This window comes from Hephaestia sp. MAHUQ-44, assembly GCF_023806085.1.
Lineage (GTDB): Bacteria > Pseudomonadota > Alphaproteobacteria > Sphingomonadales > Sphingomonadaceae > Sphingomonas.
Genome location: NZ_JAMSLX010000018.1, coordinates 1 through 56,135 on the forward strand (window position 1 = coordinate 1; position 56,135 = coordinate 56,135).

At 66.0% G+C, this 56,135-nt stretch carries 54 protein-coding genes (1 of these 54 running past the window's edge); 32 read left to right on the top strand and 22 right to left on the bottom strand.

Annotation, left to right across the window (positions count from 1 at the left end; all coding sequences use genetic code 11):
* The 3 genes from NFE57_RS14890 to NFE57_RS14900 form a co-directional block, all read left to right on the top strand.
* The coding region (locus NFE57_RS14890; protein WP_417439083.1) for an AMP-binding enzyme at positions 1-209 on the top strand (209 nt) is incomplete at its 5' end.
* A gap of 271 nt (positions 210-480) precedes the next feature.
* Positions 481-1,494, top strand: a complete 1,014-nt coding sequence (locus NFE57_RS14895; protein WP_252136383.1) for an ABC transporter substrate-binding protein — start codon at positions 481-483, stop codon at positions 1,492-1,494.
* Between the two features lie 296 nt (positions 1,495-1,790).
* The gene (locus tag NFE57_RS14900) at positions 1,791-4,676 is read left to right on the top strand and encodes a TonB-dependent receptor plug domain-containing protein (RefSeq protein WP_252136384.1); all 2,886 of its coding nucleotides are present in this window, start codon (positions 1,791-1,793) and stop codon (positions 4,674-4,676) included.
* 202 nt (positions 4,677-4,878) lie between these two features.
* On the opposite strand, the gene NFE57_RS14905 is transcribed toward NFE57_RS14900, so the two are convergent.
* From NFE57_RS14905 to NFE57_RS14915, 3 genes are read right to left on the bottom strand one after another with little or no spacing between them, the layout of a single operon-like run.
* Complete coding sequence (locus tag NFE57_RS14905) at positions 4,879-5,325, bottom strand: nuclear transport factor 2 family protein (RefSeq protein WP_252136385.1); 447 nt, start codon at positions 5,323-5,325, stop codon at positions 4,879-4,881.
* Positions 5,326-5,339: 14 nt separating this feature from the next.
* On the bottom strand, positions 5,340-6,149 hold the full coding sequence (locus tag NFE57_RS14910) for an amidohydrolase family protein (protein WP_252136386.1): 810 nt from the start codon (positions 6,147-6,149) through the stop codon (positions 5,340-5,342).
* Complete coding sequence (locus NFE57_RS14915) at positions 6,142-7,494, bottom strand: MFS transporter (RefSeq protein ID WP_252136387.1); 1,353 nt, start codon at positions 7,492-7,494, stop codon at positions 6,142-6,144. Before NFE57_RS14915 ends, NFE57_RS14910 begins: the two co-directional genes overlap by 8 nt.
* A 153-nt stretch (positions 7,495-7,647) precedes the next feature.
* On the opposite strand from NFE57_RS14915, the gene NFE57_RS14920 reads away from it, so the two are divergent.
* From NFE57_RS14920 to NFE57_RS14930, 3 genes are read left to right on the top strand one after another with little or no spacing between them, the layout of a single operon-like run.
* A complete protein-coding gene (locus NFE57_RS14920; protein WP_252136388.1) occupies positions 7,648-8,676 on the top strand; it encodes a peptidyl-alpha-hydroxyglycine alpha-amidating lyase family protein in 1,029 nt (342 codons plus the stop codon).
* Between the two features lie 31 nt (positions 8,677-8,707).
* Entirely contained in the window at positions 8,708-9,913 is a 1,206-nt protein-coding gene (locus NFE57_RS14925; protein WP_252136389.1) for a hypothetical protein, read from the top strand.
* Positions 9,914-9,956: 43 nt separating this feature from the next.
* Positions 9,957-10,481, top strand: coding sequence for a MarR family winged helix-turn-helix transcriptional regulator (locus NFE57_RS14930; RefSeq protein ID WP_252136390.1), 525 nt, complete (start codon positions 9,957-9,959; stop codon positions 10,479-10,481).
* Here the strand turns inward: NFE57_RS14930 and NFE57_RS14935 are convergent.
* Positions 10,478-10,909 (bottom strand): carboxymuconolactone decarboxylase family protein, encoded by a 432-nt coding sequence (locus NFE57_RS14935; protein ID WP_252136391.1) that lies wholly within the window; start codon positions 10,907-10,909, stop codon positions 10,478-10,480. The two genes, NFE57_RS14930 and NFE57_RS14935, sit on opposite strands and share 4 nt — an antisense overlap.
* A 247-nt stretch (positions 10,910-11,156) precedes the next feature.
* Between NFE57_RS14935 and NFE57_RS14940 the strand changes: the two genes are divergently transcribed.
* Positions 11,157-12,101 (top strand): VOC family protein, encoded by a 945-nt coding sequence (locus NFE57_RS14940; RefSeq protein WP_252136392.1) that lies wholly within the window; start codon positions 11,157-11,159, stop codon positions 12,099-12,101.
* A 23-nt stretch (positions 12,102-12,124) separates the two neighbouring features.
* The gene (locus NFE57_RS14945; protein ID WP_252136393.1) at positions 12,125-12,961 is read left to right on the top strand and encodes a fumarylacetoacetate hydrolase family protein; all 837 of its coding nucleotides are present in this window, start codon (positions 12,125-12,127) and stop codon (positions 12,959-12,961) included.
* Positions 12,962-12,994: 33 nt separating this feature from the next.
* On the opposite strand, the gene NFE57_RS14950 is transcribed toward NFE57_RS14945, so the two are convergent.
* The 3 genes from NFE57_RS14950 to NFE57_RS14960 form a co-directional block, all read right to left on the bottom strand.
* The gene (locus NFE57_RS14950) at positions 12,995-13,807 is read right to left on the bottom strand and encodes an IclR family transcriptional regulator (protein WP_252136394.1); all 813 of its coding nucleotides are present in this window, start codon (positions 13,805-13,807) and stop codon (positions 12,995-12,997) included.
* Between the two features lie 88 nt (positions 13,808-13,895).
* The gene (locus NFE57_RS14955; protein ID WP_252136395.1) at positions 13,896-14,414 is read right to left on the bottom strand and encodes a VOC family protein; all 519 of its coding nucleotides are present in this window, start codon (positions 14,412-14,414) and stop codon (positions 13,896-13,898) included.
* A 47-nt stretch (positions 14,415-14,461) separates the two neighbouring features.
* The gene (locus tag NFE57_RS14960; protein ID WP_252136396.1) at positions 14,462-15,394 is read right to left on the bottom strand and encodes a LysR family transcriptional regulator; all 933 of its coding nucleotides are present in this window, start codon (positions 15,392-15,394) and stop codon (positions 14,462-14,464) included.
* Between the two features lie 107 nt (positions 15,395-15,501).
* Here NFE57_RS14960 and NFE57_RS14965 point away from each other — a divergent pair, with 107 nt between their 5' ends.
* The 7 genes from NFE57_RS14965 to NFE57_RS14995 all read left to right on the top strand — a co-directional run bounded on the left by NFE57_RS14965 (position 15,502) and on the right by NFE57_RS14995 (position 21,941).
* On the top strand, positions 15,502-16,314 hold the full coding sequence (locus NFE57_RS14965) for an alpha/beta fold hydrolase (protein WP_252136397.1): 813 nt from the start codon (positions 15,502-15,504) through the stop codon (positions 16,312-16,314).
* A gap of 22 nt (positions 16,315-16,336) precedes the next feature.
* Positions 16,337-17,527, top strand: a complete 1,191-nt coding sequence (locus tag NFE57_RS14970; protein ID WP_252136398.1) for an LLM class flavin-dependent oxidoreductase — start codon at positions 16,337-16,339, stop codon at positions 17,525-17,527.
* Positions 17,528-17,591: 64 nt separating this feature from the next.
* On the top strand, positions 17,592-18,527 hold the full coding sequence (locus NFE57_RS14975; protein WP_252136399.1) for an alpha/beta hydrolase: 936 nt from the start codon (positions 17,592-17,594) through the stop codon (positions 18,525-18,527).
* 22 nt (positions 18,528-18,549) lie between these two features.
* Positions 18,550-18,930: a carboxymuconolactone decarboxylase family protein gene (locus NFE57_RS14980; RefSeq protein WP_252136400.1), complete on the top strand. Its 381-nt coding sequence runs from the start codon at positions 18,550-18,552 to the stop codon at positions 18,928-18,930.
* Positions 18,920-20,062 carry a 3,4-dihydroxy-2-butanone-4-phosphate synthase gene (ribB, locus tag NFE57_RS14985; RefSeq protein ID WP_252136401.1) on the top strand — a complete coding sequence of 381 codons (1,143 nt, stop codon included), beginning with the start codon at positions 18,920-18,922 and terminating at the stop codon, positions 20,060-20,062. Before NFE57_RS14980 ends, ribB begins: the two co-directional genes overlap by 11 nt.
* A complete protein-coding gene (locus NFE57_RS14990) occupies positions 20,055-20,567 on the top strand; it encodes a flavin reductase family protein (RefSeq protein WP_252136439.1) in 513 nt (170 codons plus the stop codon). Before ribB ends, NFE57_RS14990 begins: the two co-directional genes overlap by 8 nt.
* Complete coding sequence (locus NFE57_RS14995) at positions 20,568-21,941, top strand: hypothetical protein (RefSeq protein WP_252136402.1); 1,374 nt, start codon at positions 20,568-20,570, stop codon at positions 21,939-21,941.
* Positions 21,942-21,992: 51 nt separating this feature from the next.
* On the opposite strand, the gene NFE57_RS15000 is transcribed toward NFE57_RS14995, so the two are convergent.
* Positions 21,993-22,988 (bottom strand): adenosine kinase, encoded by a 996-nt coding sequence (locus NFE57_RS15000; protein ID WP_252136403.1) that lies wholly within the window; start codon positions 22,986-22,988, stop codon positions 21,993-21,995.
* Positions 22,989-23,113: 125 nt separating this feature from the next.
* On the opposite strand from NFE57_RS15000, the gene NFE57_RS15005 reads away from it, so the two are divergent.
* Together NFE57_RS15005 and NFE57_RS15010 are read left to right on the top strand one after the other, a co-directional pair.
* A complete protein-coding gene (locus NFE57_RS15005) occupies positions 23,114-23,353 on the top strand; it encodes a hypothetical protein (RefSeq protein ID WP_252136404.1) in 240 nt (79 codons plus the stop codon).
* Positions 23,350-24,228, top strand: coding sequence for an amidohydrolase family protein (locus NFE57_RS15010; protein WP_252136405.1), 879 nt, complete (start codon positions 23,350-23,352; stop codon positions 24,226-24,228). Before NFE57_RS15005 ends, NFE57_RS15010 begins: the two co-directional genes overlap by 4 nt.
* A gap of 3 nt (positions 24,229-24,231) precedes the next feature.
* Here the strand turns inward: NFE57_RS15010 and NFE57_RS15015 are convergent, their stop codons facing one another.
* Positions 24,232-25,572, bottom strand: a complete 1,341-nt coding sequence (locus NFE57_RS15015) for an MFS transporter (RefSeq protein ID WP_252136406.1) — start codon at positions 25,570-25,572, stop codon at positions 24,232-24,234.
* A gap of 237 nt (positions 25,573-25,809) precedes the next feature.
* Between NFE57_RS15015 and NFE57_RS15020 the strand changes: the two genes are divergently transcribed.
* Genes NFE57_RS15020 through NFE57_RS15030 form a run of 3 tightly spaced genes read left to right on the top strand, consistent with a single transcriptional unit; the run spans position 25,810 to position 28,807 of the window.
* A complete protein-coding gene (locus NFE57_RS15020) occupies positions 25,810-26,751 on the top strand; it encodes an SMP-30/gluconolactonase/LRE family protein (protein WP_252136407.1) in 942 nt (313 codons plus the stop codon).
* Positions 26,752-26,768: 17 nt separating this feature from the next.
* Positions 26,769-28,082, top strand: a complete 1,314-nt coding sequence (locus NFE57_RS15025; protein ID WP_252136408.1) for an LLM class flavin-dependent oxidoreductase — start codon at positions 26,769-26,771, stop codon at positions 28,080-28,082.
* Complete coding sequence (locus NFE57_RS15030) at positions 28,079-28,807, top strand: SDR family oxidoreductase (RefSeq protein ID WP_252136409.1); 729 nt, start codon at positions 28,079-28,081, stop codon at positions 28,805-28,807. Before NFE57_RS15025 ends, NFE57_RS15030 begins: the two co-directional genes overlap by 4 nt.
* A 7-nt stretch (positions 28,808-28,814) precedes the next feature.
* On the opposite strand, the gene NFE57_RS15035 is transcribed toward NFE57_RS15030, so the two are convergent.
* The 3 genes from NFE57_RS15035 to NFE57_RS15045 all read right to left on the bottom strand — a co-directional run bounded on the left by NFE57_RS15035 (position 28,815) and on the right by NFE57_RS15045 (position 30,479).
* Positions 28,815-29,237: a hypothetical protein gene (locus NFE57_RS15035; RefSeq protein ID WP_252136410.1), complete on the bottom strand. Its 423-nt coding sequence runs from the start codon at positions 29,235-29,237 to the stop codon at positions 28,815-28,817.
* Between the two features lie 127 nt (positions 29,238-29,364).
* Positions 29,365-29,697, bottom strand: coding sequence for a carboxymuconolactone decarboxylase family protein (locus NFE57_RS15040; RefSeq protein ID WP_252136411.1), 333 nt, complete (start codon positions 29,695-29,697; stop codon positions 29,365-29,367).
* Positions 29,694-30,479 (bottom strand): HpcH/HpaI aldolase family protein, encoded by a 786-nt coding sequence (locus tag NFE57_RS15045; RefSeq protein WP_252136412.1) that lies wholly within the window; start codon positions 30,477-30,479, stop codon positions 29,694-29,696. Before NFE57_RS15045 ends, NFE57_RS15040 begins: the two co-directional genes overlap by 4 nt.
* Before the next feature lie 167 nt (positions 30,480-30,646).
* Here NFE57_RS15045 and NFE57_RS15050 point away from each other — a divergent pair, with 167 nt between their 5' ends.
* From NFE57_RS15050 to NFE57_RS15060, 3 genes are read left to right on the top strand one after another with little or no spacing between them, the layout of a single operon-like run.
* Positions 30,647-31,855, top strand: coding sequence for a cobalamin-independent methionine synthase II family protein (locus NFE57_RS15050; RefSeq protein WP_252136413.1), 1,209 nt, complete (start codon positions 30,647-30,649; stop codon positions 31,853-31,855).
* Position 31,856: 1 nt separating this feature from the next.
* Positions 31,857-32,798, top strand: a complete 942-nt coding sequence (locus tag NFE57_RS15055) for an alpha/beta hydrolase (protein WP_252136414.1) — start codon at positions 31,857-31,859, stop codon at positions 32,796-32,798.
* Positions 32,798-33,187 carry a carboxymuconolactone decarboxylase family protein gene (locus NFE57_RS15060; protein ID WP_252136415.1) on the top strand — a complete coding sequence of 130 codons (390 nt, stop codon included), beginning with the start codon at positions 32,798-32,800 and terminating at the stop codon, positions 33,185-33,187. The genes NFE57_RS15055 and NFE57_RS15060 overlap by 1 nt, the downstream gene beginning before the upstream one ends.
* Here NFE57_RS15060 and NFE57_RS15065 read toward each other — a convergent pair.
* The 3 genes from NFE57_RS15065 to NFE57_RS15075 all read right to left on the bottom strand — a co-directional run bounded on the left by NFE57_RS15065 (position 33,181) and on the right by NFE57_RS15075 (position 37,970).
* The gene (locus NFE57_RS15065; protein WP_252136416.1) at positions 33,181-33,681 is read right to left on the bottom strand and encodes a heme-binding protein; all 501 of its coding nucleotides are present in this window, start codon (positions 33,679-33,681) and stop codon (positions 33,181-33,183) included. The two genes, NFE57_RS15060 and NFE57_RS15065, sit on opposite strands and share 7 nt — an antisense overlap.
* Before the next feature lie 27 nt (positions 33,682-33,708).
* Complete coding sequence (locus NFE57_RS15070; RefSeq protein WP_252136417.1) at positions 33,709-35,046, bottom strand: MFS transporter; 1,338 nt, start codon at positions 35,044-35,046, stop codon at positions 33,709-33,711.
* Between the two features lie 107 nt (positions 35,047-35,153).
* The gene (locus tag NFE57_RS15075; RefSeq protein ID WP_252136418.1) at positions 35,154-37,970 is read right to left on the bottom strand and encodes a TonB-dependent receptor domain-containing protein; all 2,817 of its coding nucleotides are present in this window, start codon (positions 37,968-37,970) and stop codon (positions 35,154-35,156) included.
* 264 nt (positions 37,971-38,234) lie between these two features.
* Between NFE57_RS15075 and NFE57_RS15080 the strand changes: the two genes are divergently transcribed.
* From NFE57_RS15080 to NFE57_RS15090, 3 genes are read left to right on the top strand one after another with little or no spacing between them, the layout of a single operon-like run.
* Positions 38,235-39,599 carry an MFS transporter gene (locus NFE57_RS15080; RefSeq protein ID WP_252136419.1) on the top strand — a complete coding sequence of 455 codons (1,365 nt, stop codon included), beginning with the start codon at positions 38,235-38,237 and terminating at the stop codon, positions 39,597-39,599.
* Positions 39,571-40,455, top strand: coding sequence for an amidohydrolase family protein (locus tag NFE57_RS15085; RefSeq protein ID WP_252136420.1), 885 nt, complete (start codon positions 39,571-39,573; stop codon positions 40,453-40,455). The genes NFE57_RS15080 and NFE57_RS15085 overlap by 29 nt, the downstream gene beginning before the upstream one ends.
* Positions 40,452-41,261, top strand: coding sequence for an amidohydrolase family protein (locus NFE57_RS15090; RefSeq protein WP_252136421.1), 810 nt, complete (start codon positions 40,452-40,454; stop codon positions 41,259-41,261). Before NFE57_RS15085 ends, NFE57_RS15090 begins: the two co-directional genes overlap by 4 nt.
* Before the next feature lie 3 nt (positions 41,262-41,264).
* Here NFE57_RS15090 and folD read toward each other — a convergent pair whose 3' ends face one another.
* From folD to NFE57_RS15110, 4 genes are read right to left on the bottom strand one after another with little or no spacing between them, the layout of a single operon-like run.
* Complete coding sequence (gene folD, locus NFE57_RS15095) at positions 41,265-42,131, bottom strand: bifunctional methylenetetrahydrofolate dehydrogenase/methenyltetrahydrofolate cyclohydrolase FolD (protein ID WP_252136440.1); 867 nt, start codon at positions 42,129-42,131, stop codon at positions 41,265-41,267.
* Between the two features lie 8 nt (positions 42,132-42,139).
* A complete protein-coding gene (locus tag NFE57_RS15100; protein WP_252136422.1) occupies positions 42,140-43,558 on the bottom strand; it encodes an aldehyde dehydrogenase family protein in 1,419 nt (472 codons plus the stop codon).
* A 9-nt stretch (positions 43,559-43,567) separates the two neighbouring features.
* Positions 43,568-44,494 (bottom strand): DUF6282 family protein, encoded by a 927-nt coding sequence (locus tag NFE57_RS15105; protein WP_252136423.1) that lies wholly within the window; start codon positions 44,492-44,494, stop codon positions 43,568-43,570.
* A complete protein-coding gene (locus NFE57_RS15110) occupies positions 44,491-45,396 on the bottom strand; it encodes a cupin domain-containing protein (RefSeq protein WP_252136424.1) in 906 nt (301 codons plus the stop codon). Before NFE57_RS15110 ends, NFE57_RS15105 begins: the two co-directional genes overlap by 4 nt.
* A gap of 254 nt (positions 45,397-45,650) precedes the next feature.
* On the opposite strand from NFE57_RS15110, the gene NFE57_RS15115 reads away from it, so the two are divergent.
* From NFE57_RS15115 to NFE57_RS15125, 3 genes are read left to right on the top strand one after another with little or no spacing between them, the layout of a single operon-like run.
* Positions 45,651-47,783, top strand: coding sequence for an acetate--CoA ligase family protein (locus tag NFE57_RS15115; RefSeq protein WP_252136425.1), 2,133 nt, complete (start codon positions 45,651-45,653; stop codon positions 47,781-47,783).
* Between the two features lie 17 nt (positions 47,784-47,800).
* Positions 47,801-48,658 (top strand): p-hydroxycinnamoyl CoA hydratase/lyase, encoded by an 858-nt coding sequence (locus NFE57_RS15120; protein ID WP_252136426.1) that lies wholly within the window; start codon positions 47,801-47,803, stop codon positions 48,656-48,658.
* An 11-nt stretch (positions 48,659-48,669) separates the two neighbouring features.
* Positions 48,670-48,996, top strand: coding sequence for a carboxymuconolactone decarboxylase family protein (locus tag NFE57_RS15125; protein WP_252136427.1), 327 nt, complete (start codon positions 48,670-48,672; stop codon positions 48,994-48,996).
* A gap of 18 nt (positions 48,997-49,014) precedes the next feature.
* Here NFE57_RS15125 and NFE57_RS15130 read toward each other — a convergent pair whose 3' ends face one another.
* From NFE57_RS15130 to NFE57_RS15140, 3 genes are read right to left on the bottom strand one after another with little or no spacing between them, the layout of a single operon-like run.
* The gene (locus NFE57_RS15130; protein WP_252136428.1) at positions 49,015-50,097 is read right to left on the bottom strand and encodes an acyl-CoA dehydrogenase family protein; all 1,083 of its coding nucleotides are present in this window, start codon (positions 50,095-50,097) and stop codon (positions 49,015-49,017) included.
* Position 50,098: 1 nt separating this feature from the next.
* A complete protein-coding gene (locus NFE57_RS15135) occupies positions 50,099-51,271 on the bottom strand; it encodes an acyl-CoA dehydrogenase family protein (RefSeq protein ID WP_252136429.1) in 1,173 nt (390 codons plus the stop codon).
* Between the two features lie 2 nt (positions 51,272-51,273).
* Entirely contained in the window at positions 51,274-52,899 is a 1,626-nt protein-coding gene (locus tag NFE57_RS15140) for a GMC family oxidoreductase (RefSeq protein WP_252136430.1), read from the bottom strand.
* Positions 52,900-53,099: 200 nt separating this feature from the next.
* Between NFE57_RS15140 and NFE57_RS15145 the strand changes: the two genes are divergently transcribed.
* The 3 genes from NFE57_RS15145 to NFE57_RS15155 form a co-directional block, all read left to right on the top strand.
* Positions 53,100-54,608 (top strand): aldehyde dehydrogenase family protein, encoded by a 1,509-nt coding sequence (locus tag NFE57_RS15145; RefSeq protein ID WP_252136431.1) that lies wholly within the window; start codon positions 53,100-53,102, stop codon positions 54,606-54,608.
* Positions 54,609-54,739: 131 nt separating this feature from the next.
* On the top strand, positions 54,740-55,966 hold the full coding sequence (locus tag NFE57_RS15150) for an FAD-dependent monooxygenase (RefSeq protein WP_252136432.1): 1,227 nt from the start codon (positions 54,740-54,742) through the stop codon (positions 55,964-55,966).
* On the top strand, positions 55,966-56,135 hold the 5' portion of the coding sequence (locus tag NFE57_RS15155; protein WP_252136433.1) for an alpha/beta hydrolase family protein. 1,024 nt of this gene lie beyond the right edge of the window; only the first 170 of its 1,194 coding nucleotides appear in the window; the start codon lies at positions 55,966-55,968; its stop codon lies beyond the right edge, outside the window. Before NFE57_RS15150 ends, NFE57_RS15155 begins: the two co-directional genes overlap by 1 nt.

The window sequence follows — 56,135 nt, forward strand, 5'->3', positions numbered from 1 at the left end:
CGCAATGGGTGCGCAAGGAGATCGGCCCGATCGCCACCCCCGATGCGATCCAGTTCGCGCCCGGCCTGCCCAAGACCCGCTCGGGCAAGATCATGCGCCGCATCCTGCGCAAGATCGCCGAGGGCGACACCACCAACCTCGGCGACACCTCAACCCTCGCCGACCCCAGCGTCGTCGACGATCTCGTCGCAAACCGCGTGGGATCGTGAGCGAGGCCTCAGCGACGGCTAGCTGATATGTGCTGGCGGCGATTCAAGCTGCGTCGCATCCGGCGCCCCCTCTTTTCGCTGGGGTGATTTCGCGCCAGATGGGAGCATCTGGCGATTCGGAAGTCGCGGCAAACAAAAGATAATCCGGAGTCGGTCCGGTTCAATGAGAACCGGATCGACTCTAAATATCACCCTAACTTATAAATTACGGTTGCGTCGGCGTCGGGAGGCGGCATGATGTCACCCTGGCTGTTAATAGGGTGATGTGTCCATGTCGGGCCGGTTGCGCCGCATCGCTGTCGTGTCGATCGTGCTGGCGCTCGTGGCGGGGTGTGCCGCCCCCGGCGCGCACCGCGCTGCGGACGGCGTGGCGCCGCTGGCGGTCTATGGCAGCACCGCCACGGTGGAGATCGCGCCCGTGCTGCTTGCCGCGCGCGATTACTATCCGGCCGGGGCGATCGTGGCCAACGGCGGGATCGCCAATCTGGTGGGCGCTGCGCCGGTTCCGGGGCTGGGCGATGGCGGCGTGGCCGATATCGCGACGCATGCCGAAACCCAGGCGCTGCGCTATTCGGTCGCGCATCCCGATCTCCGTATCATCCTGACCGTCGCCGAAGGTCATTATCGCATCGTGGCGCGCCGCTCGGCGGGGATCGCGCGGCTTGCCGATCTCAAGGGCAAGCAGATCGCGGCGCTGGCGACCACGTCGTCGGGCTATTTTGTCGCGCGGATGCTCGCCGGGGCCGGGCTGAGCGTGGAGGATGTCGATCTGGTGCGCATCACGCCGATCGCGGCCATGCCCGGCGCGCTTGCGCGGGGCGAGGTCGATGCCGTCGCGATCTGGGAGCCGCACGGCGTCAATGCCGAGCGTGCGCTGGGCGATGACGTTGCGATCTTCGAGGGCAGGGGTGTCTATCGCGAATTGTTCAACCTCAACACCACCGCCGCGCACCTCGCCGACCCGGCGATGCGGCGGCGGATCGTCGCTTATGTGCGGGCGGTGCTGGAGGCGAGCGACGCGCTGCGCCGCGATCCGGCCGTGGCGCAGGCACTGGTCGGCGATCGGGGGGGCTTCACCCCGGACGAACTCGCCCGTTCGTGGCCCTATCTCTCCTTTCCCGCAGCGCTGCCCGACGATCTGCTCGACGTGCTGGTGGCCGAGGAGCAATGGCTGGCGGCGCAGGATGGGCGCTCGCCACGCCCGCGCGCCGCGCTTGCGACGCTGATCGACACCAGTGTGTACGCGGAAGCGCGGCACGGGCGTGCGACCGGTGGTGCACGGTGACGAGGCAGCGCTGGCCGGCCGGTGCGAAGCGGGTTGCGTGCCCTGCGCGATCCATCTTCGGGCCACGGATATTTTCAACAATAGCTAACGCTATTCATCATAGGACAATTTTAGGCTTGTACATATGCCCTTATGTGTCATAAACAAGCGACGTTCGTTAGTTTAGAGTGAGCAAGCCGCCTGCCCGGGTTCGGAAGGCCCGATGCGCTGGCGGTCCAACAACGAGAACAGGCACATTCGCCGGGGCGTAACGGTAATCAGCCGGAGCCCGGGTTCGCCGATCAGGGGAGGTCTAGATGGCACGTTTGAGCAACCGCCGTTCCGCGTCGTGGCTGCATCGTCTGATGGTTACGTCGGCGCTAACCGCCGCGGCCGTCGTCGGCGGTCCGGCGCTGGCGCAGGATGCTGCGCCGGCGCCCGATGCGCCGCAGGGCGGCGAGATTGTCATCACCGCATCGCGCACCGCGCAGAACGGTCTGCAGGCGCCGACGCCGACCCAGGTGATTGGCGCCGATATCATCGAAACCCAGGCGGTGACCACCGTCATGGAAGTGCTCAACCAGAATCCGGCGTTCAAGGCGACGCGCTCGCCCGGCGCCAACGCCACCAACACCGCGAGCCCCGGCCAGGCGACCGCCGATCTGCGTGGGCTGGGCGGTCAGCGCACGCTGGTGCTGGTCAACGGATCGCGCGTGGTGCCGTTCGCGCCCGCCAGCAATCTCGGCACGCCGACGACCACCGATCTCAATCTGTTTCCCACGATCATGATCGATCGCGTCGATGTCGTGACCGGCGGCGCCTCGGCGCTCTACGGTTCCGACGCGGTGTCGGGTGTCGTCAACATCATCATGAAGAAGCGGTTCGAAGGGCTCGAGATGGTCGGCCAGTCGGGCATTTCGGAGGAGGGCGACTATCGCACGATCCGCGGCGGCTTCCTCGGCGGGGTCGGCTTCAACGAGGGGCGCGGCAATTTCGTGGTCAGCGCCGACTATTCCGACAATACGGGCGTGCCCGACATCTATTCGCGCGATTGGGGCCGCGAGGAGTGGTTGATCGTGAGCAACGGCCAGCGCGCCGTCAACGGTCAGCCCGCGCTGATTTTGGCGCCGCATGTCCACAACAATCTGGGTCAGGCCGGGGTGATCCTGGGTGGCCGGACCACGAGTGGCGCTACGGTCAACAACCTGCCCGGCCTGACCGGAATGACTTTCAACCCGGACGGATCGCTGCGTCCCTTCGAGCGCGGGTCGATCTCGGGCGGTTCGACGATGGTCGGCGGCGAAGGCGCGTCGATCGTCAAGAACACGGATCTTATCCCCGCGGTCGAGCGGTTCACCGGTTATGCCAGCCTCTATTATGACTTCTCCGATCGTCTGACGGGCTATATCGAGGGCGGCTGGTCGAAATCGGTCGGGACGCTGGATGGTGTTCCCTTGCGGTTGGCGAGCCAGACCTTCCGGCGCGATAATGCCTTCATCCCGACGTCGGTTCTCGATCTGCTGCCGGCCGATATCGCCAGCTTCAACATCAGCCGGATCGCGTACGACATCCCCAACAACGTCTACGAGATCACCAACGAGACGCCGCATGTCGTGGTCGGCCTCGAAGGCAAGATGGGCGGCTCGTGGAAATGGGATACGCACGCGTCCTACGGCGCCAATTACTACCGGTCGCGTCCTTACAAGAACCCGATTACCGCGAACCTCAACTTTGCGCTCGATGCGGTGCGTGATCCGGCAACCGGCGATATCGTGTGTCGCGGCGTGCTCCTGAACAACCCGGCGGCAGCGGGCTGTCAGCCGCTCAATCTGTTCGGCGAGGGCAGCCCGTCGCGCGAAGCGTATGAATATGTCTGGGGCGATGGCCTCAACAAGGTGAAATACGATCAGGTCACCGTGGCGGCGAACATGGTCGGCAACCTGTTCGATACCTGGGCCGGCCCGGTCGCGGTCGCGTTCGGCGGGGAGTATCGCCGCGAGACGCAGAAGCTCACGACCGATCCGATCGCCGCTGCCAACGGGTATCTCACCGCCGGCAATGCGGCGCCCTATTCGGGCGCTTTCGACGTCAAGGAAGGCTATGTCGAACTGTCGGTGCCATTGGCGCGAGACATGCCGCTGCTGTACAATCTCGATCTGAACGGCGCGGTGCGTTACGCCGATTACAGCACCGTCGGCGGGCAGACCGCGTGGAAGATCGGTGCGGTGTGGGAACCGGTCGACGGGCTCAATTTCCGCATCGGGCGATCGCGCGATATCCGCGCGCCGGCCATCAACGAACTGGCGAGCCCGGGGGGCAACGTCACCAACAACGTGACGCTGCTGGTCGACGGCACGGTCAAGAATGCCGCGATCCCGCAAAACACCAGCGCGGGCAATCCCAATGTCGGGCCGGAATTTGCAGACACGCTAACCGCCGGCGTCGCCTATCGCGGGCGCGGCGCATTGCGTGGCCTGGGCCTGTCGATCGATTATTATCATATCGACATCCGGGACGCGATCACCAACCTGTCGACGGTGAACATCGCCACCTTGTGCGGGCAGGGCGAGCAATATTTCTGCAATCTGTTCAGCTACGGCCCCGATACCAGCACGCCCGATCCGAACGATCGTATCCATACCGGCCTGTTCACGGGGTCGCTCAACGTCGGCGCCTTCAAGCAGGAAGGCATCGACATGACCGCCAGCTACAACACGCGCGTCGGTTTTCTGGGCGGTGGCGGAAACTACAATATTGCGGCGAGCGGCACCTATATTTTCCATGCCTATGTCGATTCGGGCACCGGTGCGGCGCCGGTCGATCGGGCGGGCGAGAATGGCTGGGCCAATCTGGGCGCGATCCCCACCTTCCGCGGCAATCTCTCGCAGACGCTGGGCAATGACGGCTGGCAACTGACGCTGCAGACGATCTACGTCAGCAAGGGCGTGCAGGACGTGACCTACAACACGCTGCCGACCAACACGATCAACGACAATCGCGTGCCGGCGGTGACCTATTTCAACCTGTTCGGGAAAATCTTCGCCGGCGAAGGCAAGAAGTACGAATTCTTCTGGGCGATCAACAATCTGCTCGACAAGGATCCGCCCCCGACGCCGTACATCATTCTCAACGGCCCGGTGAACGGCCAATATTATGACAAGGTCGGGCGCAATTTCATGGCGGGCGTTCGCGTCCGGCTCTGAAGGCCCTTTGTCAGACGGTTTGGGGGGCGTCTCCTGCGGGGCGCCCCCTTTTTGTGGCCGAGGCGCGCGGTTGGGCGAGCCCACCCGGCGCCACAACGCGCTAGCGTGATTTCGAGCCAGAGGGAATCATCTGGCGACGCGGCAATCACGGCCAACAAAAGATCATCCAGAGTCGATCCGGTTTATTGGAACCGGACCGACTCTAGCTGAAGTTCAACTGCGCGCCGCCGCGGAACAGATTGGTCAATTCGCGCAGCGTGCACAGCCAGCGCTGCGCGTCGTCGTCCCAGCGGAAGGTTTCGGTCGCGCGGCTGATCCGCGTCGGCGCCGTACTTTCCAGCGGCGCTTCGCCGTCGGCCGCCCACAGCAGCATGTACCAGGTGGCGGTGGCGCCGCCGGCGCCGTCGAATTCGGCGCGAAAGTTGCTGAAGCCGTGCATTGCAACGCGCGCGCCGCGCGCCTCGCGCCAGCCGTAGAATTCCTGAATCCTGTCGCGTCCGACCAGGTTGAGCTTGCCCGAGCGATAGACCCCGTTTTCGGCATAATAATCGCCGGCGCGGCGCCCCCAGTTGGTGTCGACATCGTGCCAGAAATCAGCCAGCCCCATCTCGAGTTCGGCGGTGGCGATGGCGCGTTCGCGTCGGTTCATGTCGTTCGGCTCCGTCAGGTGAAATATAGCTTCAGCGCCGCGGCATCGATCGCGCCGCGCGCCGCGGCATCGGGCACGAGGCGGCGATAGAGCGCCAGCGCGTCGGCATAATCGGTGGTCCGCTCATGGTTCACGAACGGCGCGTCGCTACCCCATAGCAATCGCTCGGGCCCGGCCTCGGCGAGCAGCCGCGCGGCGCATTCTGCCGCCACGTCCCACGGCAGGCGGAAGCCGGCCGAGATCTTGACCCATGCGTTGCCGCGTTCGACCGCGCGCAGCAAGGCGTCCATGCCGGTCCGCCGCTCGGCCGCGTCGCGGGAGGGCGCGCCGAAATGATCGACGACCAGCCGGACGCCGCTTGCCGCGAAGCGCGGCAGCAGCAGCGGCAGGCGCGCGCTGTCGGCGAGTAACTGAACATGCAGCCCGCACTCCGCGAGGCGGTGCAGGAAACCGCGCCAGGGCGTCGCCGTCAGGTCGGGGAAGTCGGACTGGCGCCGCCAGATCAGCCGCACGCCGACGACCCCGCGATCGGCCATGGCGCGCAGCGTCGCCGCGTCGGTCTCTGGCCTCGCGAGCACCGTGGCGCGCAACCGGGGATGGGCGTCCAGCGTGGCGAGCGTATAGGCATTGTCGTCGTCGAACAGGCTCGCGGCCGCGATCACGCCGTAGCGGATATTGTGCCGGTCGAGCTCGGCGAGCCAGGCTTCGGCGGGATAGGCGTAATCGGGCCGGCTGTGGGCGGTCGCCGCGAACGGCATCGCGCGGGTGAACACATGGGCATGGGCATCGACGACGGGGGGCGACGTCGCCGGTGCGTCATCCATGGCCATGCGCCGGGCGCGTGATCCGGGGCGCGCCTTTGAGGCTCATCAGCCACAGCGTGAAAAGACCCGCCGAGGCCAAAGGCACCGCCAGCAGCGCGAAAATGCCCACCGGCCCCATCCCCTCGCTCAACACGAAAGTGCCGAACAGCGGGGCGAAGATCGAGGCGACACGCCCGGCGCCATAGGTCCAGCCCACCCCCGTGGCGCGGCTGCGCGGTGAATAGAGCGACGCGGCGAGCGCGGCGATGCCCGCCTGGCCGCCGTGCTGGAAGAGCGCCATCATCACCACGGCGAGGAACATGCCCGGTCCCGGCGCGAGCAGGCCGATCAGCACGCAGCCGAGCGCGGCGAGCAGGAAGGATGAAACCATCACCCGCTTGAAGCCCAGCTTGTCGATGAAAAAGCCGATGCAGAGCATGCCGACGAAGCCCGCGGCGGTGTTCGTGCCGTTGATCAGCGCCACTTCGGACCAGGGCAGGCCGATCACATCCTTGAAGATCGTCGTCTTCCATACTCCCGCGGTGATGAACACGAAGCTCGAGATGGAAATCGCCCACATGAGGAAGGTCTTCATGCGCTGGCCACGGCCGAACACGTCCGACAGCAGCGCCTGCGTGGCGGTTTCCGTCCGGGGGGCGGCGATGATCGTCACCGGATCGGCGCCGCGCGGCTGCATCCGCCGCGCGAGGATCTGGATCGCGGGATCGTCGGGCTTGCGGGCGGCCATCGCGCGCAGCGATTCGGGCATGAACCAGATGAAGGGCAGCATCATCGCGGGCAAGACGACGGCAATCCAGAACGCCCCGTGCCAGCCGAACGGTTCGAGAATAAAGCCCTGCATCAGCGCGCCGATCATCGCGCCGATCATCGTCCCGCTCACCGTGATCGTCGCCATCGTCGAGCGCAGCCGTCGGGGAGCGGTCTCAGACGCCAGCGTGACCAGGATCGGCACCATCGCCGTGCCGCACAGCCCCGCGACGAAGCGGCAGATCGTGAAGGGCAGGAGCGACTGGGTGGTGAGGATGGCGAGCGCGCTCAGCATCATCCCCGCGAAGCAGATCAGCAGCAGGCGCGGCCGGCCGATCCGGTCGGCGAGCGGCGGGACGATGAAGGCGCCGACCAGCATCCCCATCTGCTGCGCGACCATCGCCGAGGTGATGGCGGTGCGCGGCACCCCGAAATCCTCGGCCAGATCGGGCAGCACCCAGCCGACGACATAGAGTTCGTAGCCGTCGATCGCGGTCAGGATCGTGCACAGGATCAGGATGACGAGGTGGAAGCGGTTGAACTTCAGGCCGTCAAGGAAGCTATCGACATCAGTGGGCCGAGGCGACGTTTCCGTCATGCGCATCCTCTCATGCTGGACAGGGGCGGACCGGTTTCGTGCCGATCCGTTCAGTTGCCTTTATCATATGCCATTTGCTATATACAAACGCTATCTATTATGTCAGCTTGGCTGAGAAAGGCGGAGTCGTACAGCGTGATTGTCGAAGCGACGATGGAAAGCAACGCGCCGCGGCCGGGGGGGATGGCGCCGCGGTTCGACGTCGCGGCCGATTGGGAGCGGTTGCCGCCGGGCGTGTCGCACCGCGACGTCGCCGGCGTGGCGGTCGATTCGCGGGATCGCGTCTATCTGTTCACCCGCCATCCGCATCGCGTGCTGGTCTATGAACGCGACGGCACCTTCTGCCACGCCTGGGGCGACGACATCTTCACGATGGCGCACGGGCTGACGATCGGCCCCGACGACCGCGTCTATTGCGTCGACAATGGCGACCATTCGATCCGCGTCTTCACGCTCGACGGCACGCCGATCATGACCTTGGGCGTGCCCGGCCAGGCATCGGATACGGGCTATGCCCCCACGCCGACCTATGAGGTGCACGCCTGCGAGTGCATCCGCTATCCCGGCGGGCCGTTCAACCGGTGCTGCAATCTCGCGGTGGCGCCGAGCGGCGATCTTTACGTCGCCGACGGCTACGGCAATTGCCGAGTGCATCGCTTCACCGCGGACGGCGCGCTGATCCAGTCGTGGGGCGAGATCGGTACCGGGCCGGGCGAATTCCATCTGCCGCACGGCATCGGCTGCGACGCTGCGGGCCGGGTGCTGGTGTGCGACCGCGAGAACGATCGCATCCAGCTCTTTTCGCCCGACGGCGTCTATCTCGACCAATGGACCGATATCCAGCGGCCGTGCGATCTGGCGATCGATGCCGACGGGCTGGTCTATGTCGCCGAGCTTTGGCGGCCCAGGGGCAAGAAGAGTTTCGTTCATGGCGAGATGCTGGTCGATCATCCGGGCCGCGTGAGCGTGCTCGCGCCCGACGGCCGGGTGCTCGATCGCTGGGGCGCTACATCCGGCGCGCGGCATCTGCCCGGCAATTTCATTGCGCCCCACGGCATTGCCGTCGACAGCCACGGCGACGTCTATGTCGCCGAAGTGACGTACAGTTTCGCGATCCGCCCCGGCTGGGTCGACGAAGCCCATGGCGACCATCAGATTCAGAAATTCGTCCGCCGGCGTTGATCCGGCCATCTATGCATTTGGAGAGAAAGCGATGCGGCGTTCCACGGATCATATTCTGACGACCCATGGCGGCAATCTGCCCCGGCCGGCCGATCTCGACGCGCTGCTGGTCGATGCCGACGCCAATCAGGCGGCGATCGCGACGCGGCTTCCGCTTGCGGTTCAGGAGGTGGTCGAAAAGCAGATCGCGTGCGGCGTCGACGTCATCAACGACGGCGAATATGTGAAGGCTGCCAATATGGGCAGCTACACCAGCTACATCGCCGCCCGCGTGACCGGCTGGGAAACGCTGCCGCGCGATCCCGATGCGGCGCCCAAGCGCGCAGGCCCCGGCGAGCGCGACCGCCGCGACTTCCCCGGTTTCTACGAATCGGGGCTGTGGTTCGCCGGCGCCGGCGGGCCGGTGCGGCCGGGCTTCATGACTCCGGGCAAGGCGCCGCAGCGGCCCGCCACCGAGAAGGTGTGCACCGGCCCGCTCGCTTATGTCGGCCACGCCGCGATCGCGAAGGATATCGCCGCGCTCCAGCAGGGGCTCGCGGGCAAGCGCGATGTCGATGGCTTCATCGCCGCGCTCGGGCCGCTCAGCGCGGGCGCGGGCGCGCGCAATGCGCATTATCGGGACGAGCGCGATTACATGATGGCGGTCGCCGCGGCGATGCGCGAGGAATATAAGGTGATCACCGATGCCGGGCTGATCGTCCAGATCGACGAGCCCGAATTCGCCACGAGCTGGATGTTCTACCCCGATTGGTCGATCGACCAATATCGCGACTATCTCGAATTCGCGGTCGAGGTGATCAACCATGCGCTCGAGGGGCTGCCCGAGGAGCAGGTGCGCTTCCACATGTGCTGGGGCAGCGGGCATCGCCCGCACGTCCACGATATCGACTTCAGGCACATCGTCGATCTGATGCTCAAGGTGAACGCGCAATGCTACACGTTCGAGGCGAGCAATGTTCGCCACGCGCATGAGTGGCGCATCTGGGAAGACGTCAAGCTGCCCGACGGCAAGATCATCTGTCCGGGGGTGATCGGCCATATGACCGATCTGGTCGAGCATCCCGAACTGGTCGCCGAGCGGCTGGTCAATTTCGGCAAGCTGGTGGGGATGGAGAATCTCCAGGGCGGCACCGATTGCGGCATCGGCTCGCGCGTCGGCCATCCCGAAGTGGTGTGGGCGAAGCTCGCGGCGATGGCCGAAGGCGCCGCGATCGCGTCTAGGCGGCTCAAGGGCTAACGCGCGGCTAGACAGTCTGGCTGCGATCGGACACTAAGGGCGGATGGGGAAAACCGTCCGTCCCAAGTCCGGCGCGAGCGCGCTGTCGATTTTGCATCTGATCAAGCAGGTTCAGTACAAGGCCTATGTCCGGCTGGAATCGGTGCTCAACCCGCTGGATGTGACGGCGGTGCAGTTCCGCATCCTGACGACCTTGTCGACGCGCCCCAATCTGTCGTCGGCGGAACTGGCGCGGCTCTACGACGTCAAGCCGCAGACCATGATCAAGCAGATCGCGCTGCTCGAAGCCAAAAAACTGATCGGCCGGCGTGTCAGCGACGCCAACAAGCGCCTGCTCGAACTCACCCTGACCGAGGTGGGCAAGGACACGCTCAAGAAGCTGCAAAAGGACACACGCGCGCTCGAGGACGAGTTGTTGCAGGTGCTCGATGCGGACGCGCAGGCCGACCTGCGCGAGCATCTGACGCGGCTGCTCGTCTCGATGGAGGGCGCCGCGGCCGGAGACGGCGACCGCAATGCCGAGGAATTCGCGCGGGAATACAGCCGCGCCGGGGTGCAGCGGCTTTAGCAACCCCGGTCGGCGACGGCCTCGTCGGCACCGGCGGCTTTGATGAAATTTGCCAGCAGCGCATAATAACCGGCGATGGCGATCAGCTCGGTGGTGGCGGTGCGGCCGACCTGCGCGATCATGGCAGCGAACAGCGCGGGCGGCGCTTGCCCGTGCGTGGCGATCGCGCGGCAGAATGCGATGACCGTCGTCGTGGGTTTCTCAAGTTCCGTGGCCCGTGCGCCTGTGCGCGTCGCGGCGATCGCCGCAGCAGGGACACCCGCCCGCCTTGCCAGCGGAACATGGTAATTCCATTCATAGCCACAGTTCACTGCGCCCGCCGTTGCGAGGATCGCAACCTCGCGCAGCGTATCTGGCAGCGACGAATGAAAGCGCAGCACCACCCCGACTTCCTGGATCGCGTCGGCCAGCCGCGGCGCATCGAGCATCGCGAGGAACGGGCTTGGCACCGAGCCGCGTGGGCCCGCGGTGATACGATCGACGACGCGTCGCTGGGCCGCGTCGGCGCCGTCGAGGCCGGGCCCGAGGCCGATCGGTGGGGATTTTGAAGCTGCGGACACGGTCATCGATCTCCCCGTCATAAGAACGAACACGATTCGACATAGACGAATGTCAGCTAGGCTGCTATTGTTCTTGTGATGCGCTGGTCCGGCGTTCGCGAAGGAGGGGCCCGTCTTGCTGCAGTCGCTGGGCTATATCGTCGTCACCACCGCGCAGGCCGATACCTGGGGCAGCTTCGCGACGGGGCTGCTCGGCATGCAGATCGCCGATCGGGGGGCGACGGGTTTTGCGTTGCGCACCGACGAACGCGCCGGGCGGCTGTTCGTCGAGGCGGGGCAGGGCGAGCAGGTGGGCGCGATGGGCTGGGAAGTCGCCGATGCCGAGGCGCTGGCGCGGCTGGCGGCGCGGCTTGCCGATCGCGGCCATCGGGTCACGCCGGGCACCGCGCTCGAGGCCGAACGGCGACGCGTGACCGATCTCGTCATCGCGCACGATCCCGTCGGCAACCGGCTCGAATTTTTCCACGGCGCTGCCGCCGCGCCCGATCGCTTCGTGCCCGCGCGCGCGATCAGCGGGTTCCGCACTGGTGCGCTGGGGCTGGGGCATGTCGTGCTCACGGCGCGGTCGCTCGATACGATTCTGCCGTTCTACACCGATCTGCTCGGCTTCCGGTTGAGCGATTATTCGCTGCGCCCCTTCAAGGCCTTCTTCTTCCATCTCAACGATCGGCACCACAGCTTCGCCGCGATCGAGACCGGCGTGGATGGTTTCCATCATTTGATGGTTGAACTCGAGTCGCTCGACGACGTCGGCCAGGCCTATGATCTCGCGCAACTCGACGAGGGTCGGGTGGGTGTGACGCTGGGGCGGCACACCAACGATTTCATGACCTCGTTCTACGCGCGCACGCCCTCGGGCTTCATGGTCGAATATGGCTGGGGCGGGCGCTCGATCGATCCGGCGAACTGGACGCCCTTCGAATGCGATTACGGGCCCAGCTTCTGGGGGCATGAGCGCGCGTGGCTCGACGACGCGAAACGCGCCGAGGCGCGCGCGCTGCGGCTCGATGCCGCCGCCGCCGGGCGCCGCGCGCCCGATTTCGTTCGCGGCAACGACTGATCACGAGAGGGAGGGGAGGGCCGATGAAGCTGGCAAGCTTCGCGCATCATGGCCGCGCACGCTGGGGCATCGTCGAGGGTGCGGCGATCCGCGACATGAGCGACGCGTTACCCGGAGTGGCGTCGCTGCGGGAGCTGCTGGCGCAGGAGGCGGTCGAGACCGCGCGTGCCGCGGCGCCCGCCGCGCCGTTGCTGGCGCTCGATGCGGTGCGGCTGCTGCCGCCGATCGCCGATCCCGCCAAGATCATCTGCTGCGGGCTCAACTATCACGAGCACCGCCTCGAATCGCACAACCCGGAGATGGGTCATCCGACGCTGTTCGTGCGCTTCGCCGACACGCTGATCGGGCATGGCGCCGCGATCGAGCATCCGCCCGAGGCGGCGATGCTCGATTTCGAGGCCGAACTGGCGGTGGTGATCGGCCGTGCCGGGCGCCGCATCGCGCGTGCGGCGGCATGGGCGCATGTCGCCGGCTTCTCGTGCTTCAACGACGTCAGCGTCCGCGATTGGCAGAAGCACACGACGCAGATGACGCCGGGCAAGAATTTCCCCGCCACCGGCCCGTTCGGTCCCTGGCTCGTGACGCGCGACGAGGTTGGCGACCTCGCGTCGCTCGCCATCCGCTGCCGGCTCAACGGTGCGGTGATGCAGGACGCGCATCTCGGCGACATGATTTTCGATGTGCCCGCGCTGATCGCCTATATCTCGACCTTCACCCCGCTCGCGCCCGGCGACGTGATCCTGACCGGAACCCCCGGCGGCGTCGGCTTTCGCCGCGATCCGCAGCTGTTCATGAAGCCGGGGGATCGCGTCGACGTCGAGATCGAAAGGGTCGGCGTGCTCACCAATCGCGTGGTCTAGCGGCGGCTCCCTTGGTCATCCCGTGGCGCGGGCTCAGCGCTCCTGAGCTTCGTCCTTGCCCGCGCCCGCGGCGCCCATGCGCTGCGACACGCTCTGTGTGGCGTTGAGTAGTAGCTTGCGCAGCTCCTTCTGCCGGGTGCGGCCGAGATAGTCGGAGGGGCCGAGCAGCGTCATCGTCGCGGCGATGCGGTTGCTGTAATCGAACACCGGCGCGGCGATCGCGGCGAAGTTGCGGTTGAGCATGCCGACCGTCGAGGCGTAGCCGTCCTGACGGATTTTCTCGAGATTCTCGGCGAAGTCCTCCGCGATCGGCGCGGGGGCATCCTTGCGGGTGGCGTCATAGGCCCGCTGGGCTTCGAGCGCGCGTTCGGTCTCATATTGCGGCAGATGCGCGAGGAAGACGAAGCCGGTCGCCGAGGTGGTGAGCGGCAGGATATAGCCGAGCCGGACCGAGAAGGCGCCCTGCAGCGTGCCGTCGGCCTTGGCGACGATGCACGGGCCGCGATCGCCCCAGAGCGTGAGATAGATCGCGCAATCGGTCTGATCGCGCAGCTCGGTCATCGCGGTCGAGGCGAGCGTGACAACGTCGAGCTGGCGGATCGCGGCCAGCCCAAGCTGGATGGCGAAGGAGCCGAGGCCGTAATAGCCGGTCTGCAGATCCTGATACGCCATATTCTCATAGACGAAGCTGACCAGATAGAGATGGGCCTTGCTCGTCGGCATCCCGGCGCGCGCCGCGATTTCACGTAGGGGCAGCGGTCCATCGGCCATGCGCAGGACGCGCAACACGCGAAAGCCGACCTCGATCGACTGGACGCGCCGCCGGGATCGTTCCGTGGCTTCCATGGTGGTCTTCGGTCCTTTTCGTCAGCGTATTACAAGATATTCCTGACGTTCGCGCCACGGTTTGTCCATCCATAGCGAGAAGGATGGTCTATCCAGCGGGCTTGCCGTGCTTGCGCTTGTTCCACGCGGTGAGCGTGTCGTGCGCATCCGCGGCCGCCTGGGCAAGGAAGCCGGGCTCTTCGGTGCGCGCCGCGATCTCGAGGCGCAGGCCGTTGGGGTCGAAGAAATAGATCGAGCGCACGAAGCCGTGATCGACCAGCGGCGTGGTCTTCACGCCATGGCTGGCCAGACGGACGCGCATTGCCTCGACGTCGTCGACCGAGTTGGTCTCGATCGCGAAATGCTGCACCCAATCGGGCGTGTTGGGCGAGGGCGCGGGCTTCTCGTTGCCACCCAGATCGAAGAAGGCGATGTACGAGCCATCGCCCAGCGCGAAGAAGAAATGGACATAGGGCTGTTCCTCGCCGGTGCTGGGCACGTGCTCGGACATCATGCAATTGACCAGCGGCAGGCCGAGGATGTCCTCGTAGAAATGGCGGGTTTCCTCCGCATCCCGGCAGGGATAGGCGAAGTGATACAGCCCATTCAGTGGTCGTGCCTCGGTCATCATAGCCTCCATTCCTGCCTGTGTAGCAGGATCGCCGCACCGCGCCGTCACCCCTGCGGGGGGACGGACGGCGCCGTGCCCGGCGTCCGCGCGAGCGCGACCATCATGTCGATGAACCGCCGCAACGCTGCCGATCGGTCGCGGTTGCGCCAGACCAGCAGGACCTCGAAGCGGAGGCCAAGATCGGTGATCGGGACCAGCCGGATATTGTTGGCGGGCGACAGCGGATGCGAGGCGGTGACGAAGCCCACGCCCATGCCGACCGCGACCAGGCTCAGCAGGATCGAGTTGGTCGTGCATTCCTGGACGATGCGCGGTGCGCTGCCGCTGGCGATGCAGGCGGCCATGAGCCGGTTGTAATATTCCGGGGCGGTCTGGCGTGTCGGCGCGAGCACCGGCTCATCGGCAAGTTCCGCCATCGATACCGATTGCCGCCCGGCGAGGCGGTGGTGTTCGTGGACCGCGAGCATCGTCTCGCCGATGCCGAGGCAGGTACGATCGAGCATATCGTCGTCGCGCGCGGCGATATGCGCATCATAGACGATGCCCGCGTCGAGCGTGCCTTCCTTGAGCGCGTTGATCTGGTTGAGCGAGCCCATCGAGCGCAGATCGAGCGCGACCGTCGGCTCGCGCTCGCGGAAATGCAGCAGCCCGTGCGAGATGAAGCCGTGCGCGGTGATGATCTCGCTCAGCCCGACGCGGATCGTGCCGAGATGGCCACTGCCCAGCCGCCGGGCGCGTTCGGCCGCACGATCGACATGCGAGAGAATCTCCTCGACCTCCTCGAGGAATACGCGGCCCGCGCTGGAGAGGCGTACGCCGCGCGGCAATCGCTCGAACAGCTCGACGCCGAGTTCGGCCTCGAGGTCGCGGATCTGCCGGGTGAGGGCGGGCTGCGCCACGCGCAGCGTGACCGCCGCGCGACCGAAATGTTGCTCGCGGCCGATGGCGCGAAAATAGCGAAGATGGCGCAGTTCCATTCGCTACTCATAGTTTTCAGGTATCAAACTCTCAAGAACAAAGAATTGGACCTATCAGTCCCCCCACAACATCCTTGCTCACAGTGTTTGAGTGCGGGTGGAGAGCGATGAAAACGGACTGTCTCGACGAGTTGAGCTTCGGCACGCTCTCCACGCTCGACGTGCTGGGGACCGAGGTCGAACTGTTCACCGCGGGGCAGGGCGCGCCGCTTCTGTTCCTGCATGGGATCGATGGGCTCGAGGGCGCCGCGCCGGTGCTGCGCGAGCTGGCGAAGGGTTTCACCGTCTACGCGCCGTCGCATCCCGGCTTCGGTGGGTCCGCCCGGCCGGATGACCTCGATCGGGTCGACGACCTCGGCTATTTCTATCTCGATCTGATGGACGTGCTCGGGCTCGATCGGCCGGCGGTCGTGGGTATTTCGTTCGGTGGCTGGGTCGCGGCCGAGACGCTGACCAAGGAACCCGGCCGTGCCGCGCAGCTCGTGCTGGTCTCGCCGCTCGGGCTGCCGACCGCCGACCGGCGCGAACAGCATGTTGCTGACATTTTCATGCTCTCGCGCCAACAATTGGGCGCGCGGATGCAGGTCGGCGAACCTGGCCCCGGCAGCGATATGGTAGCGTTGGCGGCGATGCCCGAGGCGCGGCTGCGCCGGGTGTTGCGCAACGACGAAGCGGCGAGTCTCTATGGCTGGACGCCCTATATGAACAATCCCAAGCTGGGTGCCCGTCTGCACCGGATCGGCTGCCCGACTCTGGTGCTGTGGGGTGCCGGGGATGCGATCGTCACGCCTGTCTATCGCGACCGTTATCGGGCGGCGCTGCCGCAGGCCGAGGTCGAGATCGTCGAGGCCGCAGGCCACCGCATCCACGCCGACCAGCCCGCCCGCCTCGCCACTCGCATCGCAGCCTTCGCCGCCTGAGCGATCGTCCGGAGACTAATTCATGATCATCTGGCAATTCAGCGAGCAGGCCTATCATCCCGCCTTCAAGGTGCCGGGGCCGATGCGCGTCACGCTGGCGCAGCGACATTGCGATCCGGTCGAGGCCGGGCATTTGCTCAACCGCTATCTCGACGAATATCTGCTCGCCGACGAGCTCGGCCTGAATATCATGATCAACGAGCATCATGCCGCCGCGACCTGCATGTCGACTTCGTGCATGACCACGCTCGCGATCCTTGCGCGCCAGACCAGAAAGGCGCGGTTGCTCGCGCTCGGCATTCCGCTCGCCAACCGCTCCAACCCGCTGCGCGTGGCGGAGGAGATCGCGATGGTCGATTGCCTCTCGGGCGGGCGGCTCGAGGTCGGGCTGGTCAAGGGCGCACCTTATGAACTGTTCATGTCGAATCGCCAGCCGACCGGTTTCATGGAGCGTTTCTGGGAGGCGCATGATCTGATCCTTGCGGCGCTGACCAATCAGGGGGACAATTTCTCCTGGGAAGGCAAGCATTTCCACTATCGCACCGCGAGCATGTGGCCGCGCCCGATCCAGCAGCCGCATCCGCCGTTGTGGATGACCGCATCGAGCGCGACCAGTGCGCGCGATTATGGTCGGCTCGGCTACAATTGCGCGACCTTCCTGTCGGGCGCGGTCGCGCGCTCGGTCTTCGCCGGCTATCGCGAGGCCTATCTGGCGGCGCACGGCGTCGAGCCGGGGCAGGACAAGCTCGCCTATCTCGCGCTGGTGGCGTGCGCCGACGACCGCGCGACCGCATTCCGCCGTGCCGAGGCGATGAAGAGCTATTTCACCACCGCCGCGCGGCTCGACCCCCAGTTCCGCAATCCGTGGGGCTTCAATCCGGTCGACGCCAATATCCGCGCGCTTCAGGCCGGCCCGATGGCGATGCGCCCACGCATGCGCAACGGCAAGCCGGTACCGGTCGACGGATCGATCGAGGAATATATGGATGCCGGGCTGATGTTCGTCGGCACCCCCGACGAGGTGCACGACCAGCTCGTCCGCTTCCATGGCGAGACCGGCGGCTTCGGCAATTTGCTGATGATGGGGCAGGCTGGTGAGCTTGGTCATGAAGATACGGTCGACAATCTTACGCTGGTAGGGCGCGAGGTGGCGCCACGATTGGCGGAGTTGGCGACCGCGCCGCTTGAGGTGCGCTATGAGGCCGTGGGCTGATCCGGCCGTGACGGGGCGTGGGCAACCCGCTGCCAACCGAGCGGCTTCGGCCGATGGCGGCCCGATGCCGCTCGCCGAAGGGATCGACCGTTATGTCGCGCTGATGCGCGAGCAGCGTCCAGTGCCCGGGCAAGCACCTGGCATCGAGACGATCAGGCTGCTCGGCGATCTCTTCGCGCCACGCTTTGCTCAAGATTATGCGCCCAATGTTCAGCGGCACGACAGCTATATCGCGGCGCCCGGGCGCGAGATCGCGGTGCGCATCTTCGACCCGGGCGGCGAAGGGCTGCGCCCGGCGCTGTGCTATTTTCATGGCGGCGGCTTCGCGTTCGGCAGCGTCGAGAGTTTCGACATCGTCGGCGCGGGACTGGCCGAGGCGACCGGCGCGCTGGTGATCAGCGTCCAGTATCGGCGGCTGCCCGAAACCGATTATGCGGGGGCGCAGGCCGATTGCGACGCGGCTTTCGACTGGCTGGTCCGCAACGCGGCGGTGCTGAACGCCGATCCCGCGCGGCTCGGCGTTGCGGGCGACAGCGCGGGCGCGTTGCTGGCGCTGGCCTGTGCCGCCAATGCGCGCGATGCGGGTGGGGTGGCGCCGGTCTGCCAGCTCCTGTTCTACGGCACCTTCGCCATGGACCCGCGCCCGGCGCACCACGCGTCGCGCGATCCGCTGCTGACGCCCGAACGCATCCAGCAATATATCGCGCTGTTCCGTGGGAACGGTGGGCTCGCCCGCGCCCCGGCGCCGATCGATCGGGCGGATCTGTCGGGGTTGCCGCCGACGCACGTCGTGGCGGCCGAGCACGATCCGCTTTGCGAAGAAGCGACCGCGTTCGTGGCGCGGCTCGACCAGGCGGGAGTCGCGGTGTCGCTCCAGTCGGCGCGCGGCATGATCCATGGCTTTTTGCGCGCCATCGGTGTGTCCGGCGCGGCGCGCGAGGAACTGCACCGCGCCGCCGCCGCGGTTCGGCCATGGCTGTGGCCGGGGGCGAACGCATGACGACATCCAAAAAGGACATGATGTGAAAAAAGACGATTCGTTCGACCGTGGCCGCGCGATGCGGTTCGACATGTTCGGTGAGCCCGGCGTGCGCAGCCTCGACGATGCCGACGATTTCCAGGATCCGCTCCAGGATCTCGTTACCCGGCTGTGCTTCGGCGATGTGTGGAGCCGGCCGGGGCTCGACCGGCGCACGCGTAGCATGCTGACGATCGCGATCCTGGTCGGCCAGGCGCGACCCGATCAACTGCGCAACCACATCAAGGGCGCCATCGCCAACGGTGTGACCAAGGACGAGATTCGCGAAATCCTGATGCACGCCACGATTTATGTCGGGCTGCCGGCGGGGTCGGACAGCTGGCGCCACGCGCGCGAAGCGCTGAAAGAAGCCGATGCTTATTGATCGGGCTCCCGCGGTCGACGCGCCGCTCGACGGGGCGATCTCGCCGATCGAGGATATCATCGAGGCGGCACGCAACGGCCAGCCCTATATTCTGGTCGACGCCGAGGATCGCGAGAACGAAGGCGACATCATCATCCCGGCGCAATTCGCGACGCCGGCGCAGATCAACTTCATGGCGCGCCACGCTCGCGGGCTGATCTGCCTCGCAATGGCCGAGGAGCGCGCGCGCGAACTGCGCCTGCCGCCGATGGTGGCGGAGAACAATTCGGGGCACCGCACGGCCTTCACCGTCTCGATCGAAGCGCGCGAGGGTGTCACCACCGGTATCTCGGCGTACGATCGGTCGCACACGATTGCGGTCGCGATCGATCCGTCGAAGGGGTGCGACGAGATCGTCTCGCCGGGCCATGTCTTTCCGCTCGTTGCGCGTCCCGGTGGCGTGCTGGTACGCGCCGGGCATACCGAAGCCGCGGTCGATGTGTCGCGGCTCGCCGGGCTGATTCCGGCGGGGGTGATCTGCGAGATCCTCAACGACGACGGGACGATGGCGCGCCTGCCGCAACTCGTGCAGTTCGCGCGCACGCACAATATGCCGATCGGCACGATCGCCGACCTGATCAGCTATCGCCGGCGCACCGAACATTGCGTCGAACGCGTTCACGAGGAAGCCTTCGAGACCGTTTACGGCGAGGACTTCCGGCTCTCGGTGTTCCGCAACCTGATCGACAATGTCGAGCATGTCGCACTGTCACGCGGTCAGGTGGCGCCCGATCGCCCGACGTTGGTGCGCATGCACCGACTGGATTTCGTTTCGGATATGCTGAGGCCGCCGACGGCACGGCGCGATTATGTGGCACGCGCGCTCACCCGGATCGCCGCGAACGACGGGCCCGGCGTGATCGTCTTTATCCGCGACCCGTCGACCAGCGCCATTTCCGAGCGGCGCAGCAACGGCCTGACGCCGACGCGCGATCAGCGCATCCGCGATTACGGCGTGGGCGCGCAGATCCTGCTCGATCTGGGCGTCAGGGATCTGGTGCTGCTCACCGACAGCGAGGCAAGGCTTTCGGGGATCGAGGGGTACGGGTTGCGGATCATTGGCAGGGAGGGGCTGGGCGGTGGAGATGATTGAGGCCAAGGCGACGGCGCCGTTCACCGTCGCCGAGCAACTGCGCAACGGTCTGCGCCGGCTGGGCAAGGCGGTGGTGGTGATCACCGCCTGGGACGGCGAGCGGCGTTGGGCGATGACCGCCACCGCGGTGAGCGAGCTGAGCATGGACCCGCCCTCGCTGCTGGTTTGTGTCAACAAGGGGGCGAGCCTCTATGCTCCCCTGATTGCGCGCGCCAATTTCTGCGTGAATATCCTGCGTGCCGACCAACTCGCCGTATCGCAGGCGTGTAGCGGCGCGGTGAAGGGTGAGGCGCGCTTCGCCAACGGGCGCTGGGGGTCGGGAGCGTGCGGGACACCACATCTGCGCGATGCCCAGGCCAGCTTTTTCTGCGAGCACGAGACCTATATCGAATATGGTACCCACGCGGTGGTGATCGGCGCGGTCAAGGAAGTCGAGTGCAGCGGCGAGGTCGATCCGCTGATCTATCTTGACGGCGGTTACGCCCGCGCGATGCGGCTGTCGTAGATGAGCGAAACCCAGGCCCTTCTCGCACAGATCGATCATGCCTGCCGACGCCTCAAGATGGCGCAATCGACGTTCGGCCGACTGGCGGTGAACGATGGGAAACTGGTGCAGCGGTTGCAGCAGGGCGGGCGCGTGACGATGCAGACGATGGAGCGCGTGCATCGCTTTATCGAGGCGCAGGACGGCGCGTCGGCGAACGCGTTGCGATCGGGCATTCTGGGGCTGCGCGCCGCGCCGTCGCCGGCGCACAATTTCCGTTTTTACGACAACCGCCAGAAATATCTGATGTTCGTCAACACGACGAACGAGAAGCAGATCATCGCCGATCGCGCGCTACAGGAGATGGCGGGGACGCAGCCGGTGCCGCCGGCGATCCGGCTGTTCGATGGCGGGGCCGGCGACGGCACCGCGCTCGCGCGGATCATGCGTGGCCTGCACCGGCGGCATCCCTGGGTGCCGTTCTACGTCGTCGCCAAGGAAATCAGCGCGGAGAATATCCGCATGACTCTCGAGAAAATGCCCGATCGCCTGCGCGAGCACGCCGGCACGGTGCTGGTTCTCACCAACCTCAAATATTGCGAGGCGCCCACCTTGCAGCCCGAGACGCCGAGCGGGGCGAGTGCGATGGTGTGGCACGAGGTCGCGCTCGACGGCAACAGCGCGGGCGAGTTCGAGGAGCAGATCACCGCGCTCGAACCCTTTATCGCGCGCCACTGGCAGGCGAGCATCGCCAGTTCGAGCGGCAACCCCGTCTACAAGACGCCGGTGGTGCTGGTGATCTATCGCCGCGACCATGGCTTCATGCTCGATCCGATCGTTCCGCGTCGCGGCTATGCCAAAGCGGATTTCGATTTCGCCTTGCTGTCACAGCCCTATCGTGCGCACGCGCCGATCGAGTTCAAGGCGTCGCGCGTCGTCGCGCCGCTGGTCCGGGCATTGCGCGCGAACGGCAAGATGATGGGCGTCCACAGCCACGGGAACGATCCGGGGATGGAGATCATCCGCTCGATCTGGCCCGAGGAAGACCCATTCCAGACCGACCGCGGCACCATCATGGAGGCCGTGAAGCAGGATCTGGGCCTGGCCGCGCGCGATTATCACTTTCACGACCTGCCCGATTCCGAAGCGCTGTTCCGCTACGACGTCCGGACGTTGCCGACCGAGGTCGACGCGAGCACGCCGATCGGGAGCTCGACGCTGTTCGCGGCGTGGAACGCGGCGAGCTATGTCGCCCAGATCGAGGATGGCCGCTTCGCCCGGGCGCTGTCCAACGACCATTATCTCGAAGCGACGCGCGCGGTGCTGCAACGCCATCGCGGCCTGTGGTTCAACGACGAACTCTATCTGATCTCGCGGCGCGCGCGGCTCGCTTGAGCTTCCCGGTTGCGTAGCCCCGATATACGTTCCGGGGGTACGGCGGCTGGATCAGGCCGGGGTCAGCGCGGGCAGGAACGCCTTCAGATCCGATTGCGGCCGCGCACCGAAATGGCTGATCACCTCGCCCGCGGCCGCGCAGCCGAGCCGACCGCATTCCGCCAGCGTATAGCCGCGGCTGAGGCCGTAGAGCACGCCCGCGGCGTAGAGATCGCCCGCGCCGGTGGTGTCGACCACGGTCGCCACCGCCGATGAGGGCACCTCGACCGTGCCCTCGGGGCCGATCAGCAGCGCGCCCGCGGCGCCGCGCGTCACCGTGACGATCTCGACGTGGTCGGCGGCGCGCCGTGCGGCCTCGATCACGTCGTCGACGCCGTAGAGCGCGCGGATTTCGTCCTCGTTGGCGAACAGGATATCGATATGGCCGTCGATCAACTCAAGAAATTCGCCATGGTGCCGGTCGACGCAGAAGCTGTCGGACAGCGTGAGCGCGACCTTGCGGCCGGCCGCGCGCGCCGCGGCAGCCGCCTTGCGGAATGCCGCTTTGGCGGGCGGCTGATCGAACAGATAGCCTTCGAGATAGAGGATCGCCGCGGAGGCGATGAGCGCTTCGTCGATATCGTCCTCGTCGAGGCCCGTGCACGCGCCGAGATAGGTGCTCATCGTGCGTTCGGCATCGGGCGTGACCGCGATCAGGCAGCGCGCGGTGGCGGCACCGCTCCGGGTCGAAGGCGTGTCGAAGGCGACGCCAAGCGAGCGCAGGTCGTGGCGGTAGATATCACCCAGCGTGTCGTCGCGGACCTTGCCGATGAACGCGCCACGTCCGCCGAACGCAGCGACACCGGCGATGGTGTTGCCGGCCGAGCCGCCCGACACCTCGACGCCTGCGCCCATCGCTTCGTACAGTTGCTGCGCGCTGGCCTCGTCGATCAGCGCCATGCCGCCTTTGACCATGCCGTGCGCGGCGAGGAAGCCATCGGTGGTGTTGGCGAGAACGTCCACGATGGCGTTGCCGATGGCGAGCACGTCGAACTCAGCGGGCTGCATGAAACTTCCTCTCGGGGGATGGGCCGCGCGATAGCAGGAAAGGCAAAGGCGGCTTGTGTCTGGCTGTGCGTTATATAAAGACGAATGACATTCGGCAAGATGCATGTGTGACAGGGAGGTGGACGGTGGGAACGATCGCGGCACGGCCGATCGAAACGGCGCGGGAAGACGTGGTGTGCCCCTTCTGCGCGGCGCCCTGGACCGAGGCGATGTTCGCGATGCTCGACCGCGCTACGCTGGCATCGGGCTGTGCCTGTTGCGGCGGAACAGTGGCGGCCCATCCGGCGCCGACCCCCGTGCCGACCGAGGGCATCAATTGCGCGGCCTGTGGCCGTGAAATCTATCGCGCGGTGGGGCAGGCATGATGAAGGGCACCGCTTTCGACATCATCGATGCGCAGATCCACCAGCCCGCGCCGCCGTTGCCGCTCGACGATGCGGTCGATGATGCGACCAAGCTGCTGCTCAACGTCGAGATCGCCCGCGAGGCGATGGACAGCGTCGGCGTCGACGCGGCGCTGGTCGTGGCGGCGTTACCGTATATCGATGCGTGCGTGTCGCGCTATCCGGGGCGGTTCATTGGGGTCGAGACGTTTGCCGCGACCGGTGATGATCTGGCGCGGGCGGTCGAACGCGCGCGCGGCGATGCGCGGCTGGTCGCGGGACGGCTGCTCGTCACCGATTTTCGCACCACCGAATTGTCGCCGGCCTTCACGCAGGGCGGGATGGATGCCGGGTTCGCCGCGGCGGCGGCGGTGGGGTTGCCGCTGTTCCTCTCGACACACGGCCAGGCTGCGGCGATGCGGCCGGTGATCGAGCGGCATCCCGCGTTGACGGTCATCATCGACCATCTCGGCGTGAGCCAGCATCCGGTGTCGCCGGCGCGCGCTGATGTGTGGGATCGGCTCGATGGGCTGCTGGGGCTGGCCGAATACGGTCATGTCCATGTCAAGCTGTGCGGTGCGCCGCTGCTGTCGGCCGAGGCCTATCCCTTCGCGGATACATGGCCCCAACTCCAGCGCGTGATCGCGGCTTTCGGGCCCGAGCGGCTGATGTGGGCGAGCGACTATACGCGGCTGCGCATGGCGCAGGCAGGCGGCCCCACGCGCAACCGCGGCTGCCTCTATGCCGAGACGCTGTTCATGTTGCTCCACGATAGCGCGCTCGATCGCGCCGCGAAGGAGGCCATTCTTGGTGGTACGCTCAAGCGTGTGCTCAACTGGTCTCCGCCGCGCCGTTGAGGCTCAGTGCCCCGCCGTGCGACTGGCGGGGTCGATCCGGACGCGCGTCAGCAGGATCCAGATGATGATGCCGGCGCACGCCAGCGGCGCTGCGAGCAGGAAGAAATAGCCGATCGCGCCGAGTTGATAGGTGAGCGCCAGCGCGCCGTACATCGGCCCGACGATCGACGCGCTGCGCCCGGCGCCATAGGCCCAGCCGACGCCGGTGGCGCGCATCCGCGTGGGGTAGAGTACCGAGGCGATCGAGGCGAGGCCGGCGTGCGCGGCATGTTGCGCGGCGGCGTTGATCGCCAGCGCGACGAACATCGCCAGGGTCGGCGCGAAGATTCCCATCCCCAGGGCGGCAAATGCCGCGATGATGAAATAGGTCGGCACGATCGCCTTGAAGCCGAACCGGTCGATCATCATCCCGATCGTCACCATTCCGAGCGCGCCGAAGATGGTGCCGAGCGCGGTGGTGATCGCGATCTCGCTCCAGTCGAGTCCGATCACGTCGTGGAAAACGGTGGTCTTCCACATCGCGGCGCTGATGAAGCCGAAGCTGCTGATGAAGGCGAGCCATAGCAATATTGTCGGTAGCGCGAGGCCTGGCGCGAACAATTCCTTCACCAGCGCGACGCTGCTGCGCCGCCGCTCGACCACGGCGGGGGGCACGACCGTGACGGGTTCGTCCTCGGGCATCAGCGCGGCGATCATCGCCTGCAGCCGGGGATCGCCGGGGTTGCGCGCGGCCATGAACTTGGGTGATTCGGGCAGGAAGCGATAGATGAAGGGCAGCAGCAGCAACGGCATGCCGGTGCCGAGCCAGAAGGCGACGTGCCAGCCGAATGGTTCGAGCAGGAAAGCCTGCATCGCCGAGCCGAGCAGCGCGCCGGGCATCGAGCCCGCGAGCACGATCGTCACCATCGTCGCGCGCTGGCGGGCCGGTGCGAGCTCGGAGGCAAGCGCGACCATGTTGGCGATCACCGCGCTGGCGAACATACCGGTGAGCAACCGGCATATCGCGAGCGCAGGCAGGTTGGTGGTGAAGATCGTGACGAAGCAACTCGCCGAGACCGCGAGCAGGCACATCATCAGCAGCTTGCGTCGCCCGATCTGGTCGGCGATCGGCGCGATGAAATAGGCGCCGAGCACCATGCCCACCTGCTGCATCGACAGCACCCAGGTGAGCGAGGTGCGCGGCACGCCGAAATCGTCGGACAATTTGGGGAGCACCCAGCTCAGCACACCGAGATCGAAGCCGTCGACCAGCATGGTCAGCGCGCCGATCAGCATGACCCGGATGTGGAAGGGGCGGAATTTTACGCTGTCGAGAAAGCTGTCCAGCTCAACCGTTCGGGCCACAGCGCCATCCTCCCGTCATTTTTGGACGGTGCCCGGACCGAACAAGCCGCCGCGTGTATAAAATATAAGCCTGGCTGTCTGTCAACGGCGCCGAACCCTCGTTCGGAGCAGCTCGCAGCCATGGTGTGGCGCTTCATATCCTGTCTTCACAGTATCAGCAATGCTGTTATAAGGCTGGCTGACACTAAGGTGCGGTCGATGGTCGAAAACCGCGCGAGAGAGAGGAAGTCAGGGACGATGCAGATCGAACGACTCGATCCGGGGCTGGACGCGATCGTGGCGCCCGATGCGGTTTGGGAAGAACTCGGTCGCGGGTTCGGCGGCCCGACCGGCCCGGCCGAGGGGCCGGTGTGGATCGCGGAAGACGGCGTGTTGTTGTTCAGCGACATTCACAACAGCCGCCGCATGCGCTGGCATCCCGTGGACGGGATAACGGTCGACAAGGAAGATACCGCCAACGGCAACGGCCAGACGCGCGATCGCGAAGGCCGGCTGGTCGTCTGCCATCATTTCAGCCGTCGCGTCGATCGCGAGGAAGCCGACGGCAGCGTGACGGTGATCGCCGACACGTATCGCGGGATGAAGCTCAACCGGCCCAACGACGTGGTCGTGAAGTCGGATGGCGCGATCTATTTCACCGATCCGCCCCCCAAGGTGCCGTTCACCCCGGTCGATCATCCGCCGGAAATCGATTGCGCCGGTGTCTATCGCGTGTCGGCCGATCTCAAGCGCATCAACATGGTGGTGCGCGATCTGGTCAACCCCAACGGGCTGTGCTTCTCGCCCGACGAGACGATCCTGTATGTCAACGACAGCAATCGGCACCGCAAGCTGATCATGGCCTATGACGTCGAGGCCGACGGGATGCTCGACCTCGGCAGCGCGCGGCTGTTTTGCGACATGCGCCCCGACGAGCGCATCGGCGGCCCCGACGGCATGAAGGTCGATGTGGCGGGCAACGTCTATTGCACCGGCCCCGGCGGCATCTGGATCCTGAGCCCCGCGGGGGTGCATTTGGGCACGATCCTGATCGAGGGGCGCGCATCCAACATGAACTGGGGCGATGCCGATTGGCGCACGCTCTATTTCACGGGCGCGCGCTCGCTCAACCGCATCCGCCTCGAAATTCCCGGCGTGCCCGTTTCGGGCGGGCCGATCCAATCCTCCACGCACGCTTGAATCGGAGAGACTAAGCCATGCAGTTCGGACTCTTCTATGAGCACCAGTCGCCGGCGCCCTTCACCGCCGAGAAGGACCGGCAAATCTATCACAACGCGCTCGACGAACTCGAACTCGCGGACAAGCTCGGCTACGATTACGCCTGGCTGGTCGAGCATCATTTCCTTGAGGAATATTCGCACAGTTCGGCGCCCGAGGTATTTCTGGGCGCGCTCAGCCAGCGCACCAAGCGGATGCGGCTTGGCCACGGGATTTGCGTGATGCCGCCGCGGATCAACCATCCCGCGCGCGTCGCCGAGCGGATCGCGACGCTCGACCTGCTGTCGAACGGCCGTATCGACTGGGGTACCGGCGAAAGCGGCACTGCGATGGAACTCGAAGGTTTCGGCGTCGATCCCGAGCTGAAGAAAGACATGTGGCGCGAAGCGACCGAGCAATGCGCCAACATGATGACGATGACGCCCTATCCCGGTTACGAGGGCGAGCATTTCTCGATGCCCACGCGCAATGTGGTGCCAAAGCCGATCCAGACGCCGCATCCGCCGCTCTGGGTTGCCTGTTCGCGTCGCGACACGATCCTCCACGCTGCGCGCAACGGCATGGGGGCGCTGGTGTTCGGCTTCGCCGCGCCCGAGCAGGCCGGCAAATGGGTCCAGGAATATTACGACATCATCCGGTCCGAGGAATGCGTCCCGATCGGCCATGCGGTGAATGCCAATTTCACGATCGTGACCGCGCTTTCGGTCCACGAGGACGAACAGATCGCGATCAGCCGCGGCACCGAAGGTTTCAAATATTTCGGTTATTCGCTCGGCTTCTACGCCGCGTTCGGTCGGCATGTGCCCGGCCATTCGACCGTGTGGGAGGATTTCAAGAAGGCTGAGGCTTCGATCGAGGACAATCACGGCAACGGCGGCATCGGCACGCCCGAACAGGTCTATCAGCACTGCAAGGCCTATGCGGACGTCGGTGTCGACCAGATCATTTTCGTCCAGCAGACCGGCCCGGCCAACCACCAGCATATCTGCGAATCACTCGAGCTGTTCGCGACCACCGCGATGCCCCGGCTGAAGGAAGGCGAGGCCGAGCGTCTTGCCAAGAAACAGGCCGAGCTGGCGCCCTATATCGCGGCGGCGCTGGCGCGGAAGCCGCGCATGGCGCCGATCGCCAAGGAGGATATCGAGCCGGTACGCTCCTATGGCCTGCGCAAGAAGGAAGCCGGCACGTTCCAGAACACGCGTTCCGATCGCGGCGGCGGACTGGCGGTGGTGGCGGACGATCCGCTGGCCCTGGTGTCGAACCAGGCCGAGAAGGCGGCAAACCGGTCATGAGCGTCCTGCACGGCCGCGTCGTGGTGATCACCGGGGCGAGTTCCGGGATCGGCGAGGCCTGTGCCGTCGCCTTCGCGGCGAAGGGCGCCAAGGTCGTGCTCGCGGCGCGGCGGGTCGATCGGCTCGCCACGCTGGTCGCGCGGCTCGAGGAGCGGGGCGGCGAGGCATTGGCGGTCGCGACCGACGTGACCGACGAAGAGGCCGTGACCAATCTGTTCGTGCAGGCGATGGCACGCTTCGGTCAGGTCGATGTGCTCGTCAACAACGCCGGCGTGGCGGACAGCACCGCGGCCGACGTGCTCGAGCTTGCGCTCTGGCGCAAGGTGATCGACACCAACCTGACCTCGGCGTTTCTGTGCGCGCGTGCGGCGATCCGCGTCATGAAGCCGCAGGGGCGGGGGCGGATCATCAATGTCGGGTCGATCTCGGCGCGGGTGCCGCGCAAGGAAAGCCCCGCCTATACCGCGAGCAAATGGGGGCTCGACGGGCTCACCCGCGCGCTGGCGATCGATTGCCGCGCGCATAATATCGCGGTGTCGATTTTCCATCCGGGGATTGTTGCGACCGAACTCGGCAGCGGGTTGAGCAGCCTGTCCGACGATCTCGTCGCCGCGCCCAGGGACGCAGCCGACATCATCGTCCACATGGCCGATATGCCCGACCATCTGAATTTTTACGAAGCGCTGATGGTGCAGAACAAGATCCCGTTCCTCGGCCGGGGTTAGGTTCCGGCTAAGCCGCCGCAACCGGCACGCGATCCGCTTTGGCCGACAGCCCGAAACACGCCGCCGATATCAGCCACAGCACGGCGAAGACGCCGCTGAATAGCAATGCTCGCGATGGGCCGTCCGCCACGAGCGCGGTCGATGGGGCGGTGGCGATGGCGACACCGAGCAGAACCTGCATGATCGCGACGCCAACCATGGTCCGCGCCATGCCTGCGGGCTGGAACCAGGCCGAAAATGCGCCCACCATTGCTGCCATGATGAGCAGGAAGAAGCCGATGCCAGCGCCGTCGTCGCGGATGATTGTCGTCCGCACCGTCAGGAACGACGTCACGACTGCGACGGCCACGCCGACACGATAGACGCGGTTTCCGCTGGTCGGTGCCACCCGTTCGTTTGATCCAGTCATCGGCGTGCCTTCCGTGGCCATCGAAGGCTTATACTAGCACGCGTTCGGATGAGGGGCATGAGCGCGCCATGAGAAAGCAATGCAGAACCGAGGGAAACGACGCGGGTCGCACGATCGAATGTCTGCAAGCGGAGCGCAAACCGCCGCGCTATTCCTTGGCCTGTTTCTGCGTCTCGACCAGCGTCTTGAGCTTGCGCGCGGCGCTGACCGCCACCGGCCAGCCGGCATAGAAAGCGATGTGCGCGATCGCCTCGCCCAGTTCCTCGACGGTGAGGCCGTTTTCGAGTCCCAGTTCCATATGGCCCTGGGTCTGGTCGCGGTTGAGCGCGATCAGGCAGGTGATGGTGATCAGGCTGCGATCGCGCGGGCTCAGCTGGGCGCGGTCCCAGACCTTGTCGTAAAGGATCGTTTCGGTGAGTTCGTCGAGCAATGGCGCCACGCTTGCCAACTCGCGGCCGCGGCCGCCGGCGGGTCTCTTCATCGTGTTTCTCCCGTCGTTGCCCGGTAGGGCGCGAAATTCTTGGCTGCGGCGCCCAGCGCGCCGCGCAGCATGCCCAGATCGGACAGCCAGGCGATATATTTCACGCCGCGCGCCACATAGGCGTCGAGCTGCTGCGCATTGGCCACCACGGTGCCGATGTGCTTGCGGCCGGCGGCGACCTCGATCACGCGGTCGATCGCCGCTACCACGTCGGGGTGGGCCGCATTGCCGGGATGCCCGAGCGACTGGCTGAGGTCGCCCGGACCGATGAACAGCACGTCTAGTTCATCGATCGCGCACAGTTCGTCGATCTGCTCGACCATTTCCTTATTCTCGACATGGACGCTGACCAGCGTGTCGCGATTGGCGCGCGCCTCATAGTCGGCGCCCGACTGGCCATAAGCGGCGGCACGACAGGCGCGGGCCGAGCCGCGCTCGCCCAGCGGCCAGTATTTGGCCTTGCGGATCGCGTCGCGGACCTCGTCGGCGGTTTTGAGCGAGGGCACCTGAATGCCGCTCGCGCCGCTGTCGAGCACGTGCAGGATATGCGCTTCGGAGGCGTCGGGCGTGCGCACGACGCTGCTCATGCCCATCAACTCGCAGGTACGGATGATGTTCTCGATTCCGGCATGGGTGTAGGTGCCGTGTTCGGCATCGATGATCAGGAAATCGAACCCCGCCAGCCCGAACAGCTCGGCAACCGGCGGCGAGTCGAGTTTGAAGAAGCTCCCGAATACCACCTCGCCGGCTTCGAGCTTGTGCTTCACCGATGCGTTGAACATGCCGGTTTTCCTCTCCTGATCGTCATCGCATCGCTCCGGGAGGAGGTGCGCAGTTGCTATTTACAAACGTCATTCAACATGGCACCAGCGCTTATATAAGCCAAGCTTTCATTGTAGGGCCTGGTACCAACAGACCGCCCCCGGGCGGCGATCACGGGAGACGATGGGTGAAGCGCAGCACGGACCGCATCCTGACGACTCATGTAGGCAGCTTGATCCGGCCGCTCAACGTGCTTGAAGGCATGATGAACAAGGTGCTCGGCGAGCCCGTCGATGAAGCGCAGTTCCAGCGCGACGTGGCACAGGGCGTCGCCGACGTCGTCGCGAAACAGGCCGAGATCGGGATCGATATTCCCAGCGACGGCGAGATCTCCAAGCCGAGCTTCCACAATTACGTCGTCGAGCGGCTGGGCGGGCTCGAGCGTTTGCCGGCCAGAAACGGTGGTGCCTATTACGGCCTGCTGACCGAGGAATTCCCCGGTTTCATGAAGCAGTACAACGCCATGTACAAATCGATGTGGATGGCACCCGAACTGCCCGCGGAAAAGGTGCAGAAGGCGCTGGCGGCGCCGTTGCCGCGTTGTCGGGTGGCGGCACCGCTGACCTATGTCGGGCAGGACGCGCTCCAGACCGATATCGACAATTACAAGGCTGCGCTGGCGGGGAAGGATTTCGTCGAGACCTTCATGCCCTCGGCCACGCCGGCACGCGACGATGCCGATTCGGGCGATGTCTATCCGAACGAATCGGCCTATCTCTACGCGCTCGCCGATGCGATGCACGTCGAGTATAAGGCGATCGTCGATGCGGGCTTCATCGTTCAGCTCGATCTGGGTCTGCCCGCGCGCAATCAGGTGTTGCCGGGCAATCCCAACCCTACGCCCGAGGATCTGCGCCGCGCCTCCGAGCGGCAGGTGGAGGCCTATAACCACGCGCTCCGCGGTATCCCCGAGGACCGGGTACGTTATCATATGTGCTGGGGCAGCATGAACACGCCGCACACCACCGACGTGCCGCTGCGCGAGGTGATCGACATCATCCTCAAGATCAAGGCGCAGGCCTATGTGATCGAGGGCGCCAACCCGCGCCACGAGCATGAATGGACGGTCTGGAAGGACGTCAAACTGCCCGACGGCAAGATCCTGGTGCCCGGCGTGATCAGCCACCAGACCAATGTCGTCGAGCATCCCGAACTCGTCGCGATGCGCATCGAGAATTACGCGAGCGTAGTCGGGCGCGAGAATGTCATTGCCGGCACCGATTGCGGCTTCTCGCAAGGCTGGAACATGGCGCGCGTGCATCCCGAGGTGCAATGGGCCAAGCTGAGCGCGCTGGTGGAAGGCGCAGCGCTCGCGTCGACGCGCCTCTGGCGTTGATATGACCGACGCGCCGCTGCTCGCCGAGGGGATCGCCGAGTATCTGGCGGCGGTACGGGGGCCGCGCCCCGCCTCGCTGGAGGAGGGGCGCCTTGCCGCCGATCTCGGCGCGCCACGGATCGCCTGTCCATGCCCCGAGGGGATGACGGTGACCTCGACTTTCGTCGCGTGTGAAGGCCGCGAGACGGCGCTGCGCCTCTATCGCCCGGCGGGAGAAGGGCCGCAGCCGGCGATCGTCTATTGTCACGGCGGCGGCTTCACCACCGGCAGCATCGCGAGCTACGAACCCGTGGCGATGGCGTTGGCCGATGCCGCGCAGGCGACCGTGGTCAGCGTCCATTATGCGCGGCTACCCGAGGCCACGCCGCGTGCGATGATCGAGGAATGTTACGACGCGCTGTGCTGGACGGCGCGGATGGCTGTGCCACTCGATCTCGATCCGGATCGGATCGCGGTCGCGGGCGATAGCGCGGGGGCATTCATCGCCGCGTTGCTCGCGATTCTGGCGCGCGATCGGGCCGGGCCGACGCTTGCCTGCCAGTTGCTCTGTTACGGCAGCTTCGATCTGGATGCGACGCGGCCCGCCTATCGCGCCGCGCGCGATCCGGTACTGGTGCCGGCGATCATCGAGGCGATGATCGCAACCTATCAGGCGTGCGCCGCGCGCGATCCCGCGCCGTTCCCGCCGCCGCTCCATTGCCCCGATCTCGCGGGATTGCCGCCCGCATTGCTGCTGGGCGCCGAATACGACCCGCTGCTGGAAGAGGGGCGTGACTTCGCCGAGCGGCTGCGTCTCGCGGGCGGGTCGGTCGAACTGCGCGTTGCCCCCGCGATGTGCCACGGTTTCCTGCGCGCCGTGCGCTTTTCCGCGCCGGCCCGCGACGAGATGCAGTGGCTCGGCCAGGCTTTTCAATCTCTCATCGCACCGAAAAGGATTCAATGATGACACTCAAGGCCGACGACCCCGCATTCCAGGCCGGGCGCGAGATGCGTAAACAATTGTTCGGCGACGCGAGCGTCGGTCGCCTCGACGCGGCCGACGATTTCCACGAGCCGCTCGAAAATTACGTTACCTCGGCGTGCTTCGGCGAGACCTGGACGCGGCCGGGGCTCACGCTGCGCGAGCGCAGCCTGATCACGATGGCGATCTGCGCCGCGCTCAACCGCCACACGCCGCTCAAGCGGCTGGTGAAATGCGCGGTCGCCAATGGCGCGACCAAGGAGGATATCCGCGAGACGCTGCTTCAGACGACGATGTATATCGGTGTCGCCGGGGGTGTCGAAAGCTGGGGCCTCGCTGCCGAGGCGCTCAAGGAGATCGACGCTTATTGAGCCGGTGCGGCGGGCTTCGCGACCTTGAGGCCCGCCGCTGCGATCCCCGCCGTCGCGCAGGCGATATCGTCCGCGGGTTTGCCCCCGGAGACGCCGACCCCGCCCAGCAATGCGCCGTCGGCGGTGTAGATCGGTACCCCGCCGCCCATCGTTGCGACGTTGGGCGTGTTGAGCGGCGGATTGAACGTTGCGGTATCGGCGGTCGCGCGGCCCGAATGTGCTGCCGAATTTGCCTTCCACCGCGCGACGTCGTGCACACCGGCGGAGGTTCCGTCCATATGCGCGAGCGTGACGGGCATGCCGTGCGGCTCGAGCACGAAGATCGCCATCCTCATGTCGCGTTCCGTGGCCCAGGCGATGCACGTATCGCGGATCGTCGCAGCGCTGGCATAATCGAGGCCGGGGCGCAGCGTCTGCGAGCCCGCGGTGCCCGCGATCAGTAGCAACGGCATCGCCATGGCCGTCGAGAGCAAACCGAAATGAAATTGGGTCACCATCGTTCCTTTGGGTTGATGCGGGGTTCAGGCGTCCGCGGGCAAAGTGCGCGGCCGCTGCGCGCGGGCGAGGAGCAGGGTCGTGACCGGGATGACGAGAATCGCACCGAACAGCAGCATCACCCAGAATCGACTGGCTCCCGCGCCGATCACATAGCCGCCGAGCAGCGGGCCGATGATGCCGCCGACGCGCGAACAACCCATCATGATGCCGAGCCCTGCATTGCGCATCGTGGCGTCATAATAATTGAGCGTCACCAGGATGAGCGCGGTGTAGGCGCCGACGTTGAAGAAACCGGACAGCGTTGAGGCGCCGATCAAGGCCCAGGTCATGCCATTGGGTGCGGCGCCGAGCATCACGAAGGTTACGCCCATCATCACGAGGAAGATCACGGCGACCTTTACCTCGCTGCCACGTCGCGCGATCGCGCCGACGAACAGATGGGCGAGGACTCCCGCGCCATAGGTTGTCACGCCGGCGATGCCGTTCCAGGTCATGTTCAGTCCGGCATAGGCGAGAATCTGCGGGCGCCAACTCGCCCGGAAGCCGCCGCTGACGGTGAACACGAAGCCCGCGACGCATAGCAGCAGCGTACCGATCCAGAAGGCGCGCGGAATAGCGGCGAGCCCGCCGCGTTTCTTTTCGCGCGCACTGGGCGCGGGCGGCAGCGTTTCATAAGCGGGCATGTTCATACGCCGCAGCAGCGCGTTGAGCCTGGCGAGCGCTTCCGGCCGCTCCTGCGCGCGCGCGGCAAGGAAGGCGGGCGATTCGGCGAGCAGGAAAAAGGCGAGCACGAAGCTGATCGTGTTGAGCACGGTTGCCGCCGTGAAGATCGATTGCCAGCCGAACGGTTCGATCAACAGCGCCGCCAGCGCGCCGCACAACATGCCGCCGATCGAATAGCCGGTGTGCAGGATGCCGATCAGCAGGTTCGATCGCTGGGCGTTGCTGAATTCCGATACGGTGACGTTGAGACATACCACGAGCGCGCCGAGGCAGACGCCGGTGAGCAGGCGCAGGATCACGAGTTCGGCGATGTGGCTGACGATCGAGGTCAGGAACAGCAGGCCGACGAGCGCGCCGAGCAGCCAGAGCACGAACGGGCGCCGTCCGACCCGATCGGCAAGGGGCGAGAGGAAGATCGAGCCGAGGGCGATGCCGACGGGTGTCGCGCTGTAGGTAAGACCGAAGGTCTCGGGTGAGATGCCCCATTGTTCGATCATCACCGGCGCGGCGTAAGACAGGGTCACCACGTCGAGGCCGTCGGCGGCATAGGTCAGCACGCAGATCGCGACGATCGCGTATTGATACCAGCTCATCGGCGATTGCTTGATGAGCGCATCGGGTGTGGGAGGCGTGCTCATGCGTGCCGCCTCCCTGCCGAACGGGGATGATAGGGATCGATCGCCAATGGCCTCATACGCATTCCAGTCGGTTCACTTTCACCGTTGGCGACACGATCCCGGGAGCATCAGAAGCGCAACCGGACGCCGCTGACGTAATAGCGGCCGATCCGATCGTACATTTGCGAGTTGGACACCGTGGGCTGGACGATGTTGTTGGGGATCACCGGCGGATCGGTGTTCAGCAGATTGTCGATCTTGCCGTAGATTTCGATATTGTCGGTCAGTTTGTAGGAGGCCGACAGATCGAGATAGGCGCGGCCCTTCACCCGGTTCTGGTCGGCGGGCAGATCGACGTCATCGACATAGATGCTGCGGAACTTGCCGCCGCCGATATAGCGGACATAGGCACCGAGCCGCAGCGGCCCACCCGCATAGGTGAGGTCGAAATTCGCCTTCCAGCGCGGCTGCCCGCCCGGATCGGTGGCAATGTCGCCGAGCGAACTCGTCGTCACGCCCGAGGTGGTGAGCGCCAGCTTGTCGACATAGTTGACCAGCAGGCGCGATCCCAGCGTGCCGGCCGCCAGCGGACGCCGGTACGACAATTCAAAATCGACGCCGGCGGTCTCGATCGTCTGCGCGTTGATCAGCGTCGCCTGAACCAGCGTGATCGCGTTCGCGGCATTCTGGGTGACGAAGGCGCAGAATTCGGGGAGATTGGCAATGAAGCAATTGTTGACGATCGTCTGCGACGGGACCGCGGTGATCGCGCCGTCGATCTTGATCGAATAATAATCGATCGACGCGCTCAGGCCGGGCAGCGCGCTGGGCTGGACCACCACGCCCACGGCCTTGGTATCGGCCTTTTCGGGCAGCAGGTTCGGGTTGCCGCCGGTCAACTGGGTCACGAATCCGGCGACGTTGTTGCGCGGATCGTTGATCGTGTTGATGACCTGATTCTGGCCCGAAAACAGCTCGTTGACGTTCGCCGCGCGAATGTCGCGCGAGAGCGTCCCGCGGAACCGGATGTCCTCGATCGGCGAATAATTGAGCCCCGCCTTCCAGGTGGTCACGCCGCCGCTCGAGCTATAGTCGGTGTAGCGGATCGCGCCGTTGAACTCGATATTGTTGGCGAAGGGCAAGTCCTTGGCCAGCGGAACCGCAGCTTCGGCGTAGACTTCCCACACATCGAGATCACCGGCGAACGACTTCTGGTTGATCGAGCGCCAGCCCGAGACTTCCGAAATCGGATCCGAGACGCTTTTGATCTCCTCGCGGCGATATTCGCCGCCGACCGCGATCTTGACCTCTCCGGCCCAGGTGTTGAACGGCGAGCCGTTGAGGTTCGCGCCGAACGAATTCTGGCTCATCCTGGCATCGTAGAACGAGGTGCCGCGATACCAGTCGAGCGCGGCCTGGCTGATCGAGCCTGCCCCGAAGGCATTGATCGGCACGCACGCCGCATTGTCGTTGTTCGGGTTCGCATCGACGTTGATGCGGCACACCGGCTGGCCGGTGACCGGGCTGATCACCGCATCGATGCCCTGCGTCCAGCGCGCGTTGATACGGTTGTTCACGCTTTCCTGCCGGAAGGTGTTTTCCGAGCGCTGGGCGTAGACGTCCCAGTCCCAGCTGCCGAAATTGCCTTCGGCGCCCACGGCATAACGGGTCGCGCGCGACACGCTGTTATTTTCCGAAAAACCGTCGTCGAGGTTCATCCGGCCGAACGCGAACGAGGGGATGTTGTTGTCGATCATGATCTGCCGGATGGATTGCGGCAGGAAGGCGTTGTCCTGATGGATGGTCAGCGTGCCGTTGTCGTAATTGGGCGCGAGATCGGACAGCACTTCGACGCGCGACCAGAGCAGGTCGGCCCACAAGGTGAGGTTCTTGCTGGCCTCGAAACTGGCCCGGCTATAGCCCGAATAGCGCGTGATGTGCGGCAGGATGTTGCCTTCGTCCTGGATCGAGACGCCATCGCCGCCGATCATGAAGGTGGTGTTGGGCGTCGCGCCGTAGGTGAAGGGCTCGGGCGTCCCGCCGGGGCCGAACTGGATGCCGTGAAGCGGGCTCCCCACCGGCGCGTTGATCAGGCCGCCGAAGGTCATCTTCGAATAGAGCGCGTTATAGGCGATGAAATTCTTCGTCTGGCCGTTGGTGGGCGTATAGGCCGGATTGTTGAACAAGACGGGATTGCCACGCCCCCATGGGCGCGAGGCAACCGTCGTCTGGCCGGTATTGCGGTAGAAATCGCCCGCGATCGTGATGTTCAGGCGACCATCGAGGAACGAATGCCCCGCCGCACCCGAGAGCACCGGGCGGTTGAAGTCACCATAATCGGACACGCCGTAGGAGGCATCGAGCTTGACGCCTTCCATCTTCTTTTCGAGCGAGAAGTTGATCACGCCCGCCACCGCGTCCGAGCCGTAGGCGGCGGACGCGCCGCCGGTGACGACTTCGACGCCGCTGATCAGCGAGACGGGGAAGATATTGGTATCGACGCCGCCGAACGGATTGGTCGCCGCGAGGCGACGCCCGTCGAGCAGCAGCAGCGTGCGCGCGGCGCCCAGCGCGCGGAGATCGGCGACGTTCTGGCCGACCGGCTCGCTCGATTTGCCGACGTTCTGGTTGATGCGCAGTTGCGGAATCTCATAGGCGAGTTCGGCCACGCTGGTCAGCGCGCGGTCCTCGATCTGGCCCGCGCCGATCGTGGTCACCGGCGTCGGCGCGGTAAAGCCCGAGCCGAGGCGTGAACCGGTCACGACGATGCTGCTGCTGCCCGCGTCGTTGGCGGCGGCGATCTCGTCCTGCTGCGACTCCGATTCGGCCTGGGCATAGGCCGGAACCGCGATCGCCAGCGAAGCGAGCGCGATGGCGGTGATGCTGACGTCCTTCAACGCCGCACGGTGGCGGGCACACGCGAACACTGGCTGCGAGTTCTTCATCTAATCCTCCCCTCGAAAGGCTCGAGCTCTTCGGCGGATCGCACCGCGCGTCCGCAGAATGACTCCGCCCGGTTTCCGACGATCGCGTGTTCGCGGTTCGCCGGTGACACTCATTCTGAATTAACGAACGTCAGTTGCCTATGACATATAAAGTCTAGCTGGCAAGCACAAAATCAGTTAATACTGAACGTCGTTAGTCAAAAGCGCGGTGGAATCGGGGGCTCGATCCTTCGACTCGAACGGCGGTCACAGGAGAAAGCGTCGATGGCGGCTGTCGGGAACCGGGCGCAGGCGGTGGAACCGCCTGCCGGGATGAGCCCCTACCAATATGCGGTCGTGATGCTGTGTTGTCTGATCAACATCTCCGATGGCTTCGATGTGGTGTCGCTCGCGGTCGCCGCACCGGTATTGAGCAAGGAGTGGCAGGTCGATCCGGGCGTGCTCGGCACGATCTTCAGCGCCGCGGCGATCGGGCTGACGATCGGCGCGTTCCTGGTGGCGCCGCTGGCCGACAAGATCGGGCGCCGCCCGGTGATGCTCGGCAGCCTGGCGTCGCTGACGATCGCGGTATCGCTGACCAGCGTGGCGTCGGCATTGTGGCAGTTGTTCGTGTTGCGGCTGGTCACCGGTATCGGACTCGGCACACTCGTGGTGTGCCTCAATGTTACCGTCGCCGATTATGCGAGCACCAAGGCGCGTAACCTGAGCATGGCGATCCTGCATACGGGCTTTACGATCGGCATGATGCTGGGCAGCGGTATCGCCGCGCTGGTGCTCGAAACCATCGGCTGGCGGGCGGTCTTCGTCGCTGCCGGCACGCTCAACGTCATCACGCTGGTGCTCAGCTTCTTCATTCTGGGCGAATCGCGCGATTTCCTCGTACGGCGGCAGGCCGCGCGGGATCTGGCGCGGCTCAATCGGCTTCAGCGCCGCATGAGGCTCGACCCGTTCGCCGCGATGCCGCCCCGGCCCGCGATCGTGCGCAACTGGCGTACCTCGCTCACCGCGATGCTCGAACCCGGTTTACGCGGGCAAACCATCCTCATCTGGATCGCGTCGCTGACCTACGCGATCGTCGGCTATTTCCTGCTCAACTGGAAACCGACGATTCTCGCCAATGCCGGGTTGACGCCGACGCTGGCGGCGGCGAGCGGGATCATCACCGGTGCGTGCGGTGCGCTTGGCCACCTCGCGATGGGGCTGGCGGGGCGGCGCGTCGGCGAGGGCCGGCTGACCGCGATGTTCTTCACCGGCGCGATGGTGACACTGGTGATTTTCGGCATTCAGCCCCCCGATCCGATTCCGCTGCTGGCGATGGCCGGGCTCACCACCTTCTTCGTGGTTGGCGCCTATACCGGGCTGTTTCTGGTCGCGGTGAACATCTATGCGCCGTCGATCCAGGCCACCGGGGTGGGCTTTGTGGTGGGCTTCGGCAGGGTTGGGGCGATCGTCGGTCCGATGATCGGCGGCTTCCTGCTCAGCACCGGGCTCGATCGCATGGGCACCTATTTCGTCTTTTCGGCGATCGCGATCATTCCTGCGATCACGATGCACCTCGCCAACCGTCTTGCCGCGGGCAAGGCTTCCACTGGAGACTTCGATGCAGAACCCGCCCGTCAGGCTGTTTGATACCCACGCGCATTTCTTCACCAACGATATCGCGCGTTTCCCGATCGAGATCGCCGGCGCGCGCGAGGGGCGCGAATCGATCCTGCGCCGTATCGACGCCGAGCCGGCGACGGCGGCACGGATCCTCGGTCTGTGGAATGAGAACGGCGTCACCGGCGGCGCCGCGGTGCAGTACAATACCGTCTACAAGACCGATAACAGCTACACGTTGGCCGTCGCCGATGCGCATCGCGACCGTATTTCGGCCGTGCTGATCCTCAGCGCGGCCGAGCCCGAAACCCCGGCGATGCTCGACACGCTGGCGCGCACGCACAATGTGCGCGGGCTGCGCCTGTTCGGCTATCCCGACGATCGGGGCGACTATCCGTGGCTCGATTCGCCGGCCGCGCTTGACACATGGGAAGTCGCCGCCGCGCACAAGCTGACGATGGTCGTGATGTATGCGCCCGGCCAGCCCTCGGCGGCGGCGCTGGGACGGATCGTGGCGCTCGCCAGGCGCTTCGCGCCGATGACGATCGCGCTCGACCATTGCGGCTGGCCGGCGATCGATGCGGGCGTGGAAGGAACGCTGGGGGCTGAACATCTGATGCTGGCCGAGGTGCCCAACATCGTTTTCAAATTCACCCAGATCAACCTCAACCGTTTCCGCGAGACCGGGATCGATGCGGCGCGTTTCCTGCGTCACATCGTCGATATCTATGGCGCTGGCCGCGTGATGTGGGGCTCCGACTACGGGAATACCAAGGAGACCTATGCCGAGATGGTGACGCAGGCGGTGGCGGCGACCAGCCTGCTCGACGCCTCGGAGCGCGACCGGGTGCTGCACGCGAATGGCCAGCGGCTTTTCGGCGGATGACCGGGGCAGCGGCGCCCGAGCCGCCGGTGATCGACGCGCACGCGCATGTTTTCACCCGCGCGATGCCGTTTACCGATACCGCCTGGACGCGGCCCGATTACGATTATCCGGTCGAGGCGTATCTGGCCGAGCTCGATGCGCATGGTGTTGCATTCGGCGTGATCACCGCGGCGAGCCTGTTCGGCGACTATAACGATTATAGTCTTGCTGCGCTGGCGCAGCATCCGCGGTTGCGCGCGACGGTGATGCTCGATCCCGACACCGGGCCGGCCGACCTCGCCGATCTCCGGCGGCAGGGGGTGCGCGGGGTGCGGTTCCAGCTTCGGCCGGACGCCCCGCTGCCAGATCTCCAGGGCTATCGGTTTCGGCGTTTCGTGACGCGGCTGGCCGATGCGGGGTTGCATCTGGAGCTCAATCTTGCCGGGCCGCAACTTGCTGGAATCCTCCCCGCGCTTGCCGAGCATCGTGTCGATATCGTGATCGACCATTTCGGGCTGCTGCGCAGCGAGCGCGATATGGAAGGCGAGGGCTTCCAGGCGGTGCTGCGGTCGATCGATACCGGGCGTGTCCGGGTGAAGATCTCGGCCGGCTTTCGGCTGCCGGCCGAGCGGCTGGCCAGCTATGCAGGCAAGCTGCTCGAGGTGGCGGGGCCCGAACGGCTGTTCTGGGGCAGCGATGCGCCGTTCGTGGGTGCCGAGGAGCGGATGCGTTTTACCGACGCGCTGGAGACATTCTACCGCATCGTGCCCGACGCGGCCACGCGTCGGCGCATCTCCGACGCTGCGCTACGCTTCTACTTCTTCTAAATCTCAGGCCCGAGCGGCGCGCATCTGCGCGGCCTTGACCGTGTTGGCGAGCAGGCAGGCGATGGTCATCGGGCCAACGCCGCCGGGCACGGGGGTGACGGCGCGCGCGTGCTGGGCCTCGTCGAACGCGACGTCGCCGACCAGCCTGGTGCGGCCGTCGGGCTGGACGACGCGGGTGATGCCGACGTCGATCACCACCGCGCCTTGCTTGATCCAGAAGCCCTTGACGAGGCGCGGCGCGCCAGCCGCGGCAACGATGATGTCGGCCTTGCGCACGATATCGGGCAGGTTGCGCGTTTCGATATGGGTGACCGTCACCGTCGCCTCGCGTTCGAGCAGGAGCATCGCGATCGGCTTGCCGACGATGTTCGACTTGCCGATCACCACCGCGTCGAGCCCGGTGAGATCGTCGAGCACGCTATCGAGCAGCATCATCACGCCGAGCGGCGTACACGGGACGAGCCCGCCGGTGCCGGTCGAGAGCCGCCCGACATTGACCGGGTGGAAACCATCGACGTCCTTGGCGGGGTCGACCGCGCCGAGGACAGTGGCTTCGTCGATATGCGGCGGCAGCGGCACCTGAACGAGGATGCCGTGGATGCAAGGGTCGGCGTTCAGGCGCGCGATCAGCGTCAGCAGCGCGTCCTGCGGCGTGCTCGCCGGGAGGCGATGCTCGCTCGAGGTAATCCCGACGCGGGCGCATGCCGCGATCTTGCTGGCGACATAGACTTCGCTCGCGGGGTCGTTGCCGATCAACACCACCGCCAGCCCCGGCGGCGCGCCGTCGCGCGCGCGGATGTCGCGCACAGCGGCCGCGGTGCGGGCGTCGACCGTCCGGGCGAGCGCGCGCCCGTCGATCCGCTCAGCCAGCGTCGTCGTCACGCGGCGTCGAGCGTGACCGCGTTGATCACCTGCGCCTGCGTATATTCCTCCAGCCCTTCCTGGCCCATTTCGGTGCCCATGCCGGATTGCTTCAGGCCGCGAAAGGGGAGGCGCGGATCGATCGCCATCAACTGGTTGATCCACACCGTGCCCGATGTGACGCGCATCGCCACCTCGGTCGCGCGGGCGAGATCATTGCTCCAGACGGTACCGCCGAGCCCGTAATCGGTGCCGTTGACGCGCGCGATCAGATCGTCGAGGTCGCGATATTTGAGCACGGGCAACACCGGCCCGAACTGCTCCTCTTGCACCAGCGGAGCTGCGTCGTCGATGTCGCGGACGATCGTCGGCGGGATGAAATAGCCCGGCCGGTCGAGCGGGGCGCCGCCGGCAATCACCGTACCGCGCGTCGCGCTGTCCTCGATCAGTGCGGCGACCTTGTCGAACTGGAGCCGGTTCTGCACCGGGCCGATCTGCGCGCCCTGATTGGCGCCGTCGTCGACCACCGCCGCGCGCGCCAGCCGGGCGATCTCGTCGCAAAAGGCGTCATAGAGCGCTTCGGGGACATAGACGCGCTTGATCGCGACGCAGATCTGGCCGGCGTTGCGCATCGATCCCGCGAACACCTTGGCGGCGATCTGTACCGGATCGACGTCGTCGAGCACGATCGACGCGTCGTTGCCGCCCAGTTCGAGCGTCACACGCTTGAGCGTGCCCGCCGAGGACGCCAGTACTTTCTTGCCGGTCGCGGTCGAGCCGGTGAAGGAGACCTTGGCGATATCCGGGTGCGCGGTCAGCGCGGGGCCGAGTTCGTTTTCGTCGCACAGGATGTTCACCACACCCGCCGGCAGGATTTTCTGGCACAACTCGCCGAACAGCAAGGCGGTGAGCGGGGTGGTGGGCGCGGGCTTGCAGACCAGCGTGTTGCCGGCGATCAGCGCGGGCGCGACCTTGTTCGCGAGCAGCATCATCGGAAAGTTCCAGGGCGTGATCGTCGCCACCACGCCGAGCGGGGTGCGGTGCTCGATCACGCGGTTGGCGCCGTCGTCGCGCAGCACTTTGGGGTCGAGCCGCATGGTCGCAAAGGCGCGCATCACCGCGACGCAACCGCCGATCTCCCTGGCGGCCTGATCGAGCGGCTTGCCCTGTTCGGCGGTGAGCAGCGCGGCAAATTCCGCCACGCGTTCGGCCAGCGCGTCGGCCAGCGCTTCCACCAGCCGGGCGCGTTCCCCGATCGGCGTCGCAGCCCAGCCGGGAAAAGCGCGTTTCGCGGCGGCAACGGCATCGTCGAGCAGCGCCGCATCGGCCCTGGGGCATTGCGCGAAGGGCCGGGCGGTTGCCGGATTGATGACATCGAAGCTGGCCACACCCGGCACCAGGGCGCCACCGACGAGCAGGCGGAAGTGATGATCCATGGGCATTCCTCAGGCTGGCTGGGCTTGGCGTGCCGCTGTTTCGGCGGCGGCATCGTCGAGATCGAGCCCGACGAGCCGGGCGGGGTTGTCGCCGATCATCGCGCTGATGTCGTCGTCGCCATAGCCGATATCGATCAGCATCTGGATGACATAGCGAAGCCCCTCGACCGGCGTCGGATTGCCGACCTGGCCCAGATCGGAGCCGATGATCGTGTTGGCCACGCCGCCGGACTCGATGCACATTTTCAGGCTGTCATGGCTGTAGTTCTTGCCCTGAACGCCCGCCCACATGCAGCAGCTATGTTCGAGATAGGCGCCCATTTTCGCCAACTCGCCCATGTCGGCGGGGGTGCAGCCGATCAGGAAGGTCGGATGGTTGACCAGCAGCCGGGTGATACCGCGCGTCTTGGCCTCGGTGAAGAGCGGCCAGATCTCGCTGATGTGGAGATGGCCCGCCGAGAGCACGGCATCGTATTCCGCGATCTGATCGAGGATGCGTTTGACCTCATCCTTGAGCTTGCCGCGATCGTCGACGACGGTGAGCATCGTCGGATCGAGCATCTTGTCCTTGGTCGGCAGGAACTGCTTGCGGTGCGAATGGCGGATATGGTTGGCCGACGAGAAGGTGGGCATCCACACCAGCCGCGCGCCGAGCTTGAAGCCGTGCTCGACGGCATAGGGATTGAAGCCGCCGATAGTATTGTTGAGCGGCACCCCGGTGAGCAGCTTGACCGAGCCCGGCATGATCTCGTCGAGCAGTGCCGCGACCGGCGTGACCGAGTAATAATGGTCCTTGAACAGGATCGCGCGGAGCCCGGCGGCTTCGCCTTCCCGGATCGCCTCGACATGGTTGAGGCGGCGCGGCATCACCGAGGGGCCGCTGTGGCAATGAAGGTCGATCGCGCCCTTGAGGAGTTGGGTGATCCGGTCGCTCATACTTCGGTCTCCCCGGTGGATGTGGGCATCGGATAATCGGCCGCGTTGAGCACCCAGCCCGGCTTGGCCGAGAAATCCCGGCGCGGTGGGCAGAAGGCGTCGATCAGGCGATTGAGGCCATCGCCGATGCCTTGCGACGTATGCGTCGTGGGCGGCGGGATCACCGCGACCGACGGCGCCAGGCAGCGCTCGTGATCGTCGGCGATCCACTGGGTCGAATCGCTGATCCAGGGCCAGCGCAGATGGTGGATATAATCGCCGTCGAGCGCGATCGAATATTGCTCGAAATCGTCGTGGTGATGCGGCGAGAGATTGTCGGGTGCGCGTGGGCCGGGGCGGCCGTCGCCGAAATTGATCATGATCGTCGAGCCGCGATAGAGGCGGCCGAACCGCCCCTGCTCGGGCGCGACATCGCCCGGATAGACGCGGATGCGGCGTCCGCCGACCGGATCGGGCCAGGGCTCGAACGGCGCCACGTTGGGGTCGGGCTGGGCGTAATCGCCAGCGTTGGAGGTCTTCGCGACCAGATCGGCGGCGCGCGTGGTGAGGAGCCGCAGGATCCGGCCACCCTTTCGGACGACGATCCGGCTGTCGCCCGCGGGGACGAACGCGACCGCGCGGCCCGACATGGTCGCGCGGCCCTCGGCGATCTCGATCTCGATTTCGGCTCCATCGTCGTCGGGCAGAACGATGGCATATTCGTCGGGCTGGGCGATGCGTTCGAGCACCGCGCCGGGCTGGGCAACGCTATAGGCGACCACCATCGTCTGGCCGCGGGCGTACCACGTATCAACCAGTTCGGTGCTTTCCTGCGGCGCCTGATCGTAGAAGCGGGCGTAGCTGGCATGCTTGAAGCTCGTCGGCGCCGGGCCGTTGGCCTGGGGGGCGAGGGTGGTCCTCAAATCGTTGCGCCCGTACATCAGCTCTCCTCTCAGCCGCGCGCATTGTCGCGGCTTTATTGCGTCAATCTATGGTCGCACCGCGCCCGGCGTCTAATTCCTTGTCGGCGGCCACTCGATACCAGGAAAGTATCAGAGCGCCGATAATCACTTATATCGTGATATTATCGTTCATGACCGAAATAGGCATTGGACCTCGCGTCGGACCGCGCCAAGATAGCAGGCAAGCTGATATTGGTCGAGGGAGGAGCGCCAGCGTGTCGCAAGCCGCAACGGAAATGGTCGCGGAGAGCGCGACGGAGTCGCGCTCAGGCCTGACGCGGCTGCTCGAACCGCGCTCGATCGCGATCGCGGGTGCCTCACCCGATCCCGCGACGATGGGCGGCGTGATCCTGGCGAATTGCGCGCGTTTCGGCTTCGCGGGCGCTGTGCATCTGATCAGCCCGACGCGTGACGAGATCAACGGGCGGCCCTGCGTGCGCTCGGTCGACGATCTGCCTGAGGGCGTCGATGCGCTGGTGCTCAACGTGCCGCGCGCCGCGATCCTGCCGGCAGTCGAGGCGGCGGCGCGGCGCGGCGTGGGCGGCGTGATCGTGTTCGCCTCTGGCTTCGCCGAGAGCGGCGAGGACGGGCGGTGCGATCAGGAGGCGATCGCGGCGGTCTGTCGCGCGGCGGGCATGGCGCTGCTCGGCCCCAATTGCATGGGCTATGTGAACCAGGCCGGCGGCATGGCGCTGACCTTCGAGCCCGCGCATCCGCAACCGCTCGGCGCGCGCCGCAGCGTGGCGGTGGTGGCGCAGAGCGGGGCGGCGGCATCGAGCATCCGCGCCGCGATGCAGGGCCGCGGCATCTCGGTTGCGCTGCAGGTGGCGACCGGAAACGAAGCGGTCGTCCGCGCGAGCGATATGATCGATTTCATCGTCGCGCAGGGCCGGGCGGCTGCGATCGCGCTGTATTGCGAGCAGGTCCGCGATCCAGCAGCCTTTCTGGTCGCGGTACGCCACGCCCGTGATGCGGGGGTTCCGGTGGTGATGCTTCATCCGGGCCGCAGCAAACGCGGGCAGCAAGCCGCGCAGTCGCACACCGGGGCGATGGTGGGCGATTATGCGCTGATGCGCACCGCGGTCGAGAACGATGCCGTCGTCATGGTCGATACGCTGGACGAACTGTTTGATACCGTTGCGATCCTCCACCGCTTTCCGACGCCCGTGCCGGGCGCGCTGGGCGTGATCACCAATTCGGGCGCACTGCGTGGCATGGCGTTCGACTTCGCCGAAGATATCGAACTGCCGATCGCGACCGTTGCGGATGCGACGCTGGCGCGGCTCGCCGCCTTGCTGCCCGCGGGCATGGAGATCGACAATCCGCTCGACGTCGGCACCACCGGTTTCGCCAAGGGCGACATCTTCGGGCTGTCGACGGCGGCAATGCTCGCCGATCCGGCGGTGAGCGGCGTGCTGCTGCCGATGGCGGGCGGCGGCCCGTCGCAGCAACGAGCCAAAGGCGAGGCGATCATCCCCGAGGCGCTGGCCGCGACCAAGCCGGTGGCGGTCGCGATCGTCGGCGACGAATCTCCGCTCGATCCCGATTTCGTCGCGGCGATGCGCGCGAGCGAGACGCCGCTGTTCCGATCGCCCGAACGCGCGATGCGGGCCTTTGCCGCCGCCCGGCGCTATGCCGATGCGCTCGGCGGGGTCGCGGATCGTACGCCGCCCGCCACCGGGCTGTCGGGCTGGGCCGAGGCCGGGGTGAAGCCCGAATATATCGGCAAGACATTCCTGCGCGAAATCGGCGTGCGCGTGCCCGAGGGCGCGCTTGCGGCGACGATCGGTGACGCGCTGAAGATTGCCGCCGGGATCGGCTTTCCAGTGGTGCTCAAGGCCCAGGCCGGCGCGCTCAGCCACAAGAGCGACGTCGGCGGCGTGATCCTGAACCTGGCGGACGAGGCGCAGCTTCGCGACGGGTGGGTACGGCTGATGAGCAATCTTGGGCCGATTCCGATCGAGGGCGTGTTGGTCGAGCGGATGTCGTCGCCCGGTCTCGAGATGGTGGTGGGCGCACGCCATCACCCCGAATGGGGTCCGACCGTGATGGTCGGCCTTGGCGGCGTGCTGATCGAGGCACTCGACGCGGCGGAACTGCTGCCCGCCGATATTTCGCATGCGCGCGCGGTGACACGCATTCGCGGCTTGCGCGGCGCGGCGCTGCTTGGCGCATTTCGTGGGCGGCCGGCGCGCGACGTCGAAGCCGTCGCGGACGTGGTGGTGAAGGTCGGCGCTGTGATGCGTGCGGGGCTCAACATCGACGAAATCGACATCAATCCGCTGATGGTGCTGGCGGAAGGCGACGGGGCGGTGGCGCTGGATGCGCTGATCGTCACCGGCGCGTAGCAAAAGGCGAGACAAGGATGGAGACGATCATGGATGACAAGGACACGCGGCCGGTGCCCGGTGGGAACACCGTGCTGGTGGAATTCGAGGACGGCATCGCCTGGGTTCATCTCAATCGCCCCGAAAAGCGCAATGCGATGAGTATCGAGCTGGCGCGCGAGATGAATCAGGTGCTCGACGCGCTCGAACTCGACGATCGCTGCGGCGTGATCGTGCTCACCGGCAAGGGCGAGGCTTTCTCTGCGGGCATGGATTTGCAGGGCTTCTTCCGGGCCTCGGACGCGGTGAGCGATGTCGAGCGTCACCGCGCCTATCGCGAGACGCGCGCCTGGCAATGGCGCACGCTGATGTTCTACGCAAAGCCGACGATCGCGATGGTCAACGGCTGGTGCTTCGGCGGCGCCTTCACCCCCTTGATCTGCTGCGATCTGGCGATCGCCGACGAGAAGGCGGTGTTCGGCCTGTCCGAGATCAATTGGGGTATCATTCCCGGTGGCGTGGTTTCCAAGGCGCTGTCGACGCTGATGGGCGACCGCGAGGCGCTTTATTATGTGATGACCGGTGAACAGTTTGACGGCCGGCGCGCCAAGGAATTGGGGCTGATCAACGAAGCGGTATCCGCCGACACGCTCAAGCAACGCACGCGCGAACTGGCGCAGGTGCTGCTGGGCAAGAACCCGACGACGCTGCGTCAGGCGCGCATGGCGTATAAATATGCGCGCGAGATGGATTGGGAGCTGGCGGCCGAATATCTGACCGCCAAGGGCGATCAGACCACGTTCGTCGACCGCGAGAAGGGCCGCGAAAAGGGCATGGTCCAGTTTCTCGACGAGAAGACGTTCAAGCCCGGCCACGGCAATTACAAGCGCGATTGAGGGGTAGAGCCATGAAGCGACCAAGCGGTGCAAAAGGCGGTGAGCTGGCGGAGGTCGTCCCGGCCTTTGTCGAGATGACCGATCGGATTCTCTATGGCGAAGTGTGGGAGCGCGCCGGGCTGTCCAAGCGCGACCGTTCGATGCTGACGGTGGCGGCGCTGATGACCGCCAACCGGCATCAGCAGCTCGAGGCGCATCTCGGCCTCGCGCTCGACAATGGTGTGACGGTGGAGGAACTGGGCGAGGCGCTGCTGCACCTGGCCTTCTATGCGTCCTGGCCGGCGTCGGTCACCGCGTCGCGGATGCTGCTTGAGGTGGTCGAGAAGCGGAAGGGTTAAGCGGGGAGCCGGGCGCCGTCAGGCGCCCACCCCACCGCCGCGCTCGACCTCGGCGAGCATGTGCTCGGTGTCGCCGAACAAGGTTTCGAGCACCGTCAGCCGCTGGAAATAGCGCCCGGCGGGATATTCCGATGTCAGGCCCATGCCGCCATGGAGTTGGATCGCCTCGCTGCCGACGAAGCGGCCGGTGCGGTTGACCAGCGCCCGCGCCGCGGCGGCGGCCACGGTGCGTTTCGCGGCTGGCGCATCGAGCATCGAGATGGCGTAGATCGTGATCGAGCGCGCCTGTTCGATCGCGACCAGCATGTCCGCGGCGCGATGTTGCAGCGCCTGGAACGTCCCGATCGCGACGCCGAACTGGCTGCGCGTGCGCAGATAATCGGTGGTGAGCGCGAGTAGCCGCTCCATCGCGCCCACGGCTTCGCTGCAACAGGCGACGATCGCGCCGTCGATGACGGCGGCGAGCAGGTCGCGGTTGGTGGCGGGATCGCCGATCGCTGCATTTTCCGGCAGCAAAACATTGTCGAAGCGGATGTTGGTGGCGCTGCGGCCGTCGGGTGTAGGATGCGCTTGCTGCGCAACGCCCTGTGTATCGGCGGGGATGAGGAAAAGGCCGAGGCCGTCGGCGGTCGTGGCCGGGCAGATCAGCAGGTCGGCGGTGCTGCCGTCGAGCAGTGCGCTCTTTTCGCCGCGCAGTCGCCAGCCGTCGTCGGTACGCTCGGCATGGGTGGCGCAGGCATCCCAGCGATAGCGTTCGCCGGGCTCGTACAGGCAGAGCGCCGCGCGGCGCCCGTGGTCGAGCACCTCGGCCAGCGCCGGGTGACCGGCATCGGCGAGCAGGCGGCCGGCGAGCAGGACAGATTGGAGCCACGGCGCCTCACCAAGCGTGCGGCCATAGGCTTCCATCACCAGCATCACCGCCTCGTGCCCACCGTCGAGTCCGCCCGACGCGGCGGGAAAGGGCAAGGCAAGCAGGCCGAGATCGCGATAGTCCTGCCATTGTGCCATGGGATCGCGCGGCGTGCTGCGGCCATGGTCCTCGAACAACCGGTCGATGGAGTCGCGGAGCAATGCTTGCTCGTCGCTGAGATCGAAATTCATATCAGAGCCCCAGAACGGCTTTGGCGAGGATGTTGCGCTGGATCTCGCTCGATCCGCCGAAGATCGAGTATTTCCGCGCGGTGAAATAGGTGGAGACGATCGCCGAACGGGCGTCGAGTCCCTGGAATTCGGCGTCCTCGTCGATCGTGGCAGCGAAGCCCGCGGTCAGTGCGTCGGGCCCGAGCGCGTCGAACGCCAGCCCCGCGGCCATCTGGAGTATCTCCCCGCCGCGGATCTTGAGGATCGAGGTTTTGGGGTCGGGCCCCCCGGCGGGGTCGCGCGCGCTGGCGACGACGCGCATCTGGGTGATCTCGAGCGCCTTGAGTTCGATCTCGGCGAGCGTGAGGCGACGGTGGAAGGCGGGATCGTCGATTCCTTCGGCAAGCGCGCGCACGCGCTCGAGCCGGCGGCGCGACAGGCCGACGTTGCCCATCGAGGTGCGTTCCTGCCCGAGCAAATATTTGGCTTGATTCCAGCCGCGCCCTTCCTCGCCGACCAGATTTTCCGCCGGGACCAGCACGTCGTCGAAGAATATTTCGTTGACATGGTGGCAGCCATCGATCGTGCGGATCGGCCGCACGGTGATGCCGGGGCTCGTCATGTCGATGAGAAGAAAGGAGATGCCCTGCTGCTTGCGGCCACTCGCATCGGTGCGCACGAGGCAGAAGATCCAGTCGGCGTGATGGGCATAGGTCGTCCAGGTCTTCTGGCCGTTGACGCGATAGGCGTCGCCCTCGCGCACCGCCGAGGTGGTGAGCGACGCGAGATCCGATCCCGCGCCCGGCTCCGAGAAGCCCTGACAGAACCACAGGTCGAGATTGGCGATCGCGGGCAGGAAGCGGCGTTTCTGCGCCTCCGATCCGAATGCGGCGATCACCGGCCCGATCAGCGCGACGTTGAAGGGGAGCGGCTTGGGCACGCCGTTGCGGTCGATCTCCTCGGCGAGGATCATGCGCTTGACCGCCGACCAGTCGCGGCCGCCCCAGGCGACCGGCCACTGCGGGACGGCATACCCCGCGCGGTTGAGGATCTGCTGCGATTCGACCATCCATGCGCGGGGCAGGGGCTTGTCCTCGAGCATGGCCGCGCGAATGCGCACCGGCACCTGGGTCGTCAGATAATCGCGGACGGTGGCGCGGAAATCACGTTCGTCGGCCGTGAATTGTAGGTCCATCGTCAGGCGTCCTTGGTGAGCGGGGGAAGACCACGGATCAGATCGGCGGCGCGCTCGGCGATCATGATGACCGCCGCGTTGATGTTCGCGCCGGGCACGGTCGGCATCACCGAGGCATCGACCACGCGCAGGCCGGCGATGCCCCGCACGCGCAGGTCGCTGTCGACCACGGCTTCAGGGTCCTCGCCCATGCGGCAGGTGCCCGCGGGGTGCTGGGTGATCCGCAGATTGTGGCGGATGAAATCGTCGAGCGCGGCGTCGTCCTGCGCTGCGGCGCCTGGGGCGATCTCGGCCGCGATCATGGCGGCGAGCGGTGGTGCGGCGAAGATGCGGCGGACTGCGTCCACGCCGCCGCGAATCTCGGCGAAGTCGTTTGGCGTCGACAGCAGGTTGAGGTCGATGCGTGGTTTCTCCAGCGGATCGGCGGAGCGCAGCGTGACGCTGCCGCGGCTTTCGGGGTGGAGCTGCATCACCATCACCGAGAAGACGTGCGTCTGGCGCTTGCCGACCAGCGGGAACCAGAGCTTGGCGTCGAGCCGGACGGGCAGGAAAACGAGCTGGATGTCGGGGTGTTCGAGTTCGGGCCGGGTGCGCAACATCAGCACGCCGCTGGTGATCTGGCTGGCGAAGGCGCCGCGCCCGGTCATGGCCCAGCGCAGCACCGACAGCGCGGCGCGATCGACGCGCAGTGCATTGAGGAAGCTGGTCGCACCGCGCGCGGCGAAGGTCATATAGACCAGCGGATGTTCGGACAGGTTGCGGCCGACGCCGGGAGATTCGGCCACCACCGGAATGCCGTGCGCCGTCAGATCATCCGCCGGGCCGATCCCTGAGAGCATCAGCAGGTGCGGTGAATTGTAGGCGCCGCCGCTGAGCACGACTTCCTTGCGCGCGTGGGCCCGATGGAGTTTGCCGTCGCGGCGATATTCGACGCCGGTCGCGCGGCCGTTCTCGATCAGCACGCGGGTGACCTGCGCACCCGACAGCAACGATAGATTGGGGCGCTTCAAGGCCGGGCGCAGATAGGCGGCGGCGGTGCTGGCGCGGCGCCCGCGTGGATCGACCGTGACCTCGCAGCCCGAAAAGCCTTCCTGCTGCTCGCCGCTCAGATCCGCGCTTTCATCGAAACCGGCGGCAAGCGCAGCACGGCGGATCGGGTCGGTGAGCAGGCGCGATCCGTCGACCGGGGTGACCGCGAGCGGGCCGCGATCGCCATGGTACGGCCCCGCGCCGCGCCAGCTCGATTCCATCCGCCGGAAATAGGGCAGGACATCGGCATAGCCCCAGCCGCGGCAGCCCATTTGGCGCCAGCCGTCATAATCGCCCGAATGGCCGCGCATGTAGATCATGCCGTTGACCGAAGAGGAGCCGCCGACCACGCGCCCGCGCGGCACCGGCAGCGAGCGGCCGGCCAGCTTCGGATCGGGCTCGCTGGCATAGCCCCAGTCATAGGCCGGGTTGGCGGCGGTCATCATGAAGCCGAGCGGCATACGAAACAGCCAGCTCGCATCGGCGCCGCCGGCCTCGAGCAGCAGGACCGACTCCGTGCCGCTTTCACTCAGCCGGTTGGCGAGAACGCAGCCCGCCGAGCCGGCGCCGACGACGATATAATCGACCTCCACCGACATCTCAGGCGCGGATCATCGCGGCGCATAACGAATGGATTTTGGACATGAATCTTCCCGGCCCCTGCTCGGTTGACGTTGTGGCATGACATATAGCATTCGACAAGATATAATGGCATTGGGTATGGTGCAGCGACGACGCATGCCGACGAACGCAAATTTCACGACGCGCGGCGCCGGTTTCAGGCAGGAGAAGAGTGACGATGACGAGCGCGGCAACGGGGGAAAGATCGCAGATTCCAGGCCTGGACAAGGCTCGCGCTTTCGCCGCCAGCCGGCACCAATTGTTCGTCGATGGCCACTGGATCGACCCGGTCGACGATGGACGCTTTCCGACGCATGATCCCGCGACCGGTGCGTTGCTGGCCAAGATCGCCGAGGCGCGCGCGGCGGATGTCGATGTGGCCGTCGCGGCGGCGCGCGCGGCGATGGACGGCGCGGCGTGGAGCGAGATGAAGCCCGCTGCACGCGCGCGGCTGCTCAATCGTCTCGCCGACGCGCTCGAGGCGAATGCCGATGAGTTCGCGGCGCTCGAGACGCTCGATAACGGCATGCCACTGCGCGACGCGAAACTCTTCCATCTGCCGCATGCGATCGAGACGCTGCGCTATAATGCCGGCTGGGTGACCAAGCTCAACGGCGAGACGATCGCGCTGTCGGGGCCCGGCACCTGGCACGCCTATACGCTGCGCGAGCCGGTGGGCGTGGTGGCGCAGATCGTGCCGTGGAATGCACCGCTCGCGATGGCGGTTTCCAAGATCGCCCCGGCGCTCGCCGCGGGCTGTGCGGTGATCCTCAAGCCGGCCGAGGAGACCCCGCTGACCGCGCTGCGGCTTGCCCATCTGATTGCGGAGATCGGCTTCCCGCCTGGTGCGTTCAACCTGCTGACCGGCTTCGGCGAGACCGCGGGCGCGGCGCTGACCGCGCATCCGGGGGTCGACAAGGTCACCTTCACCGGATCGACCGAGGTGGGGCGACTGATCGTCCGCGCCGCGGCCGGCAATTTCAAGCGCGTGACGCTCGAACTGGGCGGCAAGACGCCGGTCATCGTACTCCCCGATGCCGACCCCGCGCGCGCGATCGAAGGCGCGGCGCGATCGATCTTCACCAATGCCGGCCAGGTTTGCAATGCGGGTTCGCGGTTGTTCGTGCACGAGCGGCACTTCGATGCCGTGGTCGATGGCGTCGCCAAAATCGCCGAATCGATCGCGCTCGGTTCGGGGCTCGACGCGGCGACGCAGATGGGGCCGGTGATTTCCGCCGAGCAGCGCGATCGCGTGCGCGGCTATGTTCGAGGCGGGGTGGCCGACGGTGCGACGCTGCGGGCCGGCGGTCGCGCTATCGATGCGGACGGCTATTTCGTCGCGCCCACCGTGCTGACCGGCACCGAGGCATCGATGGCGGTGCGACGCGAAGAGATTTTCGGGCCGGTGCTGTGCGCGATGTCGTTTGCCGACGAAGATCTTGATCGCATCGCCGCCGAGGCGAATGCGAGCGACTATGGCCTTGGCGCGGTGCTGTGGACCAATGACCTGAGCGCCGCCCACCGGCTCGCGCGCAAACTCAAGGCCGGTACGGTGCGCGTCAACGGCGGCGGGCTTGATCCCGCGTTGCCGTTTGGCGGATTCAAGCAATCGGGCTGGGGCCGCGAGAACGGCCGCGACGGCATCGAGGCTTATACCGAGGTCAAAGCGGTGGCGATCGCGCTCTAGCCGGGCGCAGCCTTCCCACGTCATCCACGTCTCCGACGAAAGCGATGCGGCACGGGAAGGCGCTTGGCATTTACGATATTGACGAATGTCATTCGTCATGACCAATTGCGAGAAGTGAAGGGGTGCCTGTCTTGAGAAATAATCCGAGGATCGGAATCATCGGTGGGGGCATCGGCGGACTGACGGCGGCGCTCGCCTTGCTGCGCCGCGGGTTCGACGTGACGGTCTACGAGCAGGTCGGCGAATTGCAGGAGGTGGGTGCGGGGCTTCAGCTCAGCCCGAACGGGGTGCGCGTGTTCTGCGAACTCGGTATCGAACAGGAACTGCGCGCGATCTGTTTCGAACCCGAGGGCAAGGAAATCCGCCTGTGGAATACCGGCCAGACCTGGAAATTGTTCGATCTGGGCGTCGAATCCGAGGCGCGGTACGGTTTTCCTTATGTAACCGCGCATCGCAACGATTTGCACCAGATGCTGGTGCAGGCGATCGAGGCGATCGCGCCCGACGCGATCCGGCTCGATCATCGCTTCGTTGCGATCGAACGCAACGACAGCCGGGTGACGGTGGCGTTCGCGGGCCATCCTTCGGCAAGCTTCGACGTGGTGATCGGTGCCGACGGCGTGCATTCCAAAATGCGCGAGTTGCTGTTCGGCGCGGGGCCGGCCAAGTTCACCGGCATCGTCGCCTGGCGCGGGGTGATCCCGGTCGAGCAATTGCCGCCCGAACTGAACAAGCCGATGGGGGTCAATTGGATCGGGCCGGGCGGCCATGTGATCCATTACCCGATAAGGCGTGGCGAACTGATCAACTTCACCAGCGTCGTCGAACGCCACGACTGGAAGGTCGAATCCTGGTCGTCGTCGGGCACCAACCAGGAATATCACGACGATTATCCCGGCTGGCACGACGAGGTGCACGCGTATATCGCCGCGATCCCGCAACCCTTCAAATGGGCGCTGATCTCGCGTCCGCCGATGCGCGAATGGGTGAGGGGCCGGATCGCGCTGCTCGGCGATGCCTGTCATTCGATGCTGCCCTTCCTCGCGCAAGGCGCGGCGATGGCGATCGAGGACGGCTATATTCTGGCCCGCGCGTTCGAGGAATTCGACACGATCGAGGAGGCGCTGTCACGCTACCAGCAGGCACGGATTCCACGCACCACGAAGGTCGTCGACGGGGCGGCTGCCAACACCGAGCGATTCCACAATCCGATGCTGGCCGAGCCGCACAACGCGCAGGCCTATGTCGACGAGCAATGGGCGCCCGAACGCGTGATCGACCGGTACGAATGGTTGTTCCGTTATGATGTGACGCGTGTGTCGCTCACCGGCAGCGATGTCGCGGTGGGCGCGCTCTGATGGCCGGCGTGGCGAACCCACAAGCCGCCTGGACGCGCACGCCGCTGATCGTGTCCTTTGCCGACAATCCCAAATTCACCGAAACCTATGGGTTTGCGGGCAATTCGGGTAAGGTGAATCTGGAAGGCCAGTTGCTGCGCGATCCGGCGTCGCGATCGCGCACGGTCTA

What these genes read in the sequence shown, in the direction of transcription:
- NFE57_RS14895 (WP_252136383.1), top strand. Translation starts at nt 481, where the DNA reads ATGTCGGGCCGGTTGCGCCGCATCGCTGTCGTGTCGATCGTGCTGGCG.
- NFE57_RS14900 (WP_252136384.1), top strand. Translation starts at nt 1,791, where the DNA reads ATGGCACGTTTGAGCAACCGCCGTTCCGCGTCGTGGCTGCATCGTCTG.
- NFE57_RS14905 (WP_252136385.1), bottom strand. Translation starts at nt 5,325, where the DNA reads ATGAACCGACGCGAACGCGCCATCGCCACCGCCGAACTCGAGATGGGG.
- NFE57_RS14910 (WP_252136386.1), bottom strand. Translation starts at nt 6,149, where the DNA reads ATGGATGACGCACCGGCGACGTCGCCCCCCGTCGTCGATGCCCATGCC.
- NFE57_RS14915 (WP_252136387.1), bottom strand. Translation starts at nt 7,494, where the DNA reads ATGACGGAAACGTCGCCTCGGCCCACTGATGTCGATAGCTTCCTTGAC.
- NFE57_RS14920 (WP_252136388.1), top strand. Translation starts at nt 7,648, where the DNA reads ATGGAAAGCAACGCGCCGCGGCCGGGGGGGATGGCGCCGCGGTTCGAC.
- NFE57_RS14925 (WP_252136389.1), top strand. Translation starts at nt 8,708, where the DNA reads ATGCGGCGTTCCACGGATCATATTCTGACGACCCATGGCGGCAATCTG.
- NFE57_RS14930 (WP_252136390.1), top strand. Translation starts at nt 9,957, where the DNA reads ATGGGGAAAACCGTCCGTCCCAAGTCCGGCGCGAGCGCGCTGTCGATT.
- NFE57_RS14935 (WP_252136391.1), bottom strand. Translation starts at nt 10,909, where the DNA reads ATGCTCGATGCGCCGCGGCTGGCCGACGCGATCCAGGAAGTCGGGGTG.
- NFE57_RS14945 (WP_252136393.1), top strand. Translation starts at nt 12,125, where the DNA reads ATGAAGCTGGCAAGCTTCGCGCATCATGGCCGCGCACGCTGGGGCATC.
- NFE57_RS14950 (WP_252136394.1), bottom strand. Translation starts at nt 13,807, where the DNA reads ATGGAAGCCACGGAACGATCCCGGCGGCGCGTCCAGTCGATCGAGGTC.
- NFE57_RS14955 (WP_252136395.1), bottom strand. Translation starts at nt 14,414, where the DNA reads ATGACCGAGGCACGACCACTGAATGGGCTGTATCACTTCGCCTATCCC.
- NFE57_RS14960 (WP_252136396.1), bottom strand. Translation starts at nt 15,394, where the DNA reads ATGGAACTGCGCCATCTTCGCTATTTTCGCGCCATCGGCCGCGAGCAA.
- NFE57_RS14965 (WP_252136397.1), top strand. Translation starts at nt 15,502, where the DNA reads ATGAAAACGGACTGTCTCGACGAGTTGAGCTTCGGCACGCTCTCCACG.
- NFE57_RS14970 (WP_252136398.1), top strand. Translation starts at nt 16,337, where the DNA reads ATGATCATCTGGCAATTCAGCGAGCAGGCCTATCATCCCGCCTTCAAG.
- NFE57_RS14975 (WP_252136399.1), top strand. Translation starts at nt 17,592, where the DNA reads ATGCCGCTCGCCGAAGGGATCGACCGTTATGTCGCGCTGATGCGCGAG.
- ribB (WP_252136401.1), top strand. Translation starts at nt 18,920, where the DNA reads ATGCTTATTGATCGGGCTCCCGCGGTCGACGCGCCGCTCGACGGGGCG.
- NFE57_RS14990 (WP_252136439.1), top strand. Translation starts at nt 20,055, where the DNA reads ATGATTGAGGCCAAGGCGACGGCGCCGTTCACCGTCGCCGAGCAACTG.
- NFE57_RS14995 (WP_252136402.1), top strand. Translation starts at nt 20,568, where the DNA reads ATGAGCGAAACCCAGGCCCTTCTCGCACAGATCGATCATGCCTGCCGA.
- NFE57_RS15000 (WP_252136403.1), bottom strand. Translation starts at nt 22,988, where the DNA reads ATGCAGCCCGCTGAGTTCGACGTGCTCGCCATCGGCAACGCCATCGTG.
- NFE57_RS15010 (WP_252136405.1), top strand. Translation starts at nt 23,350, where the DNA reads ATGATGAAGGGCACCGCTTTCGACATCATCGATGCGCAGATCCACCAG.
- NFE57_RS15020 (WP_252136407.1), top strand. Translation starts at nt 25,810, where the DNA reads ATGCAGATCGAACGACTCGATCCGGGGCTGGACGCGATCGTGGCGCCC.
- NFE57_RS15025 (WP_252136408.1), top strand. Translation starts at nt 26,769, where the DNA reads ATGCAGTTCGGACTCTTCTATGAGCACCAGTCGCCGGCGCCCTTCACC.
- NFE57_RS15030 (WP_252136409.1), top strand. Translation starts at nt 28,079, where the DNA reads ATGAGCGTCCTGCACGGCCGCGTCGTGGTGATCACCGGGGCGAGTTCC.
- NFE57_RS15035 (WP_252136410.1), bottom strand. Translation starts at nt 29,237, where the DNA reads ATGGCCACGGAAGGCACGCCGATGACTGGATCAAACGAACGGGTGGCA.
- NFE57_RS15040 (WP_252136411.1), bottom strand. Translation starts at nt 29,697, where the DNA reads ATGAAGAGACCCGCCGGCGGCCGCGGCCGCGAGTTGGCAAGCGTGGCG.
- NFE57_RS15045 (WP_252136412.1), bottom strand. Translation starts at nt 30,479, where the DNA reads ATGTTCAACGCATCGGTGAAGCACAAGCTCGAAGCCGGCGAGGTGGTA.
- NFE57_RS15055 (WP_252136414.1), top strand. Translation starts at nt 31,857, where the DNA reads ATGACCGACGCGCCGCTGCTCGCCGAGGGGATCGCCGAGTATCTGGCG.
- NFE57_RS15060 (WP_252136415.1), top strand. Translation starts at nt 32,798, where the DNA reads ATGACACTCAAGGCCGACGACCCCGCATTCCAGGCCGGGCGCGAGATG.
- NFE57_RS15070 (WP_252136417.1), bottom strand. Translation starts at nt 35,046, where the DNA reads ATGAGCACGCCTCCCACACCCGATGCGCTCATCAAGCAATCGCCGATG.
- NFE57_RS15075 (WP_252136418.1), bottom strand. Translation starts at nt 37,970, where the DNA reads ATGAAGAACTCGCAGCCAGTGTTCGCGTGTGCCCGCCACCGTGCGGCG.
- NFE57_RS15080 (WP_252136419.1), top strand. Translation starts at nt 38,235, where the DNA reads ATGGCGGCTGTCGGGAACCGGGCGCAGGCGGTGGAACCGCCTGCCGGG.
- NFE57_RS15085 (WP_252136420.1), top strand. Translation starts at nt 39,571, where the DNA reads ATGCAGAACCCGCCCGTCAGGCTGTTTGATACCCACGCGCATTTCTTC.
- NFE57_RS15090 (WP_252136421.1), top strand. Translation starts at nt 40,452, where the DNA reads ATGACCGGGGCAGCGGCGCCCGAGCCGCCGGTGATCGACGCGCACGCG.
- NFE57_RS15100 (WP_252136422.1), bottom strand. Translation starts at nt 43,558, where the DNA reads ATGGATCATCACTTCCGCCTGCTCGTCGGTGGCGCCCTGGTGCCGGGT.
- NFE57_RS15105 (WP_252136423.1), bottom strand. Translation starts at nt 44,494, where the DNA reads ATGAGCGACCGGATCACCCAACTCCTCAAGGGCGCGATCGACCTTCAT.
- NFE57_RS15120 (WP_252136426.1), top strand. Translation starts at nt 47,801, where the DNA reads ATGGAGACGATCATGGATGACAAGGACACGCGGCCGGTGCCCGGTGGG.
- NFE57_RS15125 (WP_252136427.1), top strand. Translation starts at nt 48,670, where the DNA reads ATGAAGCGACCAAGCGGTGCAAAAGGCGGTGAGCTGGCGGAGGTCGTC.
- NFE57_RS15130 (WP_252136428.1), bottom strand. Translation starts at nt 50,097, where the DNA reads ATGAATTTCGATCTCAGCGACGAGCAAGCATTGCTCCGCGACTCCATC.
- NFE57_RS15135 (WP_252136429.1), bottom strand. Translation starts at nt 51,271, where the DNA reads ATGGACCTACAATTCACGGCCGACGAACGTGATTTCCGCGCCACCGTC.
- NFE57_RS15140 (WP_252136430.1), bottom strand. Translation starts at nt 52,899, where the DNA reads ATGTCGGTGGAGGTCGATTATATCGTCGTCGGCGCCGGCTCGGCGGGC.
- NFE57_RS15145 (WP_252136431.1), top strand. Translation starts at nt 53,100, where the DNA reads ATGACGAGCGCGGCAACGGGGGAAAGATCGCAGATTCCAGGCCTGGAC.